This is a genomic window from Paenibacillus pasadenensis (assembly GCF_002864175.1).
In the GTDB taxonomy this organism is placed as follows: Bacteria; Bacillota; Bacilli; order Paenibacillales; family Paenibacillaceae; genus Paenibacillus_O; species Paenibacillus_O pasadenensis.
The window spans coordinates 2,378,431-2,433,978 of the sequence record NZ_NFEZ01000004.1 but is presented as its reverse complement, the minus strand read 5'-3'; the positions used below and the strand labels follow the sequence as shown (position 1 = coordinate 2,433,978).

Sequence of the window (55,548 nt, the reverse complement as noted above, 5' to 3'; positions counted from 1 at the left end):
GAGCGTACGTAGGCGACGTCCTCGGGAGCGGAGATCGAGCTCTCGCTGATGACCGGAAGCCCGGCCGGCACCATCCGCATCAGCCGCTCCGTCGTCTCCAGGCTCGTCTCGAACGTATGCAGGTTGCGGTTGTTGATGCCGACCAGCTTCGCGATGCCCGCGTCCAGCACGCCGTCCAGCTCGCGCTCGTCATGCACCTCGACGAGCACGTCCATGCCGAGCGACTCGGCGATCTCATGCAGCTCCTTGAGCCGCGGGCGGTCCAGGATGGCCGCGATGAGCAGCACGGCGTCCGCGCCGATGACGCGGGCCTCGTACACCTGGCGGTAGTCGATGAGGAAGTCCTTGCGCAGCAGCGGCAACGAGACGGCCGCGCGGATCGAGGCGAGGTATTCCGGCGCGCCCTGGAAGTAGTCGCGGTCGGTCAGCACGGAGATGCAGTCCGCTCCGGCCTGCTCGTACGTTTTGGCGAGCTCGACCGGATTGAAGTCGGCGCGGATCAGCCCTTTGGAAGGCGAGGCCTTCTTCACCTCCGCGATCAGGCCGACGTCGCGCCGGCGGCGCGCGGTGACGGCTCCGATGAAGCCGCGGCACGGCTCCATTCCGGAAATTTCTTTCTCATAGGCGGTAAGGCTGAAGCGGCTCGCCAGCGCTTCGACCTCGCTTTTTTTCGTATGGACGATGCGATCAAGAAACATGGGCCAGCTCTCCTGTCTTTTGGATCAATTGCTCCAGCTTGGCGCCGGCGGCGCCGCTGTCGATGGCATGGCGGGCGGCTTCCACGCCGCCGAGCAGCGTCACGGCCGCGCCGGCCGCATAGATGCAGGCTCCGGCGTTGAGCAGCACGATGTCGCGGTAGGCGCCGCGCTCGGAGCCGTCGAAGATGCGGCGGATGATGGCGGCGTTGTCTTCCGCAGATCCGCCCTGGATCGCCGACAGCGGCTGCCGGGCGATGCCCAGCTCCTCCGGCGTCAGGTCGTACGTGCGCACCTGGCCGTCCTCCCCGAGCTCCGATACGGTCGTAGCGGCGCTGATGCTGATCTCGTCGAGGCCGTCATGGCTGGATACGACGAGCGCCCGCTTCAGGCCGAGCGTGCCGAGCACGCTCGCGACCGTCTCGGTGCGGGAGCGGTCGTACAGTCCGAGCAGCTGCCGGTCGGCGCCGGCCGGGTTGGCGAGCGGACCAAGCATGTTGAAGATCGTGCGCACGCCGAGCTCCCGGCGCGGAGCCGCCGCATGGCGGAGGGACGGATGGTAGAGCTGCGCGAACAGGAAGCAGATGCCGATCTCCTGCAGGCACGCCGCCGCTTGACGCTCATCGAGCGAGATCGCCACGCCGAGCGCCTCGAGCACGTCCGCGCTGCCGGCCTTGCCGCTCATCGCGCGGTTGCCGTGCTTGGCGACCCGCACGCCGGACGCGGCTGCGATGATGGACGACGCCGTCGAAATGTTGAACTTGTGGATGCCGGAGCCTCCGGTGCCGCAAGTGTCGAGCAGCCCTTCCTGCGCCGTCTCCACGCGTCGCGAGAAGCCGCGCATCGTCTCGGCGAAGCCGGTGATCTCGTCGATCGTCTCGCCTTTCATCCGCAGCGCCGTCGCGACGCCGGCGATCTGCGCGGGCGTCGCCGCTCCGTCCATGATCAGGCGCATCACGTCTCCCGCTTCCGCTCGGGTCAGATGTCCCCCTCCGATCAGCTTGTCGAGCGCCGTCTGCATCGTCGTCGTACGAACCGCCTCCATCATGCCCGCTCCTCCTTTCCTGCCGGTACGAAATAATCGCTGTTGATCGCCGCGGCTCTGGCCGGCTCGCCGCCGCGCCGCGGGAATGCGGCCTCGGCCGTGCGGATCGCCTTGAGCATGCCCTTGGCCTTGTTGACCGTCTCCTCGTATTCCTTTTCCGGAACGGAGTCCCACACGACGCCTGCGCCGGCCTGCACGTACGCCTTGCCGTTCTTGAAGATGATCGTGCGGATCGTGATGCAGGTATCCATGCTCCGTCCGCTGAAGCCGAAGTAGCCGATCGCTCCCGCGTAAGCCCCCCGCGCCTCCGTCTCGAGCTCGGCGATAATCTCCATCGCCCGCAGCTTCGGCGCGCCCGACACGGTTCCGGCCGGCAGGCAGCTGATGAAGGCGTCGAAGAAATCCTTGTCCTCGCGCATCGTGCCCGTCACGTTGGAGACGATGTGCATGACATGGGAATAGCGCTCGATCTCCATGAACGAATCGCAGCGCACGCTTCCGAATTCGGCCACCCGGCCGATGTCGTTGCGTCCGAGATCGACGAGCATCAGATGCTCGGCGCGCTCCTTTTCGTCCGCGAGCAGGTCGGCCTCGAGCTCGCGGTCCTCCTCCTCGGTGCGGCCGCGCGGCCTCGTGCCGGCGATCGGCCTCGTCTCGACCTTGCCGTCGGACACTTTGACGAGAGCCTCGGGCGAAGTGCCGACGATGACCTCGTCGTCCATTTTCAAATAATACATGTACGGCGAAGGGTTGAGCGTCCTCAGGATCCGGTACACATGGAGCGGATCGACGTCGGTCTCGATATGGAACCGCTGGGACAGCACGACCTGGAAGATGTCGCCCGCGCGGATATAGTCCTTGGCTGCGTCGACGTTGGCGATGAACTGCTCCTTGGACAGGTTGGAGCGGATGTCGCCGAGATCCGGATCGTCGGGCAGCGGGCCCGCCGTCGCCAGCGGCGGCACCGGCTGGCGCAGCTTCTCGAGCGTGCGCTCGATCCGCTCGACCGTCGCCTCGTACGCCTGCTCGATCTCCCGGTCGGTCGCGGCGTCCGGCACATGCACGTTGCCGATGACGCCGATCTGCTGCTTGAAGTGGTCGAATACGATCATCGAGTCGCAGAACATGAACTGCAGGTCGTTCATCTGCAGGTCGTCATGGCGATGCTTCGGCAGGTTCTCGTAGTAGTGCAGCAGATCGTAGCCGAAAAAGCCGACGGCGCCGCCGCTGAAGGACGGGATGCCGGGAAGCTCCGGGCTGCGGTACGCCCGCAGATGGGCTTTCAGCAGCTCCAGCGGACGGCCCTCGTCCAGCTCGATCCGCTCCCCGCGCTTCTCCAGCACCATCCGGCCGTTCTTGCCGTAGAGCATCATGAACGGGTCCATGCCGATGAAGGAGTGGCGGGCCCATTTCGCTCCGCCCTCGACGCTCTCCAGCAGGAAAGCTCTTTTCTCGCGGGCGAAATGCTGGAACAGCCGGATCGGCGTCTCGGTGTCCGCCAGCAGGTAGCGCGCGATCGGGATCAGATTGTACCGTCCCGCGAGGCGGAGCACGGACTGCAGCTCTCGATTCATCTTCATCGTCTCCTTGGCATCAGATGGAAAGGACTTCATGCAAAAAGCTCCCGCCATAGGCGGGAGCTGGATAAGAGCGATGAAAAGAATAGGCTCGAAGAGCAGCCGCTGCATGCCATGCAAGCAATCCCTCCGTCAACGCCGCAAAGGCGATGCGAAGCAGGATCGTCTGCGCGACGCAGGCTCCTCCATCTCAGCTAAGCTCATCTCGACTCGTCTCTCTCAGGCTCCCCGCCACTCCAAGCCCTCTAACCGCCGGACATGATCGGGGACTGCCTGCTCCGCCCTCTACAGGCGATCGCGAAAATCATTATCCCCACTATACAGGGGACCTACCGAGCCGTCAACCCTTGGCGCCGCTCAGATCCGGACGGAGCACGCCGGCGCCGCGCAGGTAGACATGCTTGATCTCTTTTTGCGTCAGCTCCGTGTTGACGGTGACCATCAGCCGGATGCAGCGCTCCAGGCTGCCCTTGACCGGCACCTCGACGGCGCACATGAGCGGCACGAGGTCCCAGCCCTCGAGGCCGCGGATCGCCCGAGCCGGAAACGCCGCGTCCAGATCCGTCGTCACCGTGATGAGCACGCTGCAGATTTCTTCCGGGTCGACCCGGTTCTCCGCGACGATCGCCTGCAGCATCTCCGATGTCGCCTCCAGGATGTCCTGCTCCTCGTTGCGGTCTACCGTGATGGCGCCGCGAATTCCCCTCACGCTCATGGCCAGCTTGCCTCCCGTTTCAGCCGCTCGACGATGTCCCGGACCCACTGCTCGCGGATGTCGCTGCGAATCTCGACTTCTCCGATCGCGGTCGGCACGACGAACACCATTTTGCCTTCGCCGAATTTCTTGTCATGCATCATCGCTTCCATGATCCGGTCCGTATCGAAATGCTCCGGCAGCGAGACGGGCAGACCGGCCTTGCCGAGCGCCTCGCGGGTACGGAGATACACCTCTTGCGGCGCGCCGAGCTGCACGCCGAGCAGCGCCGAGCCGATCATGCCGATCGATATCGCTTCTCCGTGAAGAAGCTCTCCGTAGCCGGCCACCGCCTCGAGCGCATGGCCGATCGTATGGCCGAGATTGAGGATCGCGCGCAGGTCCTGCTCCGTCTCGTCCGCCGACACGACGGCCGCCTTGACCTCGCAGCCTTTGAACAGCGCGTAGCCGAGCGCTTCCGGATCGAGCGAGAGCAGCCGATCGGCGTGCCGGACGCACCAGTCGACAAAAGCGGCGTCGCGAATGAGGCCGTGCTTGACGACCTCCGCCAGCCCCGCGCTCACCTCGCGCCGCGGCAGCGTCTTCAGCGTGTCGAGATCGTACAGCACGAGCGCCGGCTGGTGAAATGCGCCGATGATGTTTTTGGCCATCGGATGGTTCACCGCCACCTTGCCGCCGACGCTGCTGTCATGGGCAAGGATCGTCGTCGGCATCTGCACGAACCGGATGCCGCGCATGTAGGATGCGGCCGCATAACCGGCCAGGTCGCCGACGACGCCGCCGCCGAGCGCGACGATCGCGGACTTGCGGTCAAGCCCTTCCTCGAGCGCCCTCGTCATGATCTCCTCGAAGCGGGCGAGCGACTTGGACGACTCGCCGGCCGGCACGACGCAGGAAGCGGCGCGGAAGCCGGCCGACCGCAGCTGCTCCAGCAGCGGCTCCAAATACAGGGGAGCGACCGAATCGTCGCTGACGACGAGCAGCGGAGACTTGACGCTCAGGCCGGCTTCAAGCAGCTCCTGCCCCGCCTGGCCGAGCAGGCCCTCCCCGATCCGGATCGGATAGGACCGCTCGCCGAGATCCACTCTGAGCTCGCGCATGTCAGTAGCCTCTGACTTGCTCGAGGTAGCCGTCGTAGTTGCGGCGGATCTCCTCCATCGAGTCCCCGCCGAACTTCTCCAGGAACGCCTTCGCCACTTCCCAGGCGACGACATGCTCCATCACGACGCTGGCCGCCGGAACGGCGCAGCTGTCGGAGCGCTCGACCTGCGCCGTGAACGGCTCGCGCGTGTCGATGTCGACGCTCGCAAGCGGCTTGTACAGCGTCGGAATCGGCTTCATGACGCCGCGCACGACGATCGGCTCGCCGGTCGTCATCCCGCCTTCGAAGCCGCCGGCGTTGTTGGAGGCGCGGTGGTAGCCCCGCTCCTCGCTGTATAAGATCGGATCATGCACCTGGGAGCCGCGCAGGATGCCCGCCTCGAAGCCGATGCCGATCTCGCAGCCCTTGAAGGCGTTGATGCTGACGACGGCTCCGGCGATGCGGGAATCGAGCTTGCGGTCCCACTGCACATGGGAGCCGAGGCCGACCGGAACGCCTTCGACGACGCATTCGACGATGCCGCCGATGGAGTCTCCGTCCGCCTTGATCTGGTCGATGTACGCCTCCATCCTGGCTTCGGTCTCTTTGTCCACGACGCGGACCGAGGACTCCTCGGTCAGACGCGCGAGCTCGTCGGCCGGCAGCTGGTTGGGCGGAGCCTCGATGTCTCCGATGCGGATGACCTGGCCGGCGACCTTGATGCCGAAGGCGGCCAGCAGCTGCCGGGCCATCGCGCCTACGGCGACGCGCGCCGCCGTCTCGCGGGCGCTGGAGCGCTCCAGCACGTTGCGCAGATCCTTGAGGTCGTACTTGAGCCCGCCGTTGAGGTCGGCGTGGCCGGGCCGAGGACGATGCACGCGCCGCTTGGCCTCGTCTCCGCCCTCGATCGGCTCGATGTTCATGACCGAGGTCCAATGCTTCCAGTCGTTGTTGGCGACCACGATCGCGACCGGAGCCCCTGTCGTCCGCCCGTGGCGCACGCCGCCGACGATCTGCGCCGTATCCTTCTCGATCTGCATGCGGCGTCCGCGGCCATAGCCCTTCTGGCGGCGATGCAGCTGGAAGTTCAGCTCCTCGAAGTCAAGCTGCAGGTTGCTCGGAAGCCCCTCGATAAGGGCCGTCAGCTGGGGGCCGTGCGTCTCTCCCGCTGTCAAATAACGTAAACTCATGCCAGATCTTCCCCCTCGTATTCAGGCCCGGTTTATCCGATCGCTTTACCACAGCGACGCTTTTAAGAACTCAAGCGCCATGCTGCGGAAAGGAGGACCGGCACCGCTCCGGCGGGGGATGCATCCCTCGCCGGTCGGCGCCCGGCCCTGCTCGGCTCAAGGCCGTCCGTCCCGGTTTCTTTGCCCATTATAGTATATGGCGCGTCCGTTTGACAAGAAAGCAAGCCCGGCCGTTGGAGGGGCCGGGCTTGCGGGCGCTCAGGCTTTGCGCCGATAGAAGAACGTTTCCGCCGACTCCAGCCCGTAGTCGCCCGGAGAGAAGATCTGCTCCGTGCTGCCGACGAACAGGATGCCGCCCGGACGAAGCGCTTCGGCGAACTTGCGGTAGAGGAGCGTCTTAGCCTCCTCGGTGAAATAAATCATGACGTTGCGGCAGATGATGAGATCATAAGGCCCGTCGAAGCGGTCGTCCAGCAGATTGTGCTGGCGGAAGCGGATGATGCGGCGCAGCTCCGGACGCACCGCGAAGCCGCCGGGAATCGCCTTGAAATGCTTGTCCAACAGCGGCTTCGGCACGTCCTTGACGGAACGGGAATGGTACTCGCCCGCCTCCGCCTTGGCGAGCACGCCTCGATCGAGATCGGTCGCCGTAATCTCGGAGCGGGCGGAGGCGCCGAGCTCCTCCAGCAGGATCGAGAGCGTATAGGGCTCCTCCCCGGTCGAGCAGGCGGCGCTCCAGCAGCGCAGGCGCGGGTTGTCCCGCAGCAGCTCCGGCAGGAAGCGGCTGCCCAGCACTTCCCAGCGGCCCGGGTTGCGCCAGAATTCGGAGACGTTGATCGTCATCCGGTCGAGGAATTCGTCCATCAGCTCGGGCGAGCGGCTGAGCGCCTGCCAGTAGGCGTCGAAGGTGGAGAAGCCGTGGCGGAGGCGCAGCGTCGTCAGCCTGCGCTTCATCTGGTTCTCCTTGTATTGCGACAGGTCGATGCGGGTATGGGCGCGAATCTGCTCGACGAAGCGGAGGAAATCGGGATCCGCCCCCGCCGCAGCGGGATCAGATCCAGCGGGCGATAGTCCGGTCATAGCTTACGATCTCCTCCGGTGCGAACCAAAGTGCGATCTCCCTCTCGGCATTTTCGGCGGAATCGGAACCGTGCACGAGGTTGAGGTTCGTATGTATGGCAAAGTCCGAGCGGATCGTGCCGGGCGCCGCCTCGACGGCGTCGGTCTTGCCGATCATCGCGCGCGTCAGGGCGATCGCGTTGTCCGCTTCCCACACCATCGCGAATACGGGACCCGCGGTGATGAACACGATCAGCTTGTCGTAAAAAGGCTTGCCCTTATGCTCGCCGTAGTGGGTTTCCGCGAGCTCCTGGCTCACCATCATGAATTTCGCGGCCGCGAGCTGCAGCCCTTTTTTTTCGAAGCGGGACATGATCTCGCCGATCAGCCCTCTCTGCACGCCATCCGGCTTGACCATGATCAGCGTTCTTTCCATGCGCTTCCCTCCTGGATCGATGCGGCTGCCGACCTTCCTTGCCGCGGGCGGCGAGGCGTCAATAGCTGCGTTTGTTGATGAAATGGGCGATGTCGATCAAATTCTTCTTCGCCGGAAGATCCGGAAGTCCTGCCAGCGCGGACAAAGCTTTTGCCGTAAATGTCTCCGCCATCCGCTCCGCCGTCGCGACGCCGCGGCTGCCGCGGATGAGCTGGATCGCCGCATGCGTGTCGGCGCGCCCGTCGCTTTCGCGGATCGACCGGATCTCCTGCAGCAGCGGCGTCCTGCGCTCCTCCTCCTGGAGGGCCAGCAGCACCGGCAGCGTGATGTTCCCTTGGCGGATGTCCGAGCCCGGCGGCTTGCCGATCTGCTTCTCGGTGCCGAGCAGGTCGAGCAGGTCGTCGCGAATCTGGAACGCCATGCCGGTATTGTAGCCGAACCGGTAGAGCAGGCTGCTCGTCCTGCGGTCCGCTCCCGCCGCGACCGCGCCCATCTCGCAGCTGATGGCGATGAGCAGGGCGGTCTTGCGGCGGATCCGCCTCAGATAGTTGCGCACTGACTGCTCGGTATGGAAGAAGTCGCGCACCTGCTCCATCTCGCCGATGCACATCTGCACCATCGCCCGCGCCAGGATGCGATGCAGCTCCGGCTCGCGGGCCTGCGTCATCAACCCGAGAGCCTTGGCGTAGATGAAGTCTCCGGTGTACATGGCGATGCGGTTGTCCCACTTCGCGCCGACCGTCGGCTGGCCTCTCCGGGTGCGGGCGTTGTCGATGACGTCGTCATGGACGAGGCTCGCGCTGTGGATCAGCTCCAGCGAGACGGCCACGCGCTGCAGCTCCTCCAGCCGGTATTCGCCGAAGCGTCCGGCGAGCAGGACGAACACCGGGCGGATGCGCTTGCCGCCCGCCTGCAGCAGATGCAGGGACGACTCGCCGAGCAGGCTGTCGTCGTCGGCCACGGCCGCTTCGAGCTGGCGCTCGATGCCGCTCAGCTCGCCTTTCATTTTGGCATACAGGTCTAGCAGTTTCATTCGTTCACCTGCCTGTCGATAATTGCGGATCGATGAATGCGAGCGACGCCGGCTCGCCGATAAGTCCGAGCTGATGCGCGTAGCGGTAATACAGCTCCAGGCCCTCGCGCAGCTCCGGACCGAAGTCGTAGCGGATCGCGCTGAAGTATTCCCGCCAATAGGCGGGGGAGCCGCCGATCAGCGCGGCCGCCCGCTGGACGAGCGGCTCGGGATCGGCGACGCTCCGGCGACGGCTGTCGAGCAGGTCGCGATGCAGATGGAGCACTTCTTCCGGACGGGAGGCGAGCGCGTCCCGCCGGGCAGCTACGACGGCATAGGTCATGCCGAGGCCCGTCCACTCATGCCACTCCTGGCCGAGGTCCATGACCTCCAGCCCATGATCGGTCCAGCTGGCGCGGATGGCGCTGTCTCCGATGAGCAGCGCCGCGTCGTTTTCCTCGAGCATCGCTTCGAGATCCGGCTGCATGACCGTGTACTCGGGATTCCCGTCGTACCGGAGCGCGAGGATGATCTTGAGCAGGTTGATCGTCGTCGCCGACGTGTCGGTCAGCGCGATCTTCCCTCTCAGCGCTTCGCGCAGCGGCTTTTTGAGGAACAGCAGGAGCGAGCGCACGCGCCCTACCGTCCCGACGGACAGCCCCGGCAGCAGCGCGTAGCTTTGCGGATCCATGCCGTAAATAAACGAGGAGACGGCCGATACGGCGAGCTTCCCCTCCTGCAGCATGCGGTTCAGTCCCGACGGAACGCGGCGCACGATGCGGTAGTCCTCGGTCTCGTCGGGCACGTAATGGAACAGCGGCCAAGTATTCGTGTAGTCGATTCTGCCGACATCGATCGGTCTGCTGTCAGGCACGCCCATCATCTCCCCAGCGGCGGAACAAGTCATGCTCGAACCCCATCAGATCCAGCAGCTTGCCTACCAGAAAATCGATCAGGTCCTCCATCGAGCGAGGCCCGTAGTAAAAAGCCGGCATCGCCGGCACGATCGAGACGCCGAGGCGCGACAGCTTGAGCATGTTCTCCAGATGGATCGCATGCAGCGGCGTCTCGCGGGGAACGAGCAGCAGCCGTCTCCCCTCCTTGAGCATCACGTCCGCCGCGCGGGTCATCAGATTGTCCGACGAGCCGTGCGCGACGGCCGACAGCGTTCCCATCGAGCACGGCACGATGACCATGCCCTGCATGCGGTACGAGCCGCTGGCGATGTTCGCGCCGATGTCGCCGCTCGGATACAGCCGCAGCCGGCCGTCGTCGGCCGCCTCGCCGAACGCGCGGCGGATCGAGTCCTGCCGCCGCGCGGCGTCCCAGCCGAGCTCCTCCTTGAGCACCCGCCAGCCGGCGTCGCTGATGACGAGGCCGACCTCGCAGCCGGCCTTCAGCAGCTCCTCGATCAGGCGGACGCCGTAGATCGCTCCGCTCGCTCCGGTGATGCCGACTGCCCAGCGCGTAGGGCGGGCCCCCGCCACAGCGCTCATGCCCAAGCCCTCAGCACGATCAGGTCAAGCAGCGTGAAGGCGAGCATCGTGATGCTGAGCCAGCCGTTCATCGTGAAGAAGGCGGTCTGCAGCCGGCTCATGTCGCTGGGCCCGAGGATGAGATGCTCGTAGAACAGGATGCCGATCGACAGGGCGACGCCGGCCAGATAGATCCAGCTCAGGTCCGTCATGAAGAACAGCGCGACGAAGCAGGCGGCCGTGACGAGATGGAACGCCTTGGCCAGTTGCAGCGAGCGGACGACGCCGAAGCGCGCCGGGATGGAATAGACCTTTTCCTTGCGGTCGAAGTCGATGTCCTGCAGCGCGTAGATCGTATCGAAGCCGGCGAGCCAAAAGACGATGCCGATGTAGAATACCCATGCCGCCGGCTCGAACGAGCCGGTGACGGCGACCCAGCCGCCGAGCGGCGCGAGGCCGATCGTCAGGCCAAGGATGATGTGGCACAGCCACGTGAAGCGCTTGGCGTACGAATAGATGACGAGGAAGAATACGGCGATCGGCATCAGCTTCACGCAGATCGGATCGAGCCGGGACGCCGCCCAGAAGAACAGGACGAACGAAAGCACGACGAAAAGCACAACCTCGCCGGTCTTCAGCAGCCCGGCTGGCAGTGCCCTTTTTTCGGTCCGCGGATTTTTGAGGTCGATCGCCTTGTCGATCAGGCGGTTGAGTCCCATGGCCGCGCTGCGCGCTCCGAACATCGCCAGCGTGATCCAGCCCGCCTCGGCCCAGCCCGGCAGGCGTCCTTCCATCGTGACGGAGCCGAGCAGCATGCCGATATAGGCGAAAGGCAAGGCGAAGATCGTATGCTCGAACTTGATCATTTCCAAAAAAATGCGTACTTTGCGAATCATCTTCCGTCCGTCCCCTTCGTCCCGATATGAAGCGCCGCGATGCCGCCCGTAAGCGGATCGGCGCTGACCGATTCCAAGCCGGTCCGGCGGAAGATGTCCGCCAGCTCCTGTCGGCCCGGGAACGACTGAAGCGATTCCGGCAGCCATTTGTACTGCTCGTACGACTTGGCCACCAGCTTGCCGACACAGGGCAGAAGATGCTCGAAGTAGAAATAGTAGAGGCCTTTGAACGGCTGCCAGGTCGGCTTGGACAGCTCGAGGCAGACGACCTTGCCGCCCGGCTTGACGACGCGCTTCATCTCCCGCAGCACCTGCTCCAGATCCGGCACGTTGCGCAGGCCGAAGCCGATCGTGGCGAAGTCGAAGCTGTCGTCCGGGTATGGGAGCTGCATCGCGTTGCCCTGCACGAGCGTGATCTGGCCGCCGAGGCGCTCCTGGTCGACCTTGCGCTGGCCGACCTCGAGCATCGCCGGGCTGAAGTCCAGCCCGACGACCCGGCCGGTGCCGCTCGCCTTGGCGATGGACAGCGTCCAGTCGCAGGTGCCGCAGCACAGGTCGATCGCCGTATCGCCGGGTCGGACCGCCATCTTGCGCATCGTGAATTTCCGCCAAGCCTTATGCTGGCGGAAGCTGAGCAGATCGTTCATCATGTCGTACTTCGGCGCGATCTTCTGGAACACCGAATGGACATGGGATTCCTTGGAGCTTGAGTTCATCTGCGTTGTCACCTCGACTCGCCTGCCGTTCCGGCCGCGGCTGCGGCAGCCGGAGCGAGCAGCGCATGGACGATGGCTGCCGCCTCCTCGGCTAGCGCCGCCGGAACGATGTCGGACGCGAGCCGCCCGAACCGGGCCGCGCTCTCGCCGAGCTTGTCCGCCAATAAGGCGGTCAGGCCGTATTTTTCAATCCATATGCCCGGGTCGCCCTCGCCCGCCTGCTCCAGCAGCCGGCGGTCGCGCTGCTCGCCGTGCTCCAGCACATGCCACCAGCCCCAGCTGCACGCGAACGCGGCAGCGCCTGCGAGCGCCCGCTTCTCCTCCAGGAGCGTCTCCAGCTGCGCGAGCGCGTCCACGAGCCTCGCCCATGCCGGGCGGAGCCGCTCGTCCAGCAAGGACGAATAGCTGTGGAGCAGCACGCCGCGGATGCGGGATTGGCGCTCCACGTATTCCTCCGCCCGGATCCTTCCCCGCTTCATGAGCAGGTAAAGCTCGGTCTTGAGGCGGTTGGACTCGCAGATCGCCTCGCTCAGCCTGCGGATCGTCTCGATCCGCCCGGCGCCGGCAAGCAGCTGGTAGAACCGGCTGCTGAAATAATCTCCGGCAAGGACGCGCAGCTGCCGCTGGCGCATCTGGCGCATGCCGCGGTCGCCGGATTCCGTGTCGACCCGGTCATGGGTGTCGAGACCGAGCTGCACGAGCGAGGATGCGAGCGCATGCAGCTCCTGCGGCTCTCCGTCCGCTCCATGCTTCAGGAAGCAGCTGAGCAGCCGGGCCCGCGCATCGGGAAACGGAGGCAGATCGGCGAAGCGCTCGATCATGTCATGCTTCGTGTACTTGCCGGCTAAATCGGGTATTCGGTAATCTGTCATGAGGGAAGCCTCCGAACCTGACGGCGAATCTTGGGCCGTTCCATAATCTAAATTAGTATACCACAAATGACAGGGAGCCGTACAAACGGCCGCCTCCGCTCAGCGAGCGGGGCGGTCGGCGTCGAAATAGACGAGCCGGAGGCGCGATTGCCACAAACGGTCGCCGCGCAGCGAGATTCCGCTCCAGTCGGCCAGCTCCCGCTCGCCGATCCAGGCGTCCGTGCGGCGCAGGTCGGCCGCCGCGGAAAGGCCGCCGCGCTCCGACTGCAGCCGCGCCAGCAGCCTCGTCACATTGGAGCTGCGGACGAAGCAGAGCTCGGCAAGCCCGCGCAGATCGTCCCGCCAGCGGATGTCGCCGAGCTCCCCCTGCTCCGCCCGCAGGTCGACGCGAAGCACGCTGCCGCTCCATTCGACTCGCTCGAGCCGGCTTCCGAGCCCCAGCGACTGCAGGCTGTCGACCAGATTGGACTGGCCGAGCGCCGCCGGCAGCTCCGTCCGGAACGCCGGCCGGTCGGGCTCCCCCGATCGCCCGGGGCCGATCGGCAGCAGCGCGAGCAGCAGCATCGCTCCTCCCGCCGCGGCCGCGGCCGCGGCCATCCGCATCCATCCTCCCGCTCTCATCGTCCGCGCCTCCCTCCCGGCGGCCTGCCGGACGGCAGGCTGTCCGCCTCTCTTCTAGCCAGTATACGGGAGGGACAGCCGTTTCATGATCGATCCGCGGGGCGGACAAAAGAAAAAGCAGGCTCGCGCCTGCAGCTTGCTGCCGAACTTACGCCTGCAGCCTGATGCCAGGCTAACCTGCAGCCTGATGCCAGGCTTACGCCTGCAGCTAATCCCCCGAGTCCACCGTGCCGTAGCGGGTCATGATCGTCGCCCGTCCCCGGATCTTGATGGCGGAGGTGTGGTCGGTGAACTGCGCCAGCAGCACCTCGCCCTTGTCGAGCTTCTCCGTATGATGAAAGCGCGTATCCGTGCCGCGCGTAAGTCCGATGACCTGCACGCCTTGATCCTTCGCTTTGATGACGATGTATTCTCCATGCAGCTGATCCATCATGCATGCTCCTTTCCGCAGGGGGATGCCCTCTAGAAAAAACTGCTCTCCCGATCGGCGTCAGGAAAGCAGCTGCTCGTTATGTATGGTCGGAGTAACAGGATTTGAACCTGCGACCTCACCCACCCCAAGGGTGCGCGCTACCGGGCTGCGCCATACCCCGATGTCACAAGCCGTGACAAGGAAGAGTCTACCTGAAGGGCGGAGAGGTTGTCAATAACAAAAAACGTCCGAATGCGGTCATTCGGACGGCGGAGCGGTTCAGTTGGAAACCAGATCCTTGAGCGATTTGCCAGGCTTGAACGCCGGCGTCTTGCTGGCGGGAATGTCGATCTCCTCGCCCGTTTGCGGATTCCGTCCCTTGCGGGCTTGGCGTTCGCGCACCTCGAAGTTGCCGAAGCCGACGAGCTGCACCTTGTCGCCCGATTGAAGGGCATCGGAGATGGCTTCGAACACGGCGTCGACCGCTTTCGTCGCATCCTTCTTGGAAAGCTCCGCGACCTCGGATACTTTGTTGATCAGATCGGTCTTGTTCAATGATCTCACCTCCTGTAGTTTCTCACCTTATCACATGGTTTTGCCTTTTCCTGCAAAAATATACCTGCTCAGGCGGAACAAACTTATACTAATACAGCCGCAAGCGGAATACAAGGGTATTTTTGGGCGGTACGAAAGCCCTCTCCGCCCTGCTGCGGCGCGGCATTCACGCCTTGCGGCGGTTCAGGTGGATGAACGTGATGGCAAGCGCGAGCACGAGCACTCCGCCTTTGATGAAGTCGTTGGAATAGTAAGGCACGTTCATCATCGTCAGCCCGTTGAGCAGCACGCCGATGAGCACCGCTCCGAAAAAGGTGCCGATGATGTTGGGCCGTCCCGCGCCGAGCACCGAGTAGCCGACGAACACGGCCGCGACCGCCTCCATCAGGATCGGAGCGCCGGCGCCGGACTGCCCGCTGCCCGTGCGCGCGGCGAACAGCAGGCCGCCGACTGCCGCGAACAGGCCGGACAGAACGTACGCCGTCGTGCGGATGCGGCGGACGCGCACGCCCGAGAGGCGAGCCGCCTCCTCATTGCCTCCGGTCATCTCCATCTGGCGCCCCATGCGCGTATAGGTGAAGAACACGAACACCAGCACGAACGCGACGATCATGAGCGCGACCGGCACCGGCACGCCGAGCAGCTCGCCCTGTCCGAGCCAGAGGAAGGCCGGGGAAATCGTGCCCGGAGCGGAGGAGCCGTCCGGCATGATCATGTTGCTGTAGATCGAGTTTCCTTTGGTGAAGATCTGCTGCAGGCCCGATACGACATACATGATCGCGAGCGTCGCCAGCAGATCGGGGATGCGGATGAGCACGATCAGCAGCGAGTTGACGAGACCGACGGCCGCGCCGATCGCCAGCGAGCCGATGATGACGACCGCGAGCGGCATTTCGTACCAGACCATGAGCGCGGTCGAGAACGCGATGACCATCGAGACGGTCGAGCCGACCGACAGGTCGAAGCCGTCGACCGACAGCGAGAAGGTGACGCCGATGGCGACGAACGCCGTGATCGAGATGGACCTCAGGATCGAGGCCAGATTGTCGTAGGTGAAGAAATGCTCGTCCCAGAGCGAGAAGAACAGGATGACCAGCCCGATGACGATCAACGAGCCGTATTTGAAGATGAAATCGGTCAGCTTGGCATTGGCTCTCATGAGGTCCCTCCCCTTCCTCCGCTGGCGTGGATGAGAAGCTCCTCCTGCGAGGCTTCTCCGCGCCCGAATTCGCGCACGATGGCGCCGTCGTACATGACCAGGATGCGGTCGGCGATGCCGATCGCCTCCTGGAATTCGCAGGTCAGGTACAGCACCGCCTTGCCTTGCTGGGCGAGCGTCCCGATGACCTGGAAAATATCCCGTTTGGCGCCGATATCGACGCCTTTTGTCGGCTCGTCGAACAGATAGACCGAGGCGTCGGTCGGAATCCATTTGCCGATGCTGACCTTCTGCTGGTTGCCTCCGCTGAGCGTGGAGACGGACTGGCCGTAGCCGGACGTCTTGATGCCGAGCCGGGCGATCAGGCCGTCCGCGCTTCGCTGCTCCCGCCGGCGCGACAGCAATCCGCCGCGCAGCAGCTTGCCGAGCGTCGGCAGCGTCAGGTTGCGCAGCACGGTGTCGCTGGCTATGATGCCCTGGCGCCGGCGCTCCTCCGGCACGAGCGCGATGCCGCCGCGCACCGCATCGGCCGGCTGCGCCGTCCGCACCGGCTTGCCCGCGACGCGCACCTCGCCGCCGCTGGAGGCGTCCGCTCCGAAAATCGCGCGCGACAGCTCCGTCTTGCCGGCGCCGACAAGGCCGACGACGGCCGTAATCTCGCCGCTGCGCACGTTCAGGTCGACGCCTTTGACGCGGCTGCCGCTGCGCAGTCCGCTCACCTCCAGCAGCATCTCCCCGATGTCGGCATCCAGCTTCGGATATTCGTCCTCGAAGCGGCGGCCGAGCATGGCGAGCGCGACATCGTCCGCGTTCGTCTCCGCTGCCGGCTTGGTCCAGATGCGGCGCCCGTCGCGCATGACCGTCACGCGGCTGCACAAGCGGAACACCTCCGGCAGCCGATGCGTGATGAAGACGATGCCGATGCCTTCCGCCCGCAGCGCCTCCATGACGCGGAACAGCCGCTCGGCCTCCTCCAGGCTGAGCGGCGCCGTCGGCTCGTCGAGCACGACGAAGCGCGCCTGCTCCGTCAGCAGCCGGGCGATCAGCACGAGCTGCTTCTCAGCGAGCGTCAGCTCGCCCGCGCGCTTGTGCAGCGGAATGTCCGCCCCAAGGCGGCGAAGCGTCTCGGCCGCCTCCAGATGGAGCGATTTCCAGTCGACCCAAAAGCCGGCTCCGGCGGCCGAATGCCGGTCCAGCATGATGTTCTCCGCGACGCTCAGTCCCGGCACAAGCGCGGTGTCCACCTCCTGGTAGACGCAGTGGATGCCGAGCTCCTTGGCCGCTTTGGGACTGTCGATGCGGACGGCGGCGCCGTCCAGCTCGATGACGCCACGGTCCGACGCATAGGCTCCGGAAAGGATCTTGATGAGCGTGCTCTTGCCGGCGCCGTTCGCTCCGAGCAGCGCGTGGATTTCGCCGCCGGCCAGCTCAAGATCGACGCCGTGCAGCGCCGGCACGCCGGAGAACGACTTGGCGATGCCCGACAGCCTCAGCCGTGAAGGCCGATTGTCCATTTCTTTCCCCTTCCTTTCCTGCCGCAGGCGGAAAAGCAGCGAAAGGCGGCCGGCGGCCGCCTTCCCCTTTTGCCTGCGAACGGACGTTTACTTGTCCGAGCGGCCCATCCACTCGGCAATGCCCTGCTCGCTCTTGCCCCAGCCCTCGACGTATTCGCCGAGCTCGGTCGTGTTGATCTTCTTGTCCTTCGGCAGCGCGTCGCGCGTCACCATGACGGCCTGCAGGACGACCTTGTCGTCGGTCGGGTCGCCGTGCAGCTTCTGGTACAGGTAGCGGGCCTGCACGCGTCCGATATCCTTCGGATCGACGGCGATCGAGGCGACCCACGGGGAGTTCTCGTCCTGGATCAGCTGCAGGTCCTCGTCGCTCATGTCGATGCCGTACACCTTGATCTCGTTGCGGCCGGCTTGCTGGATGGCGCGCGTCGCCCCTTTGGCGAACTCGTCCCACGACGCCCACACCGCCGAGATGTCGCCTTTGTTCGGATATTGCTTGAGGATCGCTTCCATTTGGTTCTGCGTGTCGAGCGCCGGCTTGTCCGCCGTGCCGAAATGCGCGATCTCCTTGATGTCCGGATTGGCGTCCATGAACGCCTTATAGGAAATCTGACGGCGCTCCATCGGAGCGAAGCCGGCCACCCATACCTTGACGATATTGCCTTTGCCGCCGATATCCTCTTTCATCTTTTCGAGCAGCTGCTTGGCCATCTCCTCGTCGCTCTGCTGCAGCACCGTCACGCCGGGAACGGTCAGGTTGGCGTCGAACGCCACGACCGGAATGCCCTTGTCGACCGCCTTCTTCACGCCGGCCTCGAGCGCCTCGGCCGTGCCGTGGTCGGTCAGGATGCCGTCGAAGCCGCCGTTGACCGCCGCATCGAGCTGAGAAGACATGTTCGCCAGGTTGTTGCCGGCGGCCTGCACCTGCAGCGTGCCGCCGAGGCTTTCGACCTGCTCCTTCACGCCCGCGACGTACTGAGCCGAGAACGCGCCTTCGTTGAACTGCATGATCAGCGCGATCTTTTTGCCCTTGAGATCGTCATTGCCCTCGCCGAGCGTCGCCAGAATCGCATTGGACGGCTTGACCGCGCCCTCGCCTTCGTTCGCCGGCGCGCCGCCGTTCCCTCCGTTGCCGCCTTTGCTTCCGCATGCCGCCGTCGCCAGCATCGCTGCCGCCGCTGCGACCAGCATCGTTTTTCTGCCCCACTTCATCTCTCTTCTTCTCCTCCTGCACGACCGCGCCGCCACTGGCGGCAAGCCAAGTATTGACCTCATCATAGCATGTTTACCAAGCAAGTCAATCGGAATTTACATCTTTTATGTCGAAAAACATCGAATAAAAGAGCTATGAATAATTATAGAACGGGACGGTCGAGATGCAAGCCCTTTTTTATGAAGCGGTTTCGATTTTCTAGTCGATCATAATAGGAATTATCTATAGATTTATAGATATATCACGAATCTCATCTCCCCGTAAATAGAAGAAGCCGAATGTCGGCTGACATTCGGCTGTTGAAGATGCTGCATATTTATGCGAATCAGAGAATAATCGCGATCAACCCGCCCGAGCCTTCGTTGATGATGCGGCCGAGCGTCTCCTGCAGCTTGTAGCGGGCGTTGTCCGGCATCATGGCGATCTTGCCCTGGATGCCTTCGCGTACGATCGAGTGGAGCGAGCGGCCGAACATGTCGGAATCCCACACCTTGATCGGATCGTTCTCGAAGTCCTGCATCAGATAGCGCACGAGCTCCTCGCTCTGCTTTTCCGTGCCGATGATCGGCGCGAACTCCGACTCGACGTCGACCCGGATCATGTGGATCGACGGCGCGGTCGCCTTCAGCCTCACGCCGAAGCGGGAGCCTTGGCGGATGAGCTCAGGCTCGTCGAGCTGCATCTCGGCCAGCGTCGGAGCGGCGATGCCGTAGCCCGTCGTCTTAACCATTTCCAGCGCCTCGGCGAACCGGTCGTACTCGCGCTTGGCATGGGTGAAGTCCTGCATGAGCTGGAGCAGATGATCCTTGCCGCGGATCTCGACGCCTACGACCTCCATCAGGATCTGGTCGTACAGCTCGTCAGGCGCGTACAGGTCGATCTCGGCCACGCCTTGGCCCATGTTCATATCGCTCAGTCCGGCGCGCGAGATGAAGTCGTATTCCATGAACTGGGCGACCACGCGGTCCACGTCGCGCAGCCTCCGGATGTCCTGGACCGTATCGCGCACCGAGTTCTCGTAGTTGCTGCGGAGCCAGTGGTTCTCGCTGAGCACCATGACCCAGCTCGGCAGGTTGACGTTCACTTCATGCACCGGGAATTCGTAGAGCACCTCACGCAGGACGGAGGTCACTTCCTCCTCGCCCATGCTGGCCGCGCTCAGCGTCATGACCGGGATGTCGTATTTCGCCTGCAGCTCGCCGCGCAGCTGGAGCGCCTCGTCGCTTTTCGGCCGCGTCGAGTTGATGATCAGCACGAACGGCTTGCCGACTTCCTTGAGCTCCGCGATGACGCGCTCTTCCGACTCCACGTACGAGCTGCGGGGGATCTCGGCGATCGTGCCGTCGGTCGTCACGACGACGCCGAGCGTGGAATGCTCCTGGATGACCTTGCGCGTGCCGATCTCGGCCGCTTCCTGGAACGGGATCGGCTCCTCGAACCAAGGCGTCGTGATCATGCGCGGGCCGTTCTCGTCCTCGTAGCCTTTGGCGCCGTCCACCGCGTAGCCGACGCAGTCGACCAGCCGCACGTTCACCTCGAGCCCTTCGGCCACATGGATGCGGACCGCCTGGTTCGGCACGAACTTCGGCTCCGTCGTCATGATCGTCTTGCCTGCCGCGCTTTGGGGCAGCTCATCCACGGCGCGCACGCGGTCGACCTCGCTCGTGATGTTCGGGAGTACGGTCGTTTCCATGAATCGCTTGATGAAGGTCGATTTGCCGGTCCGGACCGCGCCGACGACGCCGAGGTAGATGTCCCCGCCGGTCCGTTCGGCGATGTCCTTGAAAATATCCACTTTTTCCACTTTCAGATCCCCTCCCAATCGATTATCCGGTTCGTCGCCTTCCACCGGTCAAGAGGGCAGGCAAGCGACGCAACTCGTACATGCTGTGGACTAGTAATAGCATATTGTCCATCCTTCCGGATTATGACGGTTGCGCCAACCAATCTTGCATCCCGATCCGGACCGACCCGACCTTTCAAGAATGTATGATATGCCCCGGCCGAATCGAAAAGAACCTCCCTCCTGCAGGATGCCCGGGCATCCTGCAAGAGAGAGGTTCAAAGAGGTCAGGACGGGTCCGGCTGCGGAACCGGCTCCTGATCGATCAGATGATAGACCGGCGATTTGACCGGAACGAAGTCGGTGTCCTCCGCCAGCAGCGAGCGCAGGTCGACATCGGGCCCGATCGTTTCCAGCCCGCGCTTTTGAGCCGCACGCATCAGATCGGGTCCGTAATCGGCGTAGACCTTGCCCCGCTCGTCCGCCATGAGCGACAGCGCGCCGCCGGAATAGACGCTCCGCAGCTTCGGCTCCTTGAGGCCGAGCTTGCCGTAGTCGATCCGGTAGAAGCCTGGATAAAGGCTTTCTCCGAGCGGAACGGCCCCTCCTCCGCGGACGAGACGGGCGATCTCCGCCTGCATGTCGTTCACCGCCTGGAACACGGGCAGCGGCATCAGCTTGACGGTCGGATCGGTCTCCTCGTTCTGGATGAGGAAGTAGTAGCTTCCGCCTTTTTCGAACGAGGCGGCCGGCAGCTCCGACAGATAGCGGCTGCGCTGCAGCTTGCCGAAATCGACGGCGAACTTCTCGTAAGCCGGCGTCTCCGCCGTTGCGTTTTTGAGCGGAAGCAGTCCCGTTTCCTGTTGATACAGATCGACGACCGCCTGCACGCCGGCGACGGCGTCCTTGGCCGGCAGCTGGTTCTGGCCGAGCTGCTCCCGAGGATAGAGGCAGCCCGACAGCAGCGTCGCCATGCTTGCGATCGCCGCCGCCGCCAGCAGCCGCCTGCCTGCAGCTCCGATCCGCGCGGCGCTTGCCGCAGTTGCTTTGTTCATTGGGGTTCCTCCTGATCCTTCATGCGAAAAGAACGCAGCCAGCTGTCGTCGTCCTCTTCGGCTTGACGCTCGAGCTGACGGCGCACCGCCGCCTTGAGCGGGTCTTCCGGCAGCACGGCGTGGCAATCGCCGAGAGCTCGGCATTGGCAGCCGAGCCGCGTTGCGACGCCCTCGCCGAGCTTATGCCGCTCCTGCGGCGTCGGCCGGGACAATCCGGCCTCGCCGTGCTCCGGATGCACGCCGAGCTTGCACATGAGGCAAGCGGCCTTGCCGCCGCAGCGGACCGCGATCGGCCGTCCCGCGAGCCGGGCCGCTTCCAGCAGCGTCGTGCCCGGGCGCACCCGCACCGACCTGCCCTCAGGCCAAAACGTGACTTGGACCACGCTTCCCGACTCTCCTTTAGAAATAAGGCTTGTGGCGCACTTCAATGACCGCTTCGTCGGAGCGGACGACCGCTTGACAGGAAAGGCGGTAGCCCTGATCAAATTCCTCCGGCTCCAGCCTGTCCCACTCGGCGTCGGTGACCGGCTCGAGCTGATCCATGCCGTCCACGATCAGGCAGCGGCAGCGCGCGCAGGTGCCTCTCCGGCAGGAGGAGCCCCACTCCGCCTTCGCCTTCAATGCGAGCTCGAGCAGCGTCGCGCCCTTGACCGCCGGCGTCTCCGTCAGCCGGGTGCGCCCTTGCAGCTTGATCACCTCGAATCGCCTCCCTGTCTACGCAATAATGGAAAATACGCCCAGCAAAAAGCCGATGACGAGCAGCACGAATGCGATCAGCGAGAGCGCTCCCCGCAGGATGCCTCGCGTCTTCGCGCGGGCGAACGTAATCATCAGAGCCGAAATGACCATCATCCCGATTCCGATCAGAGAGATCCACATGACTGTCATCGGATCCATCTTCCGACACTCCCATCCCTGTTCCGACGGAGCTCGGCGGCCTCGCAAAGCTTGTCCGGCAACGGCCGCGCGAAAGGCCGGCACTGCCGCGGCCGCGGCGGTACCGGCCCCAATTCTCTCCGTACGGAATTCCTTTATTTTTTGATCATCATCTTCATCAGCGTCTCCAGGTTCCCCATGCTCATGCCGCTGCTCTTGACCGCCTTGACGATATCGTTCATCGTCTGCTCGGATACCGGAACTTTGGCCATGCTGGCGACCTGCTTCACCAGCTTGCGGAGCTCTTCCTCGCTCTGCATCGTATCCGGCGTGACGCCGCTGGCAAGCTTCTTGACCTGATTTTCGGTAATGTTCTTGCCCGTCTTTTTGTTGACCGCGCTCAGGATGTCCTTCGGCGAGTTCTTGCCCATCGTGTCGCCCTCCCCAGGAATGATGGGGCTATAGACGCCGGGTGGATCCGGCGGCATAACCGCTCTGCCATCATCCTATGAGCGCAGGCGCCGGGAGGTGCGGGCGAGCTGCCCGGAAGGACAGACGCCCGGCCGGGCTAGAGCTCGCCGGTGCGGTCGCGCAGCATCAGGCTCTCTACCGCCTCGCGCGGAGCCTTGTTTTGGAACAGCACCTCATACAGCTGGTCGGTGATCGGCATCTCGACGCCGTAGCGGGCGGCGAGCGAGCGAGCCGATCTCGTCGTGCGCACGCCTTCGACGACCATGCCGACCTTAGCGAGCACCTCGTCCAGCGACAGCCCGCTTGCGAGCAGCGAGCCGGCGCGCCAGTTGCGGCTATGCGGACTCGTGCAGGTCGCGACGAGATCGCCGACGCCGGCGAGGCCGGCGAACGTCATCATGTTCGCCCCCATCGCTTGGCCGAGCCGGCCGATCTCCGCGAGTCCGCGCGTGAGCAGCGCGGCCTTGGCGTTGTCGCCGAAGCCGAGGCCGTCGGACAGTCCCGCTCCGAGCGCGATGATGTTCTTGATCGCGCCGGCGACCTCGACGCCGATCACGTCCCGGTTCGTATAAACGCGGAAGCAGGAGTTGATGAAGGCGTCCTGAGCCTGCTCGGCATAGCCTTCGGCCTCCGAGGCGACGACGACGGTCGTCGGCAGCTGCTTCACCACTTCTTCCGCATGGCTCGGTCCCGACAGCACGACGATCGTCTCCAGCGGGCGTCCAAGCTCCTCCGCCAGCACATGCGACATGCGCTCCAGCGAGTCGATCTCGAAGCCTTTGGCCGCGTGGACGATGACCGCATCCGGATCGAGCAGGGGAGCGGCCGCCGAGGCGACCTGGCGCATCGCCGAGCTCGGAGCCGCGAACAGCACGAGCCGAGCGTCCTTCAGCGCCTCCGCCATGTCGGTCGTCGCCGTCAGATTGTCCGGCAGCGCCGCTCCGGGCAAGTATTTCGTGTTGGCGTGCGAGTCCCGGATTTCTGCGGCCTGCGAGGCGCTCCGGGTCCACATGACGACTTCATGGCCGTTCGCCGCCAGGACGGCGGCCAGGGCCGTGCCCCAGCTGCCGGCGACGAGCACGGCCGCTTTTTTGAGCTCGCGGGGCGAGCCGTCCGTTTGCTTCATAGCGGCCCCCTCATGGCTTTTTTGCGCCAAGCTTGTTCTCCGTGCCCTTGTACAGCTTGACGAGGTTGCTCCGATGCCGGACAAACGCGAACACGCACAGCACGGCCGATGTCCAGAAGATCGGTCCGATGCCGATCAGAAGAAAGATGGATAATGGCGTCAGCAGGGCGAAAACGAGCGAGCCCAGCGAGACATAGCGCGTGATGGCGACGAGCAGGATCGCGATGATGCCGGCATACAGCGAAGGTATGAAAGCAAGCGAGACCATCGCGCCGATCATCGTCGCGATGCCCTTGCCTCCTCGGAAGCGGAAGAAGATCGGCCAGTTGTGCCCGGCGATGACGGCAAGCCCGCAGACGGCGGGCAGCCAGTCGACGTCCGGAGCGGCCAAGCGGCCGATCCATACCGCGGCGACGCCCTTGAGGATGTCGAGGACGAACACCGCGATGCCGGGACCTTTGCCGAGCACGCGCAGCGTGTTCGTCGCCCCGGCGTTGCCGCTGCCGTGATGGCGGATGTCGATGCCCTTGAAGTAGCGGGCGATCAGAATGCTGAACGAGACGGAGCCTAGCGCGTAGCTGGCTGCAATCGCAAGGATGGTTGTCAGCAAGGCCATTCTCTCCTAATCCTCGTCCGACTTCCGGCGGGTGAACAAGCGGACCGGAGTGCCTTCGAAATTGAACGCGGCGCGGATCTTGTTTTCCAGATATCGCTCATAGGAGAAATGCATGATCTCCGGCGCGTTGACGAAGATGACGATCGTCGGCGGCCGCACTGCGACCTGGGTGACGTAGTTGATCCGCAGGCGGCGCCCCTTGTCGGTCGGCGGCGGATTGATCGCGACGGCATCGGAGATGACGTCGTTGAGCAGATGCGTCTGGATGCGCAGCGCATGCTGCTCCGAGACGTGGTTGATGACCGGCAGCAGCTTGTGCAGCCGCGACTTGGTCAAGGCGGACAGGAAGACGATCGGCGCGTATGTCATGAACAGGAAGTGGTCGCGGATGTTCTGGGAGAACAACTGCATCGTCTTGTCGTCCTTGTCCACCGCGTCCCACTTGTTCACGACGAAGACCGACGCCTTGCCGGCTTCGTGGGCATAACCCGCGATATGCTTGTCCTGCTCGATGATGCCTTCCTCGGCATTGATCAGGATAAGCACGACGTCCGCGCGCTCGATCGCCTTCAGCGACCGCATGACGCTGTACTTCTCGGTCGATTCGTACACCTTGCCGCGCTTGCGCATGCCGGCCGTGTCAATGAGCACGTAGCGCTGTCCGTCCTTTTCGAACGGAGTGTCGATCGCGTCGCGCGTCGTGCCCGCGACATCGCTTACAATGACGCGTTCCTCGCCGAGCAGCGCGTTGACGAGCGACGATTTGCCGACGTTCGGGCGTCCGATGAGGGCCACCTTGATGACATCCTCGTCATACCCGTCTTCCTCGAGCTCCGGCAGCTTGGACACCGCTTCGTCGAGCAGGTCGCCGATGCCGGTGCCGTGCGAGCCGGAGATCGCGATCGGACTGCCGAATCCGAGGCCGAAAAACTCATAGATATCTTCCATTCGGCCATGGTTGTCGACCTTGTTGACCGCGACGACGACCGGCTTGCGGGAGCGGAACAGCATCTGCGCCACTTCCTCGTCGGCCAGCGTCAGTCCGGTCTTGGCGTCCACCATGAAGATGATGACGTCCGCTTCCTCGACCGCGAGCTCCGCCTGCATGCGGACGGATTTCATGATCTCGTCTTCGCCGTCCAATTCAATTCCGCCAGTATCGACGATACTGAAGGATTTTCCATTCCATTCACCGGTTCCATAGATCCGGTCACGCGTGACGCCGGGCTTGTCCTCCACGATCGCCAGGCGGTCGCCTATGACCCGGTTGAAGATCGTGGATTTTCCCACATTCGGCCTGCCCACGATAGCTATTACGGGTCTTGCCATAACATACACCCTCTCAAAAATTCTCACGCCTTCCATCATAGCAAAAAACAGCTGAGTTGGCTAACTTTTCAGGCTCCTCGCCGCAAGACGAAAGACCGGATCAGCCTTTATGGTCGACGAGGATGTAGCTTCCATTCTTGAGGTCATGAGCGTTCGCATCGAGAATCTTCTCCAGCAGAAACGCCGTCTGCTCCGCTTTTTCCGGCTCGTTTTCAATGAATACGGGCGCGCCTCCGCCGAGCGTCGCGTCCGCTTTCGAGCTGACGACCGCCACGATTCTAGCCATTGTCCTTCGCCTCCTGGTTGACGCCGGCCTTGGAAGGCATGCGCACCGCCGTCTCCAGCAGCGGCACCCTTCCCGCGATTTCAAGCGCCTTCGATTCGTCCTTCTCATGCGGCAGGATGAACACGCCGAGCCGGCCGGAGTCCATGTCCAGCTTGGCCATCGGCAGCAGCGCCGGCTCGCCCGTATCGCGATGCACGCCGAGAATCGTCGACAGATCGTAGAGGATCGCCTGCCGCTGGCCGATGTTGGACAGCGTGACCCGTCCATTGGCATTGCGCGGAGCCAGCACGAGGCCGAGCCCGCGCTCGCGGATGATCTGCTGGTCGCTCTCCAGGCCGACGTTCATGATGTAGATGTCGTCCACATACAGATCCGGTCCGTCCATCCGCAGCTCGCCGGCCTGCACGTCCGCGATATGGGACACCGACTTGCCGGAGCGCAGCTTCCATACCGCCGCGAGCGCAAGCAGCCCGCCCAGAAGGCCTGCCCAGACGTTGATCGCTACCGAGCCTAAGCTTGCCGTCATCGCCGCCAGGATGACGAGATAGTTTCTTCCCTCGAATACCATCGCTATGCCTTCGATATAGGATGTGCCGCGTGAAACGAGCTCCATCGAATCCATCTTCGACAGCGTCTCCCGCTCCATGTTGCGGACGTCGCGGAACTGCTGGGCGGCTACGGTCAGGAACGTGATCGCCGTCAGGTTTTTCTGGTACAGCGCCGGCACCGCGACCGCTCCGAGCGCGGACGCGATGAAGCCGAGCGACAGATGGATGATCTGGCCATGCGGGAACGTCGGGTACTGGCGATAGTCGGAGCGCAGCAGCAGCAGCCGGGCAATGACGCCGAAGCCGATGCCGATCAGCACGGAGGCGACCATCTGGTTCGCTTCAAAATAGTCCTGGATCTGGCGAAGCATCGGCTACACCTCTCTTTCGGGTTGTCGTTCGCGCCCCGCCAGCAGGCGAGCGAGCTGGCGGGCGGCCGCTGCGATCGCCAGCGAGGACAGCCTGCAGGCGGCAGCCGCCAGCGCAAGCCGATCCCACCCTGCCGCATCGCCGACGGCGACCGGTCCCTGCCAGCTGTCGGCGAGCAGCGGATAAAGGGAGACGAGCGTCGCCGCTCCCGTCAGAATGACGAGCTGCGCCGGCGCCCGAAGCGACAGCAGCGCGGCCAGGGCGCCGCCGATCAATGCCGCGTCCCAGCCGCTGCGCGCGAGGACGAGCTGCGGCGCAGCCAGAAACAGGCTGTCCAGCCAGATCAGCAGGAAGCCGAGCAAAAACGCGCATCCGAGCAAATAAAGCCGGTCGGATGCGCGGATATGCCGCTGCAGCGTCCAGAGAGCAAAGAAAACGAGAGCGATCGCCGCTCCGTTCACGACGAGCTTGCTCCCCAGCGGAATCCATACGGGCGAGAGCGCGCAAAGCACCGCCAGCGCCGCCGCTCCATGCCTCGCCTTCAGTCCGCCGGCCGCTTCTTTGTTCCAGCCGCTTGCCAGCAATATGAGCCCGATGAGCGCGACCTGCGCCGCTGCGAATCCATCGCTGATGGCCGCCATTGGCTTCACCTCCACCCGGCTATTATGCGCGTAGCGGCGGGGGATTATCAGCCAAAAAAGCCCTGTTTCGCCAGAAGGCGAAACAGGGCTTTTGGAAATGACGATTAGTTTTTGAACTTGCTCAGCTTGTCGCCGAAGCGCTCGCCGAGGTTGAAGCTCATGCTTTGGTTGCTCAGGGAGACGTTCGGATTGTCGATCTTCTCCTTGAAGCCGCCGCGGTCGGAACGCTCGCGAGCAGGACGCTCGGAACGAGGAGCTTGCTCCGGAGCTTCTTCCGTTTCTTTGATGCTCAGGCTGACGCGCTTCTCGGACGGATTGAAGTCGAGGATTTTTGCCTTGACTTCTTGGCCTTCCTTGAGCACTTCCTGCGGCGTAGCCACATGGCGGTGAGCGATCTGCGAAACGTGCACGAGACCTTCGACGCCAGGCGCGATCTCGACGAACGCGCCGAAGTTCACGAGACGGCGAACCGTACCCGTTACGATGTCGCCCGTCTTGAACTGGCCGTTCACGGATTCCCAAGGACCCGGCTGAGCGGCTTTGATGCTGAGGCTGATCTTGCCGACGGAAGGATCCAGCTTAAGCACCTTCACGCGTACCGCTTGGCCTTCGGAGACGACATCCTTCGGATGCGCCACATGCTGCCAGGACATTTCGGATACGTGCACCAGTCCGTCTACTCCGCCGATGTCGACGAATGCGCCGAACGGAGTCAGGCGTTGCACCGTGCCTTCGAGCTCTTGGCCCACTTGCAGGCTGTCCATGACCTTTTGCTTGTTTTGCTCGAATTCCGCTTCCAGAACTTCTTTGGCGGAGAGGATGATTTTGTTGTTCTCGCGGTCGATTTCCTTGATCTTCACTTTCAGGGTACGGCCTTTGTAGTCTTTGAAGTCTTCGACGAAATGACGCTCGACCATCGATGCCGGAATGAATCCGCGTACGCCGACGTCAACGACAAGACCGCCTTTGACTACGTCTGCAACCGTCACTTCGAGAACCTCGCCGGCTTCGAACTGCGCTTGCAGGGAGTCCCAGGACTTTTCTGCGTCCACTGCTTTTTTGGAGAGCAGCAGCTTTTCCTTCTCGTCATCGATCGTGATGACCTTGAGGGTCAGCTCATCGCCGAGCTTGACGGCGTCGTTCGCGCTGTCCAGCTGAACGGAGCTCAGCTCGCGCAGCGGAATGATGCCGTCATATTTATAACCGAGGCTTACCGTAGCCTGGTTGTCTTCGACTTTCACGATGGTGCCGGTTACGATGTCGCCCTTTTTCAGGGTGACGATGTTCTCCAGCTCATCCTGGCTGAGACCTTGCTGAGATTCTTGGACAGAGTCCTGGATTTTTGTTTCTTCTGACATCGAAATTACCTCCTCAGTTCATACCCCAACTTTATTTAAACCCAAATTGCACTGTTGAATCAGGAATAAGGGATTAAAACAATGCTCGTTCGCGAAGCTTTGCGATGTCGCTCATGATCTTGGCTGTGACCTGCTCCAGCGTGTCTCCGGAAGAAGAATGGATGAATTCGGTCAAATCCACCGGAGGACCGTAGATGACGCGGGTTTTGCCGAACAATCGGTAAGAGCCGACGATCGCGACCGGAATGACGGTCGCTCCGCTCCGCATGGCGATCATGGCCGCGCCTTTTTTGGCCGCGTCCCCGCCGCTGTTGCGGGTCCCTTCCGGGAAGATCCCCATCACGCCGCCTTCTTTCAGAAGGGTGATCGCCGTGCGGATCGATTCTTTGCTGACGCCGCCCCGCTTGACGGGAAAAGCGCCGAGACCGTGGATCAGCTTGCCCAGCACCGGCACTTCGAACAGCTCCGCCTTGGCCATGTAGTGGACCTTGCGGTCGAGCTTGATCCCCACCGTAGGCGGATCGAAGTTGCTGATGTGGTTCGAGCACAGGATGACCGGCCCGTCCGCGGGAACATGCTGCAGCCCTTCGGCCTTCAGCCGGAACAGCACGGCATAAGCGCCTCTCAGGACGCCTCGGCAAAATTCATAGAGCATCCTGCTTCGCCTCCGCCAGTTTCTCGAGCGCCATCTCCCGGATTCTCGAGACGACCTCGTCCGCCGGAATGCCCGTGCTGTCGAGCAGCACCGCGTCGTCCGCCTGCAGCAGCGGCGATACGGCCCGTCCCATGTCCTTGCGGTCCCGCTCCTCGATCTCCCGCTCCATCTGCTCGAGCGAGATGCCGAGCGCGTCTCCGGCTTCCAGATGGCGCCGGCGGGCGCGCTCCTGCACGCTCGCCGTCAGATACACCTTGAGCTCCGCGTCCGGCAGGACGTGAGAGCCGATGTCGCGGCCGTCCATGACGACGCCCTTGGCGGAGGCGAGCGCCCGCTGCATCTCGACGAGCCGGATGCGGACGCCGTCGATCGCGGCGACCCGGGAAACGTGGAGATTGATGTCTCTGGAGCGGATCCGGCTCGTCACATCCTCGCCGCCCAGCAGGACGACCTGCCCGTCGGGGCCGGGCGCGAGCCGGATGTCGAGCTTGCGGGCATGGGCGGTCACGGCTTCGTCGTTCTCGATATCCAGCCCGGCTTCCCTGGCGCTCCAGGTCACGGCACGATACATGGCTCCCGTGTCGATATAAATATAGCCTAATGCCTCGGCAACGCTCCGTGCAACGGTGCTCTTGCCGGCACCGGCGGGTCCGTCGATCGCGATGTTGATGCGTTCGTCCATCCCGTCGTGATGGATAGTCAAGATCGGTTCCTCCAAGCAGCATCTAGGTTACGTTAGTCATCCAAAATCAGTAAAAAAGCAGGCTTTGCCTGCCCGTCGATTATATCACAGTCAACGGATGGATGCAAAACGGTTAGCGCCCTATCGCAAATCAACTGTCCGAGACGCTCGCCCTCGTCCGCCCTCCAGACGGAGAAGCCAGGGTGCCTGCCCAGCGCATGCAGTCCAGCCTGAGCGAGCACCGCCGCCGCGAGCAGCGCCGCTGCCGCCGCCGCCAGCCAAGCCGTAGGCGCATCGAGCCGCTTCATCCTCTCCCCCTCCCGCCGTCCCGCCGCGTGCCGGGCCGCCGCTGTTAGCTTGTGCCTGAAAAGGAAAACTATGCGGGGAAAGGCGCCGGAGCTTTCCGGCCTATTTGCGCAGCTCGAGCTGCCGCTCGAAGCAGCAGCGGATGATTTTCTGACGGTCCGGCTCGGAGATCGTCGTGAACTTGACCATCGCCTGCTTGCGTCCGTTCTCGAGCATCTTGGCCCGGATCACCTCGCCTTTGAAGAAGGCATGCTCCACGACGCCGTTCTTGAACGGGACGAGCAGCCAGCACTCGAGCTCCATGCCGGTCTCCAGCAGCCGGCTGGCCTCGCAATAGAACGAGATGCCTCCGCCGCCGACGTCGTCGGTGATGCCGATGAAGCGATTCTGTCCGCGCGCGCTCACGGCCAGCTCCAGCTCGGCCGGCACGCGCAGGTAGCTGCGGCGCTGGATGCGGGTCATGCTGCTCTCCTCCGCCTTGCGGATGCGGACGAGGCGCAGCACGTCGTCGCGATAGCCGGTCACGTAGGAATTGAAATAATGCTTGACTCCGTCCGGGCTGATGATGAAGATGGACAGCTCGTCTCCCAGATACAGCTTGCGGAGCTTGCCGCTCGGCTCATGAATCGGAATCTCCATGTACAAGGAATCCGCGTCCTCATCCGCCACCCTGGACTTGTAGACGGACTGGGCTTCCTCTTCGTCGGAGGAAGCGACCTGGATGAACAGGAAATCGTTGATTCTAGGCAGCAAAAAAAGGCCCCCCTCCCCTTGATGCCATGATTATAGCATGTCGGGTGAAAGGGAGCCAGATGGAATGGAGCGGCCGGGTCGGCTGCGGACCCGGCCGCTCGCAAGCGGCGGAACGCGCGCCGCTCAGGCTTCGGGAATCTCCTCGACCGCTTCTTCGGCGCCGGTCTCGGCATTGATGTAGACCCGATAGGTGAAGCCGTTGCTCTTGCCTTTGTACTCGTAGCACAGCACTTCCTCGTTGTCCTCGTTCTTGATCAGCGCCAGACGGCCGGCCTTGCCGCCCATCGCCTCGGTCAAGCCCTTGCGCGCCTCGGTCTCGGCGAGCGCCGGCTTCGCCAGGTCGCGCTTCTTGTGGGCGTAGACGTAATCGCCTGCCTGCAGGCCGACGACTTCGCCGTCGTCCAGCGCGACCTTGACGGTCAGCTTGTCCGGATAAAGCAGCACGCCGTCCTGCTTGGCGACATAGGTGAATACGCCTTCGTTGCCGAACTCGTCGTAGGTGACGGCTTCCATATCCTTGTATCCGTGCTTGTCCAGAAACTTCGCGGCGCCGCTTTTGGCCTCGGCCAGCTTCAGCTTCTTGTCCGCGATGTCGCGAGGCTTGACGAACCAGAGCAGGTCGCCTCCGCGGTAGGTGAAATCCATCGCGATGTCCTTGCCGCTGCCCTTTTCGACAATCGCGGAGTAAGAGGCGTAAGGCGTGCCCTTGCCGTTCTCGGTCACCTTGATCGGAGCGTCCGGGCCGAGGCCGAGGAATTCGGCCGCTTTGCGCTTGATCTCCTCCGGCGTCGCCGGCTTGCCGGAGAGCATGCTGACGGTCCGCTTCTCGTACAGGCTCGTTACCGTCGGCCCCCAGTCAATCGAATCGAACTGGCCGACCTTCGAGTCGACCGTCTTGAAGCCTTCGACGATCGCGTTGCCGGACTGCTGGCGGTCGGCGGCCAGAGCCGTCTCGACGTCCATCCAGCGGAGCTTGTCCTGCAGCACCTTGTTCTGCACCTGCTCGAGGTCGCGGTTGATTTCCGACGACTTGTCGAACAGCGTCTGCATCGTCTTCATCTCCCCGTCCGTCAGCGGCTGCTTGGTCAGGTCGCGCATCGACGCCTTGTAGGCGAAGTTGGAAATATGGGACAGGAAGTCGCCGGTTTTCTGGAACGGCAGCATCCGGACCGGCAGCTGGTTGATCTCGCTTTGCGCCTGGCTCGTCAGCCGCCAGACGTTCACGAGGCTCTTGCGCTGGAAGTTCTGCGAGCCGGCATTGACGGCCAGCGTCGTGCCGAGCTGGTGATGGAGCCGATCCATGTGATAGCTCAGATCGTGGAAAGCTTTCTGGTATTGGTTCTCCGCCTTGATGAGGATCGAATTCTTTTCCTGATGCTCTTGATATCCCCAGTAGGCCGCGCCGATGAGCAGGAGCGTCATGACGGGAAAGAGCACGCTGCTGAGTCGTTGGTACATAAAGCACAAGCTCCTTTCTTCTGCCAAACCTGGGGTTAGTTTGGGTAGAGGGAAGGAGCTTTATGCACCGCTTATATCGGCATTTCTTCGATTTCGAAATCGTCGGTGTTGTTGCACAGGCATTGCTTGAAGCCGGTGTCCACCCTCGCTCCGTCCCTCCTGCCGCGCAGGACGAACTTCTCGCCGCAGATGCGGCAGCGGATGCTCACCTTGACTCTCGCCTCCTCCATGACATGCCTCCTCTCTTTCGCGATCGGTCCTCTCTATTCGCAGTATGGACCGATCCGTCAGAGCTTAACCTCCTCCTCGCGTCCGACGATGCGGAACGGGGAGCGCGCGTTGGCGCGCCCGATCTTGACGAGCCCCCAGATCCAGAGGAACGCCATGAACGGGATGATGCCCCACGCGATCTCGCTGACATCCGAGGTGAGGATCCAGTCGTACAGGCCGTGCCAGACGACCGGGAGCGCGAGCGACAGCGCCAGCAGGCCGCGAACGCTGCGTCGAGGAGCGAACTTGGCCTTGCCGAAATAATAGCCCATCATGATGCCGAAAAGCGCATGGCCGGACACCGGCAGCAGCGCGCGCAGCATGAGGGTCGTGAAGGTGGACGGATAGTACACGGCATAGAGGATGTTCTCGAGCGTCGCGAAGCCGAGCGAGATGCTGGCCGCATAGACGATGCCGTCGTAAGGCTCGTCGAATTCCGTATGGTTGAAGATGATATGGTACAGGACGAACCATTTCGCCAGTTCTTCTACGCCGCCGGACAGGCCGAAGGAGAAGAACACCGGATGGCTGCCGAGCCACAGCTCGAAGCCTCGCTGGATCACCATGACAGGCACGACGATCAGCATGCCGGTTAGGAACAGCTTGAGCACGAGATGGATCGGCTCGCTGTCGTATCGGTCTTTGAGGTAAAGATAGGTCAGCAGCGCGACTCCCGGCGCGATCGCGGCAGTCAGGATGGAGAACAGCAGCAAGCGTTGTCACGCCTCCTTCGGGGGAATCGCTATAGGATCAGCACAAAAAAGGAGCACTCGCTCCGGCAGGCCGGCGAACGCGAATGCTCATTGTCGCTGGGATGGTTAAGAAAAATGATGGCATAGCTCGCGGACCGCGTCGGCGGGCATGATCACTTTGCCGTATTCGTCCAAAACCGCGGAGGTGACGGAGGTCGCCTCGCCGAATTCGGCCAGCACCGCGATCATCGCGTTCTGCACGCCGGCATCCGCCTGGGCGGTGTCGAAGGCGAGAATCCAGCGTCCGTGGTAGGAATGAAGCTTGCCCTCCTCGGTCAATCCGGAAGCCTTCAGCTGCTTGGCGGCAGAGATGACGTCCTCGAAGTCGCGGAACGAATACATGATCGTGTCGCTGGATTCCAGCGTCACTTCCATCTCGTACATTTCCTCGTCCGCTTCGTCCTCGTCCATTCGGCCGTTGCTGCTGACATTGACCTTGCCGCGGGTCACGATGACGACCATGCCTTGAGCGGGCATGGCGATCACCTCGACGGCCAGCGGTCCGTTGGCGTCGAAGCCGAGTTCCGAATAGGCCTGGTCCATCATTTCGCTGAACAGCTCGTGCACTTTCGGTATCTCGCGCCACATGTCGTCCTTCTGGATCCCGCGCTCCAGCAGGTCGTCGAACGTCAGAAAAATGCGAATTTTGTCTTGCCCCAGCCGTTCGATCTTCATGACAGGATCCTCCTCTGCAGCATCGGATATAACAGCGTATGATGCACAAGCCATAAGGTGCGGCATACGTGCCATATGACTATATTACCATTTCCCGCGGAGGAATGCATCCGAACGGCAAAAAAACAGCCGTCCCGCCCATAGGGCGTGGCGGCTGTCGGGAGAGTCAATGCGGCATGGAGGCGCCGGCCTCCGCCAGCAGCTTGTCGGTCTCTTTCTTGACCGCGGGATCGCTGCTTACGAGCGCCGCGATCTGCGCCCACGCCTGGGCGTCGCCGGCATGGGCGGCGGCCGGCTCCGCCCGGCGCTCGGACACGGCCGGCTCCGGCGCGACGGGCTTGGCCGAGCGGCCGATCGTCCCCATCCCTTGACGGAGCGCCCCCGCCATCGACTTCCTCACGACGCCCGACCACAGCTGGCCGGCCGCGACACCGGCCGCCGCCGCCAATCCGGGACGCTTGCGCGCGACATACAGCGCCGCTGCGGCGCCTGCGATTCCACCAGCAATGAAACTTCCCAGCCTCAAGGCCATCTCCTCCTTCGGGTAAGACGCAAGAGCGTCTTCGCTTCGACTTGATGCCGGTAGCTTGTCCATTCCGCAGCCGGTTCATGCCGCTGCCTCTCCGACCGGGTTTCATGCGGCGGCGCGTCGGTTATTATGGTAGAATGAGCATCTTGGGCGTGACCGGCCGAGCTGCCGGCCGCCGCTCCACAATCAGGCATCTGGAGGGAATCTTCTTGACCAACTATCGTCACTACGCGGCGCCGCGGCGCCTTGCCGCCTGCGGCGCGGCAGCCTTGCTGCTGCTGGCCGGATGCTCCGAGGGAAGCGGAGCTCCGGCCTCCAGCCCGGCCGCGTCCCCTGCGGCTTCTGTCGCCAGTCCCGCCGCCTCCGCGGCGACCATAGCGCCGTCGCCTTCCGCATCGCCGAGCGTTTCTCCGTCGCCGTCCGCCTTGCCTTCCCCCGCGCCCGAAACGGCCGAGACGCTGTACCGGATGAGCGACAAGACGTTCCGCTTCGCTCCGATCGGCGACGCTCCGGACAAGGTCGTGCTGCTGAGCTTCGACGACGGCCCGAAGGAAGAGGCCATGCTGACGCAAATGCTGGACGCGCTGGACAAGCACGGCGCCAAGGCGATCTTTTTCGTCAACGGCTATCGGGTCGAGGAGCATCCCGAGCTGCTGAAGCTGATCCACGACCGCGGCCAGACGGTAGGCAACCATTCCTGGGATCATGTCGTGCTGAGCAAAAAAAGCAAAGCCGAGGTGCAGAAGCAGCTCGGCGACGTGCAGGATATCGTGGAGAAGACGATCGGACAGCGTCCGGAGTTTTTCCGGCCGCCGCATGGAGCGGGCGGAGAGGTCGGCAAGCAGGTCTCGAAGGAAGAAGGAATGCTGTACATGACCTGGTCGAACGGATCGCTCGACTGGGATCTGAAGGCGACGAAGAAGGATCCTCAGCTCGTCATCGAGCAGGTGCTGTCGCAGCTCCACCCTGGCGCCAACATCCTCATGCACGAGCTCCAGTGGACGGCCGACGGCCTGGACTCCTTGCTGACCAAGCTCGAGGAAAAAGGCTACGGCTTCATCGATCCCGCGACGATCGAGCGCCCCGGCGCACCGGCCGGCCGCTAGCTCCGGGCCGCGGAGCGCGCGAGCCGGAGCAGATGGATCTCCGGCGGGCAGTTCAGCCGGAGCGGCGCCTTGGAGGTGCCGTATCCGGAGCTTACGAGCAGCCGGACCTTTCGAGGTCCGGCTTTTCGCGCGGCGGGCGCCGGCAAGTCGAACCAGCCCGCCCGGAACTTGCGCACGCTGGAGCTGCGCATCGCCGGGCCGAGCAGCGGCAGGATGATCTGGCCTCCGTGCGTATGTCCGGACAGCATCAGGTCGGCCTCGATGCCCTCGTGCCGGCTGCGATGCGCGAGAATCGGATCATGCGCGAGCAGCACGGTGAACGGCATCGATCCGCCGGGCTCGGGGCGAGGCGAGAAGGCCGTCGCCGCCTCATCGGACAGGTCAAGCGCTTCGCGCAGACGGTCGCGCTTCGTCCGGGGATCGTCCGTCCCCGCGAGGCGGAAGGCCGATCGGCCGGGCACGGCGACGTACTCATGCCGGTTGCGGAGCACGCGCACTCCCTCCTGCTCGAGCGCGGCCCGCAGCTCCTCGATCTCGCCGTCGTAATCGTGGTTGCCGTAGACGGCATAGGCCGGGGCGATGCTCCGCAGCAGCGCCATGTTCGACCGCACCTGCTCGAGGCAGACGCCCGTCTCCCGGACGTCGCCGCCGATCAGCACGAGCTCCGCCCCTCCGAGCGCCTCGATCCGCTCCGGCAGATCCGGCTCGAGCCGGCGGCGGTGGATGTCGCTGATGAACAGCAGCCGCAGCCCTTCCAGTTCGGCCGGCAGCCGTTCGAGCGGCACGTCCTCCGGCACGATGTCCGTCCCTTCAGCCTCCTTCAGCATGGTCCGGACGAGAGCTCGACCTCCCAGCGCCGCCGCGGCAGCGAGCGCGGCCGCAAGCACGGCCCCTATCACAATTTTCATGGCGCAGCACCGATACCTTTCCCGATCGCGGCTCCTGCCGGCTCCGAGTGATCGACGAACAGGCTCCTGCCCCAGATGAACAGGCAGCCGGAGAGGACGATGAACAAAAAAAGCAAGGCGCGCAGAAGCAGCCGGGACAGCTTCGGCCGCAGCGATGGATGCCTGCTTTGGCGGGGCGGCAATCCTGCTCCTGGCGCCCCGCTCTCCGCGCGGCTTTCCTCTCGGGCTGACGCCGCCCTGTCGAGCGGCCTCCTGCGCCCGAATTTTTCGATCCGGCTCATGCTTCCCTCCTGAATCGGATGATGAGGCCCATGATGAAGTCGATCGCGAAATGGGCGGCGATCGGCGCCCAGAGCGTATCGGTCTGCAGGTAGATCCATCCGAGGCCGTAGCTGATGCCGAAGACGAGGCCCGTCGGAATCCAATGCTTGAGGTAGCGGACATGGATCGCCGCGAACAGGATGCTGGTCCAGTACGGACCGAAGCTATGCTGGATCGCGCCGCGGAACAGCATCTCCTCGCACACCGCCACGACGAGCGAGAGCAGCGCGATATGCCAGACCGGCCGGCAGCGGAAAATGCGCTCGTTGACGCCGCCGTCGTCCGCCGCCTCCTCCGGCACCCAGCGCGAAAGGATCAGGTCGACCGCCAGCACGGCAAGCGCGAATCCGAAGCCCCAGTAGAGGAAGCGCGCGTCGGATGGAAGCCCGAGCAGCGCCAGCGGATTGCGGCCCTGAAAAAAACACCAGGCCAAGCCGATAACAAGGGTAACCGCTTGTGTGACATACAGGTTGAGCAGCAGCATGCGGTCCGACAGCTCGTCGACCGACACGCTGCGGACACGGATGTTGCGGATATCGAATTTTTTCATGAAGTCCCGCCTGTCTTGAAGTAATCACAGCCGACAATCAACCGATCGCAAGGAGAATTCCTATGGACAAACATCTGAACCGCTATCAAATGCTTTTCTCGCTCGGCCTCATCTTCATGCTCGCCCTGGCGGTCGGCGCGTTTTTCGCCGGTGTCGAGGTCGGCTCCGCCCGTACGGAAACCCGCTATGAGGCCAAATCGCTCCAGGCTGCGGCGGCGAAGACGGCAGTCGCCTATACGCAGCAGGATCTCGTGTCCTTTTATCATACCGTATTTTCGCCCTACCGTGAATTTCAGAGCGAATGGCTCAAGATGGAAAGTCGTCTTGAAGCCCGCTCGAGCGCCCCGTCGGTCGGCCAGCTGGAGCAGCTCGGCGAGCTTGCCTCCAAAAAGCGCAAGGAGATCGAGGCGGTCGCCCTGGAGGCGAAAGGAAGCCTGTTGACCGAGGCGCGCGCCGACTACCTGCGCAGCCTCGACCGCTTCGTCGACGCGGCCTCGCATCAGAAATCCGCCGCCGCCGGAAGCACGCCCGAGCGCTTCCTGACCGCCCTGCGCGCGGACAAGGACTACAAGCAGGCGACGGCGGATTCGCTCTCCGGCCAGAACCGCTATTATTCCGCCATGCTCGCCTGGGCGTCCTCCACGCGCTCGGCCATCCCGAGGCAGGCCGAGCTGGCCGGCGTCGTCAGCCTGGACAAGTGGAGCTCGAGCCCGCTCGCGGTCAAGAACAAGCTCGTCGCCGACCTGCTCAGCAAGCGAGGCCGGATGAGGGATTTCCTCCCGCAGGATCTGGCCGGAGCGGTCGACCAGCTGATCGAGTCCGGCGAGGCCGACAAGCTCGGCCTGACGAGCTTCCAGGACGCGGTCGAGCTGCTGAGCGGCACCGGCGCGGTCCGCAGCGGCGACTTCTGGCAGATCAAGTCGCGGCTGTACGGCTCCGAGGTGCTGCCGCAGCTTCCGTTTTTCCTCCCGCCCGAAAGCTGATCCGGGTCTGCAAGAATGATAGCTAAAATTTATAGGGCCAGCAAGTTTTCTCATTGCATTTGGGACAACACCGCTTTAGAATAGTAAAGGTCAGCCTTCGGTTGCAGAATGCGCGGTTTCTCGACAGATCTCGCTGCATTCTGCGTTTGCAGCCGATCGCGCTCTAGCACGGACAAGCATTGAAGCCATACAGAAGCCCCGTCATCAAGGCGGCTTCCGTATGCGATGGACGCGGATGGGACAGCTCGTCCCTGCGCTGCGGAAGAGGAACCCGTCCCGGCTGGTCACGATGACGCCGGGCGTTTTTTCTTCTTGGCTCGCCAGCATACACTTTCCATAGCATGACCCGGCGCGGACGCCCCTACCGGGACGTCCCGCCTGCCGTATGCAACCACCATTCGCTAGGAGGCATTCCCCATGTTCAAAGTGTTAGTATCCGATCCGATCAGCGATCTCGGCATCCAGCAGCTCATGGACGCCGAGGACGTGACGGTCGACAAGAAGCCCGGGCTGAGCGAGGACGAGCTCGTCGCCATCATCGGCGAGTACGACGCGCTGCTCGTGCGCAGCCAGACCCGCGTCACCGCGAGAGTGCTCGAAGCCGGCACGTCCCTCAAAGTCGTCGGACGCGCGGGCGTCGGCGTCGACAACATCGACCTGCCGGCCGCGACGAGCAAGGGCGTCATCGTCATCAACGCTCCGGACGGCAACACCATCACGACATGCGAGCATACCTTCGCCATGATGATGGCCGTAGCCCGCCATATCCCGCAAGCGTACGCCAAGACGGTCGGCGGCCAGTGGGACCGCAAGTCGTTCGTCGGCGTCGAGCTGCGCGGCAAGACGCTCGGCGTCGTGGGCATGGGGCGGATCGGCAGCGAGGTCGCGCGGCGCGCCAAGGCGTTCGGCATGGACATCCTCGGCTACGATCCCTTCCTCACGGAAGAAAAGGCGGAGAAGCTCGGCGTCAAGCTCGCGAGCGTGGACGACATCGTGCGCGGCGCCGACTTCATGACCGTGCACACGCCGCTGACGCCGGAGACGCGCCACATGATCGGCGCGGAGCAGTTCAAGGTGATGAAGCGCGGCATGCGCATCGTCAACTGCGCGCGCGGCGGCATCGTCGACGAGTACGCGCTTGTCGACGCGGTCAACGAAGGCATCGTCGCCGGCGCGGCGTTCGACGTCTTCGAGGTGGAGCCTCCGGCAGCGGACCATCCTTTCCTCACGCATCCGAAAATCATCGTGACGCCGCATCTGGGCGCTTCGACGATCGAAGCCCAGGAGAACGTCGCGATCGACGTCTCCGAGCAAGTGCTCCATATCCTGCGCGACGAGCCGTTCCTGAACGCGGTCAACATGCCTCCGGTAGCGGCCGCAGTCATGACCCAGCTCCAGCCGTACTTCGAGCTCGGCGAGAAGCTCGGATCGCTCGCCGCTCAAATCACGGACGGTCCGTTCGGCGAGATTACCGTGGGCTTCTCCGGCGATCTGGCCGAGCTCGATACCCAGCCGCTGACCCGCTACATCGTCAAGGGCATTCTCGCCCATCATCTGGGCAGCGACCAGGTCAACATCATCAACTCGCTTTATTTGGCCAAGGAGCGCGGAGTCAACGTCGTCGTCAACAAGTCCCATACGGCCAAAGACTTCACGAACCTCGTCAGCGTCACGCTGAAAAGCCGCGGCGAGACGACGCATGTCGCCGGCACGCTGCTGACCGGCTACGGCCCGCGCATCGTCCAGGTCAACGGGTATACGGTCGACGTCGCTCCGTCCGGCCATCTCGTCCTCATCTCGCATCATGACCGTCCCGGCATCATCGGCCGCATCGGCACGCTGCTCGGCTCCAACGATGTCAACATCGCGACGATGCAGGTCGGACGCCAGGTCGAGGGCGGCGCCGCGATCATGGTGCTGACCGTCGACAAAGGCGTGCCGAAGGCGGTTCTGGCGGAGATGATCCAGCTCGACGAGCTCAAGACCGCCAAGGAAGTCATCCTTTACTAAGCCGCTCGATCAATGGCTGCGAAGTCCGTCCCTGCGGGGACGGACTTTTTTCGCTTTCATCCGCGGCCATGCGCGCGTTTGTTCCACATGCAACAAGATTTGCCCCTCTGCTTCAACAAAAAAACACCCTTCGAAAAGGGTGTCAAGACAGGATCGGATTCGGTTCGACAGGCAGCAGCAGCGTGAATGTCGTGCCTCGTCCGATTTTGGACTGGACCTGAATGCTGCCCTGATGGGCTTCGACGATGTTGCGGACGATCGCCAGGCCGAGTCCGGTGCCGCCGGAGGAGCCGCGCTTACGGGCCTTGTCCGCCTTGTAGAAGCGCTCGAAGATGAACGGAACGTCCTCCTCCGGGATGCCTTGCCCTTCATCCTCGACCTCCAGTCTCGCTTGCCGCCCCCCCTGCCCTCCGCTCATCCCGAGCGCGAGGCGGATGCGCGAGCCGTCGGGGCTGTGGCGCACGGCGTTGTCGAGCAGATTGGTCAGCACCTGCTCGAGCCGATCCTCGTCCGCCTGCAAAAGCACGATCGGCGCTTCCGGCGCCTCTACCTCCAGGCGGATGCCTCGATCTCCCGTATACACGCTGAATTTGCGCGCGACGCGGCGCAGCAGCGCATCGAGATCGACGACACCGAGGCTGAGCTCCACATGGCCCGCCTCCATGCGGGCCAGATCGAGCAGGTCCTTGACGAGGCGGCCCATCCGCAGCGACTCGTCGTGGATGACCTGGACGAGCTCGCGGCGCTCCTCGGGGGATGCCGCGATGTCGTCCAGCAGCGCCTCGCTGTAGCCTTGGAGCATGGACAGCGGCGTGCGGATCTCATGGGACACGTTGGCGACGAAGTCCCGCCGCAGCTTCTCCAGGCGATGCTCCTCGGTCACGTCGCGAAGCACCGCGACGACTCCGCGCACCGTATCGTCGGACTTGAGCGGCGCCATGACGACGGACCAGACCCCGCCCTGCACCTGCAGCTTTTCGCTGAGGTCGCTGCCTTCCGCGATGACGGTGCGGAACAGCTCCCGCAGCGGCCCCGGCGCGGCATCGGAGCCAGCCGCCCGATCCTCTTCCTCGTCCCAAGCAGCCATGCGCAGCCGTTCGAGCAGCCGTTCTCCGGGCGGATTCGTCAGGACGATGCGCCCGGAGGCATCCATCGTCAGCACCGCGTCGGCCATGCTGCGCAGCACGCTCGACAGATGCTCCTTTTCGTGGTTCAGATCGGTGAAGAACTCCTGCAGATCGGCCCCCATCCGGTTGAACGCGCCCGCCAGCTCGCCGATCTCGTCCGAGGAGCGGATCGGCACGCGGGTGCGGTAGTCGCCCTCCGAGATCAGGTTCGCCGCGTCCTTCAGCTGCAGGAGCGGCTGCGTGATCTTGCTGGAGAGGAAAAACGCGAAGAAGGTGGACAGCAGGAATCCGATGATCCCGATGTAGACGAACAGCAGCTTGACCCGGAACGGCTCGTCAAAAGCGATATCGATATACTGCAGGAGGAACATGCCCAAAATGATCAGCACGACCGCCACGAGCAGCATGATCGTGATCCACAGCTTGCCGACGACGCTTCTCCACAGCCAGCGCATCGGTTACTTCGGCACCTCGAGCTTGTAGCCGACGCCCCATACGGTCGTAATCATGGAAGCCGCTTCCGTCGAGACCTTGTTCAGCTTTTCGCGCAGCCGCTTCACATGGGTGTCGACCGTCCGCAGATCGCCGAAGAACTCGTAGTTCCAGACGTCCTTGAGCAGCTCCTCGCGCGAGAATACCTTGTCCGGGCTGACCGCCAAGTAATGGAGCAGCTCGTATTCCTTGGGCGTCAGGCTGACCTCGTGTCCGCCCGCGGTGACGCGGTGGGCGTCATGCTCGATGACCAGATGAGGGAAGACGATGTTGCTGCTCGCCGCAGTCTCCCGGGTCAGGAACGCGGTCGCGGAGGAGCGGCGCAGGATCGCCTTGACGCGGTAGATGATCTCGCGCGGGCTGAACGGCTTGACGACGTAGTCGTCGGCGCCGACCTCGAAGCCCTGCACGCGGTTCATCTCCTCGCCCTTGGCGGTCAGCATGATGACCGGAGTCGCCTTGATCTGCCGGAGGCGGCTGCATACCTCGATGCCGTCCATGCCGGGAAGCATGACGTCGAGCAGGATCAGATCGAAGTCCTGGCCGGAAGCGAGCCGCAGCGCCTGCTCGCCGTCATCGGCCTCCTCGATCTGATAGCCTTCCTTCTCCAGGTACATTTTCAGCAAGCGGCGGATCCGCTCCTCGTCGTCCACGACGAGGATGCGGTGCACGTATTCACTCATGCGGCACGGCTCCTTTGGTAGTCCTTTATACTCCGGCGTACGAATGCAGGCCGGCGATGACCAGATTGACGCCTATCAGCGTAAACATAATAATAACGAATCCGATGACCGTAAGCCAGGACGAGCGCTTGCCGTGCCAGCCGCGAGAGAGACGCAGATGGAGGTAGGCGCTGTAGAACAGCCAGGTGATGAGCGCCCAGACTTCCTTCGGATCCCAGCCCCAGAAGCGCGACCAGGCGATCTGCGCCCAGATCATCGCGAAGATGAGCGCGCCCAGCGTAAAGATCGGGAAGCCGATCGCGATCGCCCGGTAGCTGATCTCGTCCAGATCGTCGGGATCGATGTCGGTCGTCATCGGATGGATGACGGCGCCGAGCTGCTTGCGGAAAGCGAGCCGCAGCAGGCCGTACAGGATGGCGCCCGCCAGCAGCGACCAGACGACCGTATTGAGCTTGCGGCCAGCGTTGATGCCGTTCATCCAGGACGGCGCCTCGAACAGCGGCTTGTCCACGCCGAGGAACGAATCCGCGTGCAGCAGCTCGCTGTTGAACGGCTGGACGATCGGCGGCATCGTGTAGCGGACCGTCTCGACGTTCGAGACCGCCTCGCCCGCCTGCGTCACGTCCGCCGTCTCCTGGCGGAACTCCGCTTCGTAGCCGGCCATGCGGAAGCTGAACACGCTGATGATGAAGCCGACGGCGACGATCAGCATGAACAGCGTGACCTCGACCCAGAAGCGCTCGCGGCGCGCGCGCTTCTCGCCGCTGCCGTAGTCGACGGTGCGCAGCAGATGCAGCAGGCCGGCGGCGAAGCCGACCGCCAGGAACGCCTCGCCGAGCGCGGCCGTCGTCACATGGATCTTGAGCCAGTAGGAATTGAGCGCCGGGATGAGCGGCTGCGATTCCTGCGGGAAGACGGATGCGTAGGCGATGATGATGATGACGAGCGGCAAGGCGAACATGCCGAGGATCGGCTTGCGGTAGATCAGGAAGATGATGACGAAGGCAAGCATGACCGCCATGCCGAGGAACGTCATGAACTCGTACATGTTGCTGACCGGAATATGCCCTTGTCCGATCCAGCGGGTGAAGAAGAACGTCAGCTGCGCGGCAAGGCCGAGGGCGGAGACGATGAACGCGATCCGTCCCCATTTGCGCTCATGCCCCGCCGGATCGCCGTGGCTCCATTTGCGGCCGGCGATAGCCATCACATAAAAGAGAAAGCCGAAGCAATACAGGAAAAATGCCGCTATGAAAGCGGAGCTGCTGAGATCAAGCCAATTCACGTCCGATTCCCTCCGTTATCCAAGCTCTTCGGATCGGTCTCGCTGCCCGCGGCCTTCAGCGCCGCCGCGAGATCCGCCCGCATGCCGTACCAGTTTTTGTTCGTGTGCGCGCCGATCGTCGCGCGGCTGCCGTCGACGCGCAGCCAGATACGGCGGTGATGCCAGTACGCTCCCATGACGAGGCCCAGCATCGAGATGCCGAGGCCGACCCAGATATACGGCATCGCAAGGTCCTTGCGGACGTTGAGGAACGTCGTATATTCGACGAAGCTCACGTTCTCCATGCCGTTCACCTTGATCTCCAGCCGGTCCGCGATCGCGGCGTTCAGCTTGTCCTGGCTGAAGGCGGCCTTGTCCTTTTGCATCGGGAAGTAGATGTACGGCTCTCCTTGCTCGTCGAGGCCGGGGCCGTAGACGAGGAAGATGAAGGCCGGAGCCTTAGGATCCCGCGACTTGGTGATCGGATTGCCGTCGTCGCCGATCGCGAACTCCATGAAGTTCTGCTTCAGCTCCAGCCGGTACGGCCCGACCTCGAACGTCGTCTCGGGATCGCGCATCTTCAGCGTGAACGGACCGTAGGTCTCGCCCGTCGTCTTGTCGATGACGACCGGCTTGACCTCGCGCAGCACCGCCTTGTTGTCGAAGTCGAACTGGTACAGCTTGAGCCCGTCGTATTCGAGCGGGCTGTTCACTTCGATCGGATGGCGGGCGACTTCCACGAGCTCGGGCTGTCCGGAAGCCGCCGTGCAGCCGCTCCGGCATTCGTACAGGACGGCGTCCGTCCGGTACAGCTTCGCTCTCAGCGTGCCTTTGAGCTCCGCGGGAAGCTCCTCGTCCCCGTAGAACTCGACCGTGAACTTCTCGTTCTTGACGAAGTAGTTCGTATCTTCGATGCGGACGGTGTCGCCCTCGGGTATCGTCACGTACTGGTCCATCTGCCAGGCCGGCACCGCTCTCGCGAGCACGGCGAGGAGAAAGACGATCAGGCCGATATGGTTGATATAAGGCCCCCAGCGGCTGAACCGATGCTTCTCGGCGAGCAGCGCGCCGTCCTTGCGGATGACCTTGTACCGGCGCTTGCGCGCGGCCTGCTCGAAGCGGTCGATCCACGCCTCGGGGTCGCCCTCGATGTCGCCGCGGTATGCGGCCCGCTGCCGCAGCAGGAACGACTCGTGCTTGCGGATCTGCTGCTTGTTCAGCGCGCGGTACAGCGGCAGCACGCGGTCGAGGCTGCAGACGACGAGCGAGGTGCCGATCAGGACGAGCAGCGAGACGAACCACCACGATTCGAACGTGTGGGACAAGCCGAGCGCGTAGTAGATCTCGCCGGACAAGCCGTACGTATCCCGGTAGTAGTCTCCGAGATCCTGCGTCGTCAGGAAGGTGTTCTCCTGCGGATAGATCGTGCCGAGCGAGGCGCCGATCAGCGTGATGACGATCATGTAGACGGCGATCTTGACCGAGGAGAAGAAGTTCCAGACCCGGTCCAGCACGGAAGGATGGCTCTTCTGGGAGCGCCTCGCCGCGCCGTCGTAGCGCATCTCGAGCAGCTCCTCGGCCGCGCCGCCCTCGTCGAGCGAGCGTCCGCACGCCTCGCAGAGCACGGTGCCGGCCGGGTTCTGATGGCCGCATTCGCATTTGGTGTTTTGGAACACCGGTGTAGCCTCCTGTCATGTAGCTTGGATGCGGCGGAGCGATCTGGAGCTGCGTCAGCTCTCTTCGATCAGCTTGAGCACGCGCTCCTCGATGTCCTGCTCCGTCATGCCTCCCTGGTAGACCTCCTCCAGCTTGCCGTCCGGCCGAATGAAGAAGGTTGTCGGATACGAGCGGAGACGATACCTGCGCTCGGTCTCCTTATCGACGTCGCGCAGAATCGGATAGGTCAGGTTCTTGCCCGCCACGAAATTGCGGACGGTCAGGTTGTCCTCGCTCAGATTGACGGCGAGCACCTCCAGCCCCTCGCTTTTCCATTTGTCGTATTGACGCTGGAACTCCGGCATCTCCTTGACGCAGGGCGGGCAGAAGCTGCCCCAGAAATTGAGGACGACGGGCTTGCCCTCGTAATCGGAGAGCGACACCGTGCGCCCGTCCAGCGTCGAAAGGGTGAACTCCGGGGGCTTGTCGCCCGGCATCGGAAGGCCGTCCTTCGACGCAAACAGCGTCTTGCCGATGGCATAACCGCCCAGCAGCAAGACGCCGAGGAAAATGAGGATTTGCACCGGCTTGCGGGCAGCGCCCTTCATCTTCATGCCACCACCTTATGTAAGCGTTTCTTCCTCTTCATTATAACGGCAAGAAGAGACGGAGCAGCGCACGGCCCCGTTACTTTTTGTGACCATTATGTGAAAGCGCCGCGTCGCGCAGCTCCTTGATCTCGGACAGCGTCAGATGGCGGAACTTGCCGCGCTGCATGTTCTCCAGAACGAGATGGCCGAACTTGATCCGCTTGAGCCGCGCCACCGGATGGCCGATCGCGTCGAACATGCGCCGCACCTGGCGGTTGCGTCCCTCGTAGATCGTAATCGCGATCGTCGCGACTCCGGCATCGACGTCGACGTCGTGATAGTCGGCTTCGGCCGGGGCGGTCATGCCGTCCTCGAGCTTGATGCCCTTTTGCAGCCTCTCGAGCGCGCTGCCGTGCGGGACGCCCTTGACCGTCGCCAGATACGTCTTCGGAACGTGATGGCTCGGATGCGTGAGCAGATTGGCGAATTCGCCGTCGTTCGTCAGCAGCAGCAGCCCTTCCGTATCGTAGTCGAGCCGTCCGACCGGGTAGACCCGCTCCTTGATGCCGGGCAGGAAGTCGCTCACGATCTTGCGCCCCTTCGGATCGGATGCGCTCGTGATGACGCCCTTCGGCTTGTTCATCATCAAATAGATCTTTTTCTCGGAGGCGATCGGCTTGCCTTTCACCGTGATCTCGTCCGTCGCCGGATCCGCCTTCGTTCCCAGCTCGCGGACCACTTTGCCGTTCACCTCGACCGCGCCGCTCGCGATCAGCTCCTCGCACTTGCGGCGGGAGGCGACTCCGGCGGCGGCGAGGATTTTTTGTAATCGTTCCAATTAAGTTCACCTCACCCACCATCATACCGATTGTCCCGAAAAAGCACAAGGGAGCCCCCTGCCGTCCCTCCACGGCAAAAAGCCGGCGCCCTCTCCGCAGAGAAGGCGCCGGCCGCGGCAGTACGCACGGTTCAGCCGAATACGTAGAGGCAGATGAAGACGGCGGCAAGGAAGCCGACCAGGTCGGAGAACAGCCCGACCTTGAGCGCGTAGCGCGTGCGCCGGATGCCGATCGCGCCGAAGTAGACCGTGAGCACGTACAGCGTCGTGTCCGTGCTCCCTTGGATCGTCGAGGCGATCCTTCCGATCATGCTGTCGGGTCCGTAGGTCGCGATCAGGTCGGAAGTATAGGCGAGCGAGCCCGCCCCGGTCAGCGGCCGCAGCAGCGAGAGCGGCAGCACCTCGCCGGGAACGCCGAGCTGGCGCAGCATCGGCTCCATCGCGCCGGTGACGTAGTCCAGCGCGCCGGAGGCGCGGAACATGCTGATCGCGACCATCATGCCGACCAGATGCGGGATGATGCCGATGGCGGTGCCGAAGCCCTCCTTGGCCCCTTCCGTGAACGTCTCGTACACCGGCACCTTGCGGAACGCGCCGTATAAAGGAATGAAGGCGATGATCGCGGGAATCATCCAAGCCGACAGCAGATTGATGAACGAATGCATGCTCCTCCCCCCTTACGCTTCCGGAGGCAGCTCGCGCCGCCCGCCGAGCCGGCCCGGAGAGCGCGCCGCGCGGCGGGGGCGGCTCGCAGCCCCTCCGGCCGGCGGCGCCAGCGGCGGCTGCTTGCTCCGGCTGCGGTACCAGCGGTCGAGCAGAATCGCCGCGGCCGTGGCGACGGCCGTCGCCGCCAGCGTCGTGCCGACGATCTCCGCCGGATTGGCCGAGCCGTAATTCATGCGGATCGCGATCAGCGTCGTCGGCACGAGCGTGATGCTGGACGTGTTGAGCGCGAGCAGCGTGCACATCGCCGGCGTCGCCGTCGCGGGCTCGGGATTCAGCTTCTGCAGCTCCTGCATCGCCTTGATGCCCATCGGGGTGGCGGCGTTGCCGAGGCCGAGGATGTTGGCGCTCATGTTGCTCATGATGTAGCCGAGCGCAGGATGGCCCTTGGGCACGTCGGGAAAGAGAAGGCGGACGAACGGGCTGAGCAGCCGGGCGAGCCGCGCCAGCAGGCCGGCATCCTCGGCGATCCGCATCAGCCCCATCCAGAACACGAGAATGCTGACCAGGCCGAAGCAGATCGTCACGCCGTTTTTCGCTCCGTCGAAAGCCGCCTGAGTGACCGCATCCATGCGTCCGGTGGCGGCCGCCACGACGACGCTGACGACGATGAAGCCGAGCCAGATCCAGTTGACCATCGGCTCACTCCCCTCCCGTCGCGAACAGCGCCTTCAGGCTCCTCGACAGCGCCGCGCCGAGGCTGGCGGGACGGCTGGAGAACATGCCTCCAGGCCGGAACGATGCCGTCGCGCGGTCCGGCTGGCCGATCCGCGGGCTGCCTGCGTCGTAGACGGGCACCGCTCCGATCGCGCGTCCGTCCAGCGTCCACTCGAGCCTTCCCCGCTCGCCGAGCGCATAGGCGAGCGCGTCCTTCTCGCGGCTGAGCAGCACGAGGCGGTTGGACAGGCCGGCCTCCTCGCCCTCCGCCAGCGGATAGCGCAGCTGGCGGCCCGACGCCAGCGAGTATCCCTTGAGCGGCTCGCCTTTCGACGCCAGCGTCTTCAGCTCGTAATGCTCGAAGCCCCAGTCCAGCATCGACGCATGGTCATGCCAGTCGTCCCGGTCGTTCAGCGTCACGGCGGCCAGCTGCTGGCCGTCCCTCGTCGCCGAGCTGACGAGGCAGCGCAGCGCCGTCTTCGTGTAGCCCGTCTTGACGCCGTCGGCGCCGTCGTACAAGGCGAGCATCTTGTTCTTGTTCGCCCAGCTGTAGTCCCAGCTGTCGAACGGATTCGGCGCCTTGTGCACCTTCGTGCCGACGATTTCCGCGAACACGGGATTTTTCAGCGCATAGGCGGTCAGCTTCGCCAGATCGTTCGCCGTCGACAGATGGCCCTCCTGATCCAGCCCGTGCGGGTTCATGAACGTGGACCGCTCGAGCCCGATCCAGGCCGCCTTCTCGTTCATCATCTTCACGAAGCCTTCCTCCGAGCCGCCGACATGCTCCGCGATCGCCGTCGCGGCATCGTTGCCGGAGCGCAGCATGAGGCCGTACAGCATGTCCTTCAGCTTCATCTTCTCGCCCAGCTTCAAATAGATCGACGAGCCTTCCTTGCCGACGGCTCGCAGACCGACCGTGACCGTGCTGTCCAGGTCGCCTTCCTCGATCGCCGTAATGGCCGTCATGATCTTGGTCAGGCTGGCGATCCGCATCGGCTCGTCGGCCGCTTCGCTGCTGTACAGCAGCCGGCCCGACTCGACGTCGATCAGCGCGGCCGCGCGCGCGCTCGTCGTCGGCGGACGGGGAGCGTCCGCCGCCTTTGCCGTCGGCGCCGAGAGCAGGCTCGCGCCGAGCAGCGCGAGACCTGCGGCGGCGGCGGCCGTTCGTTTCCACGCACCTGCAATAGCCACGGTATCCTTCCTCCTCCTGGCATGCGAAAGCCGCTGGCGGCCCCCGTCTCCTGCTGCCATTGTATGTATCTTGTCCGGCCGATATGAACAAGCCGGTCCTGTCCGGCCGGAAACCGCAAAAAAGCTGTCCTCCGGAGAGGACAGCCGCTTGCAGCAGCCGGGACGAGTCCGCGGCGCTAAAGAATCGGATCGCTCGTGATAAGAGTGCTCTCGACGCGCTCGACTCCGTCGTGATGACGGAACATGCCCTGGATCTTCTCGAAGGCTCCCGGCACCGCGTCGATGACGCGCTCGACCAAATGCGTCTGGTTGTCGAGCGGAACGACGCGCACGCCTTGCGTGCCGACGACGAGGAACGCGATCGGCGTAATCGATACGCCGCCGCCGCTGCCGCCGCCGAACGGCAGCGCGACCTGCGCGTTATGCCCGTCGGCATGGGTCGAGCTGCTGCGCGCCCCGCCGTCCATGCGGATGTCGCTGCCGCCGGCCACGAATCCAAAACCGACTTTGCTGATCGGCATAATGACACTTCCGTCCGGCGTCTGCACGGGATCGCCGACGATCGTGTTGACATCCACCATTTCCTTGATATTCTCCATGGCGGTTTGCATCAGGCCTTGAATAGGATGTTCTGCCACAGTCTGACGCCTCCTTCCGTTCTCATCATCCGGACCAGCAGCTGCAGTCCGGCAAGGATAGCATTGCCCAAGCGGATTTCCGCTATGCAGTCGAAGCTCGTCTCCAACCGTGCCGAGCGGTAGTCGGGCTGAACGTCCATCTGCGGCTTGGCGGTGAGCCGGCACAGCTGCGACAGCAGGCCGAGCGCGGCCGTCTGCAGCGACCAGACCGCGCCGGTCGACATCGCCGTCCAGACTGCGTCTCCGGTGCCGATCGTCGTCCGCCACGTCCAGCGGCTGATCTCCACCTTGTTCAGCGTGCGCCGCACCAGGCCGGTCAGGTTTTCCGTCCGCCGCAGCAGCTTCCAGGCATCCTGCAGCAGCTCGGCGATGCGCGAGGCGCCGATATCCTTCTTGTCCGCCGATTCGGCATGTAGCAGCGATGGACTGTCGGCCTGCGCGAGCTCCTCCACCTGCAGCCCATTTTTGCCGAGCTTCATCATCGGAATTTCCCACTTGAACTTCAGCAATCCGAACAGCGTCTTCACCTGAAGGGACAGATTGTCGTCGCCTTCATGCCGCGACAGCTCCGCGCGGGCGCGGACCGGAACGGCCGCGATCGCGGCGGCGAGCAGCAGCGGCACGAGGACGACCGCCAGCCAGCCGAACCATGCTCCCATTCGGATTCGACCCCCTTTCCGTCATTCGGCAGCAGGAGCGCGCGCCGATGGCCGGACCGCTGCCTTTTCCCGGATAGCATGCCCAGAAATGACAAAAAAGACCGGCCCGCAGCCGATCTTTTTCGTAGATGTCGCTTAGGGCTCGGAAGATGAGCCTTGGCGGCCGTCCAGGCGGCCGAACAGCAGCTGCGTCTGCTCCTCGAGCTCCGCCTCGGGCGTCATCGCCGCCGGCTCCGGCAGCGCTTCGAGCGAGCCCAGCTCGAAATGGTCGAGGAAGGAGCGGGTCGTGCCGTACAGGATCGGACGTCCGATCTGCTCGGCGCGCCCTTTTTCCTCGATCAGATCCTTCGCGACGAGCGTCTGGATCGCTTTCTCGCTTTTGACCCCGCGGATCTCCTCGATCTCGACCCTCGTGATCGGCTGGCGGTAGGCGATGATCGCCAGCGTCTCCAGCGCCGCCTGCGACAGCGTCGAACGGGACGGCGAGTAGGCCATCCGCTCGAAATAAGGCGCATGCTCCGGATGGGTCGTGAAACGGAACGCTCCGGCGACCTCGGCGATGCGGATGCCGCGCCCGGCCTGCTCCAGATCGGCCTTGAGCTCGCGCACGAGATCCTCCGACAGGCGCTGGTCGATCTCCACGATCTCGGCGATCTGCCGGATCGTCAAGCCCTCGTCGCCAGCCATGAACAATAATCCCTCAATAATCGATTTCAGCTGCTGAACCATCACGATCCGACGCTTCCCCTCTCCAATGGATGACGATATCATCGAACAGACTGTTCTGGAAGACGCGGACCTGCTTCATCTTCATCAGCTCGAGGATCGCGAGGAACGTCACGACGATCTCGTGGCGCTCCACCGCTTCGCCTACGAGCCGGGAGAACAGCGCGGTCTCATGCTCGCGCAGCAGCTCCGAGATGTCGCGGATGCGGTCCTTGACGGATATCTCGTCCCGATGGATGCGGGCGACATGCGTCCGCCTGGCCGCCTTGCGGAGCGCCCGCCGGAACGCCGCCATGATGTCGCCGAGGTCGAGCCCTTCCAGCGGATGGGTGTCGTCCTCCTTCATGTACGTCGTCAGGTCCTCGGGCTCCTTGCTGTAGACGAGGCTGCGCGCCATCTCGCGGTCGCGCAGATGCTCGGCGATCTGCTTGTAGCGGCGGTATTCCACCAGCTTCTGCACGAGCTCGTCGCGGGGATCGAGCATGCCTTCGTCGTCCCAGGCGTCCTCGTACTCGTCCATGACGGGAGGGCGGGGCAGCAGCTGCCCGCTCTTGATCGCCAGCAGCGTCGCGGCCATCACGAGGAACTCGCTCGTCACGTCCAGCTCGAACTCCTGCATCGCATGCAGGTAGTCCATGTACTGATCCGCGATCCGGCTGATCGGAATGTCGTAGATGTCGATCTCTTCCCTGTCCAGCAAGTGAAGCAGCAGATCCAGCGGCCCTTCGAATGCTTCCAGTTTGTACAATAGGCTCATGCCGCTCCACCTCTTCCTGTCCGCCGGTATCGCGAAGCTAAAGGCCGCTGTCTCGCCTCAGGCCAGGCTCAGCCTTGAATCGCCCGCGTCAGATTCGCCATCTCGATCGCGGCGGCAGCGGCTTCCCAGCCTTTGTTGCCGGCCTTCGTCCCCGCGCGCTCCACCGCCTGCTCGATCGAATCCGTCGTCAGCACGCCGAAGATCGTCGGCACGCCGGTTTTCAGATTGATCGCGGCGACGCCCTTGGCGACCTCGCTGCATACATAGTCGAAATGCGGGGTGGAGCCCCGGATGACGGCGCCGAGGGTGATGACGGCATCGTACTTGCCGCTCTCCGCCATCTTTTGCGCGATCAGCGGAATCTCGAACGCTCCCGGCACCCACGCGACCTCCACCTCGTCCTCGCCCGCGCCATGGCGCTTGAACGCGTCGAGCGCGCCGCTCAGCAGCTTGCCGGTGATGAATTCGTTGAAGCGGCCGACGACGACGCCGTATTTCAGCCCTTGCGATACCAGATGTCCTTCGTAATATTTCGTCATGTTTTCAAACCCATCCTTCTATTCTAATTTATTCGGCTTAAATTTCAAACTCCAACAGATGGCCAAGCTTCGTTTTTTTCGTGTTCAAGTAATTCGTGTTGCTCTCGTTGCGCTCCATCTGGATCGGCACCCGCTCGGCCACGCTCAGTCCGTACCCCTCGAGGCCGCGGATCTTGCGCGGATTGTTCGTCATGAGCCGCATCCGGCGGACGCCGAGATCGCGCAGGATCTGCGCGCCGATGCCGTACTCCCGCAGGTCGGGCCCGAAGCCGAGCTTCAGGTTCGCCTCGACCGTGTCGAGCCCCTGCTCCTGAAGCTGATAGGCTTTGAGCTTGTTGATGAGGCCGATGCCGCGCCCTTCCTGACGCATGTAGAGCAGCACGCCGCTGCCCGCCTCCTCGATCTGGCGCAGCGCCGCCGCCAGCTGCGGACCGCAGTCGCAGCGGCGGGAGTGGAACACGTCGCCGGTAAGGCATTCGGAATGCACCCGCACGAGCGTCGGCTGCTCCGGATCGATCTGTCCTTTGACGAACGCGACATGCTCCTTGTCGTCCACCTCGTTCGTGTAGGCGACCGCGCGGAAGACGCCGAAGTCGGTCGGCATGTTTACCTCGACGACCCGCTGCACCAGCTGCTCGCGGCGGCGCCGATGCTCGATCAGCGACTGGATCGTAATCAGCTTGAGATCATGCTTGCGCTTGAAGTCCGCCAGGTCCGGCAGCCGCGCCATCGTGCCGTCCTCGCGGATGATCTCGCAGATGACCGCGCCGGGCTTGGCGCCGCACAGCTTGGCCAGATCGATCGCCGCTTCCGTATGGCCGGCGCGCCGCAGCACGCCGCCGTCCTTGGCGATCAGCGGGAATATATGGCCCGGGCGGCGGAAATCGTCCGCGCGGGCCGCGCCGTCGACGAGCGCCCGCACCGTCTCGGCGCGCTCATGTGCGGAGATGCCGGTCGTCGTGCTCACATGGTCGACGGAGACGGTGAACGCGGTGCCGTGGTAGTCCGTATTGCGGACGACCATCGGCGGCAGGTCGAGCTCTCGCGCCCGCTCCGCCTCGATCGGCACGCAGACGAGCCCGCGCGCCTCGGTAATCATGAAGTTGATGACGGCCGGCGAGATCGTATCGGCGAGCGCGATCAGATCGCCCTCGTTCTCGCGATCCTCGTCGTCGACGACGATGACCGGCTTGCCGGCCAGCAGATCCTGCACCGCATCCTCGATCGCATCGAATGGCGCCGCCCCGTCTTGATGGTGTAATCGTTCCATGCTTGCTCCTCCTTCGTTGCCTTGGCTCATGCGAATCCGTTCTCCGCCAGGAAAGCGGCCGTCAGCGGGCCGCCGGCCGCGCCTCCCGGCCTGCCGGCGGCTGCGGCGTCCCCTCTGCCGCCGAACCGCAGCAGATGGTCGACATATTTGCCGAGCACGTCGCATTCCAGATTGACGGTCGCTCCCGCCTGCTTGCTCTGCAGCACGGTTTCGGCGAGCGTATGCGGGATGATCGACACCGAAAAGGCGTCCTCGCCCGCCTCCGTCACAGTCAGGCTGATGCCGTCCACGGCAATTGAACCGCGCGGAATGATGTAGCGGCGCAGCCCTTCGTCCGCGGGCCGGATCGTGAACAGCACCGCGTTGGCGTACGCCCTGCGCTCGACGATCCGCCCGATGCCGTCCACATGGCCCTGGACGATATGCCCGCCGAAGCGGCCGTCCGCGCGCATCGCCCGCTCCAGGTTGAGCGGGCTGCCCGCCGGCAGCCCGCCCAGATTCGTATGCCGGTACGTCTCCGGCATGACGTCGGCCTCGAAGCTGTCGGGCCCGCATCCAGTCACGGTCAGACAGACGCCGTTGACGGCGATGCTGTCCCCGAGCCGGACGCCCTCCAGCACTTTGGCGGCGCCGATGCGGAGCACCATCGCCTCTCCTTTTCGCGCCGCGCCGCGCAGCTCTCCGATCTCTTCGATCAATCCGGTGAACATGTCAGCCGATCCCTCCCTTGGCGGCTGGCTTGCCGCTGATGCATATATCGCGTCCATAGCGCTCCACCTCGACGTCGTCCAGCTCGATCGCGTCGGCCATCCGCTCGAAGCCGGCGAACCGGAACGACGACGGCGCGTCCTCGCCGCCGATGATCTTGGGCGCGAGGAACAGGCAGATCCGATCGACCAGCCCCGCCTCCAGCATCGAGCCGTTCAGCCTTCCGCCGCCCTCGAGCAGGATCGAGCCGAGCTCCAGCTCGCCGAGCCGTCTCATCGCCTCGCGCAGATCGACCGAGCTGCCGCTGCCGCAGCGGATGACCTCGACGCCGGCCGCCCTCAGCGCGGCCGCTCGGCCTTCGTCTGCGGCTTCCG

Annotated in this window: 64 protein-coding genes and 1 tRNA gene (2 of these 65 cut by a window edge); 3 read left to right on the top strand and 62 right to left on the bottom strand. The window is 63.8% G+C overall.

All coding sequences use genetic code 11. The annotated features are described in order from the left end of the window. The 43 genes from trpC to B8V81_RS19815 all read right to left on the bottom strand — a co-directional run. Positions 1-698, bottom strand: partial view of an indole-3-glycerol phosphate synthase TrpC gene (trpC, locus tag B8V81_RS20020; RefSeq protein ID WP_101809046.1) — the 5' portion only. Its footprint begins 100 nt before the window's first position; only the first 698 of its 798 coding nucleotides appear in the window; its start codon is at positions 696-698; its stop codon lies off the left edge, out of view. Continuing rightward, positions 688-1,743 (bottom strand): anthranilate phosphoribosyltransferase, encoded by a 1,056-nt coding sequence (gene trpD / locus B8V81_RS20015; RefSeq protein ID WP_373864111.1) that lies wholly within the window; start codon positions 1,741-1,743, stop codon positions 688-690. The genes trpC and trpD overlap by 11 nt, the downstream gene beginning before the upstream one ends. Then, a complete protein-coding gene (gene trpE, locus B8V81_RS20010; protein ID WP_101809045.1) occupies positions 1,740-3,314 on the bottom strand; it encodes an anthranilate synthase component I in 1,575 nt (524 codons plus the stop codon). Before trpE ends, trpD begins: the two co-directional genes overlap by 4 nt. Before the next feature lie 343 nt (positions 3,315-3,657). Next, complete coding sequence (gene aroH, locus B8V81_RS20005; protein WP_028599768.1) at positions 3,658-4,032, bottom strand: chorismate mutase; 375 nt, start codon at positions 4,030-4,032, stop codon at positions 3,658-3,660. Continuing rightward, complete coding sequence (gene aroB / locus B8V81_RS20000; protein ID WP_101809044.1) at positions 4,029-5,132, bottom strand: 3-dehydroquinate synthase; 1,104 nt, start codon at positions 5,130-5,132, stop codon at positions 4,029-4,031. The genes aroH and aroB overlap by 4 nt, the downstream gene beginning before the upstream one ends. A 1-nt stretch (position 5,133) precedes the next feature. Further along, a complete protein-coding gene (aroC, locus tag B8V81_RS19995) occupies positions 5,134-6,303 on the bottom strand; it encodes a chorismate synthase (protein ID WP_028599770.1) in 1,170 nt (389 codons plus the stop codon). Between the two features lie 258 nt (positions 6,304-6,561). Beyond that, positions 6,562-7,383 (bottom strand): CheR family methyltransferase, encoded by an 822-nt coding sequence (locus B8V81_RS19990; protein ID WP_101809043.1) that lies wholly within the window; start codon positions 7,381-7,383, stop codon positions 6,562-6,564. Continuing rightward, positions 7,355-7,798, bottom strand: coding sequence for a nucleoside-diphosphate kinase (gene ndk / locus B8V81_RS19985; RefSeq protein ID WP_028599771.1), 444 nt, complete (start codon positions 7,796-7,798; stop codon positions 7,355-7,357). The genes B8V81_RS19990 and ndk overlap by 29 nt, the downstream gene beginning before the upstream one ends. 58 nt (positions 7,799-7,856) lie before the next feature. Further along, entirely contained in the window at positions 7,857-8,831 is a 975-nt protein-coding gene (locus tag B8V81_RS19980) for a polyprenyl synthetase family protein (protein WP_028599772.1), read from the bottom strand. Positions 8,832-8,835: 4 nt separating this feature from the next. Beyond that, a complete protein-coding gene (locus B8V81_RS19975) occupies positions 8,836-9,684 on the bottom strand; it encodes a menaquinone biosynthesis protein (protein ID WP_228551438.1) in 849 nt (282 codons plus the stop codon). Further along, positions 9,677-10,306, bottom strand: coding sequence for a UbiX family flavin prenyltransferase (locus B8V81_RS19970; RefSeq protein WP_101809041.1), 630 nt, complete (start codon positions 10,304-10,306; stop codon positions 9,677-9,679). Before B8V81_RS19970 ends, B8V81_RS19975 begins: the two co-directional genes overlap by 8 nt. Next, on the bottom strand, positions 10,303-11,181 hold the full coding sequence (locus B8V81_RS19965) for a UbiA-like polyprenyltransferase (protein ID WP_101809040.1): 879 nt from the start codon (positions 11,179-11,181) through the stop codon (positions 10,303-10,305). Before B8V81_RS19965 ends, B8V81_RS19970 begins: the two co-directional genes overlap by 4 nt. Beyond that, entirely contained in the window at positions 11,178-11,897 is a 720-nt protein-coding gene (locus tag B8V81_RS19960; protein WP_101809039.1) for a demethylmenaquinone methyltransferase, read from the bottom strand. The genes B8V81_RS19965 and B8V81_RS19960 overlap by 4 nt, the downstream gene beginning before the upstream one ends. Positions 11,898-11,905: 8 nt before the next feature. Beyond that, positions 11,906-12,769 (bottom strand): heptaprenyl diphosphate synthase component 1, encoded by an 864-nt coding sequence (locus B8V81_RS19955; RefSeq protein ID WP_101809038.1) that lies wholly within the window; start codon positions 12,767-12,769, stop codon positions 11,906-11,908. Positions 12,770-12,868: 99 nt separating this feature from the next. Further along, positions 12,869-13,390, bottom strand: a complete 522-nt coding sequence (locus tag B8V81_RS19950; protein ID WP_028599777.1) for a hypothetical protein — start codon at positions 13,388-13,390, stop codon at positions 12,869-12,871. 208 nt (positions 13,391-13,598) lie between these two features. Further along, complete coding sequence (gene mtrB / locus B8V81_RS19945; RefSeq protein ID WP_028599778.1) at positions 13,599-13,820, bottom strand: trp RNA-binding attenuation protein MtrB; 222 nt, start codon at positions 13,818-13,820, stop codon at positions 13,599-13,601. Between the two features lie 86 nt (positions 13,821-13,906). Next, positions 13,907-13,983, bottom strand: a tRNA-Pro gene (locus B8V81_RS19940). A 98-nt stretch (positions 13,984-14,081) separates the two neighbouring features. Beyond that, positions 14,082-14,366 (bottom strand): HU family DNA-binding protein, encoded by a 285-nt coding sequence (locus tag B8V81_RS19935; RefSeq protein WP_373864112.1) that lies wholly within the window; start codon positions 14,364-14,366, stop codon positions 14,082-14,084. A 157-nt stretch (positions 14,367-14,523) separates the two neighbouring features. Further along, positions 14,524-15,516, bottom strand: a complete 993-nt coding sequence (locus B8V81_RS19930) for an ABC transporter permease (RefSeq protein WP_101809036.1) — start codon at positions 15,514-15,516, stop codon at positions 14,524-14,526. Next, a complete protein-coding gene (locus B8V81_RS19925) occupies positions 15,513-17,030 on the bottom strand; it encodes a sugar ABC transporter ATP-binding protein (protein WP_101809035.1) in 1,518 nt (505 codons plus the stop codon). The genes B8V81_RS19930 and B8V81_RS19925 overlap by 4 nt, the downstream gene beginning before the upstream one ends. An 87-nt stretch (positions 17,031-17,117) precedes the next feature. Next, entirely contained in the window at positions 17,118-18,239 is a 1,122-nt protein-coding gene (locus B8V81_RS19920) for a sugar ABC transporter substrate-binding protein (RefSeq protein ID WP_028599782.1), read from the bottom strand. 326 nt (positions 18,240-18,565) lie between these two features. Further along, a complete protein-coding gene (gene spoIVA, locus B8V81_RS19915) occupies positions 18,566-20,044 on the bottom strand; it encodes a stage IV sporulation protein A (RefSeq protein ID WP_028599783.1) in 1,479 nt (492 codons plus the stop codon). Positions 20,045-20,310: 266 nt separating this feature from the next. Further along, a complete protein-coding gene (locus B8V81_RS19910) occupies positions 20,311-21,078 on the bottom strand; it encodes a hypothetical protein (protein WP_101809034.1) in 768 nt (255 codons plus the stop codon). Then, the gene (locus B8V81_RS19905) at positions 21,075-21,461 is read right to left on the bottom strand and encodes a 2Fe-2S iron-sulfur cluster-binding protein (RefSeq protein WP_101809033.1); all 387 of its coding nucleotides are present in this window, start codon (positions 21,459-21,461) and stop codon (positions 21,075-21,077) included. Before B8V81_RS19905 ends, B8V81_RS19910 begins: the two co-directional genes overlap by 4 nt. A 16-nt stretch (positions 21,462-21,477) precedes the next feature. Continuing rightward, a complete protein-coding gene (locus B8V81_RS19900) occupies positions 21,478-21,774 on the bottom strand; it encodes a 2Fe-2S iron-sulfur cluster-binding protein (protein ID WP_028599785.1) in 297 nt (98 codons plus the stop codon). A gap of 18 nt (positions 21,775-21,792) precedes the next feature. Then, positions 21,793-21,975 carry a DUF2768 family protein gene (locus B8V81_RS19895; RefSeq protein WP_028599786.1) on the bottom strand — a complete coding sequence of 61 codons (183 nt, stop codon included), beginning with the start codon at positions 21,973-21,975 and terminating at the stop codon, positions 21,793-21,795. Positions 21,976-22,109: 134 nt separating this feature from the next. Further along, positions 22,110-22,385, bottom strand: a complete 276-nt coding sequence (locus B8V81_RS19890; protein WP_028599787.1) for a stage VI sporulation protein F — start codon at positions 22,383-22,385, stop codon at positions 22,110-22,112. 137 nt (positions 22,386-22,522) lie between these two features. After that, the gene (locus B8V81_RS19885; RefSeq protein ID WP_052333428.1) at positions 22,523-23,551 is read right to left on the bottom strand and encodes an NAD(P)H-dependent glycerol-3-phosphate dehydrogenase; all 1,029 of its coding nucleotides are present in this window, start codon (positions 23,549-23,551) and stop codon (positions 22,523-22,525) included. Positions 23,552-23,561: 10 nt separating this feature from the next. After that, positions 23,562-24,161 carry a glycerol-3-phosphate 1-O-acyltransferase PlsY gene (gene plsY / locus B8V81_RS19880; protein WP_028599789.1) on the bottom strand — a complete coding sequence of 200 codons (600 nt, stop codon included), beginning with the start codon at positions 24,159-24,161 and terminating at the stop codon, positions 23,562-23,564. A 12-nt stretch (positions 24,162-24,173) separates the two neighbouring features. Further along, a complete protein-coding gene (gene der / locus B8V81_RS19875; protein WP_028599790.1) occupies positions 24,174-25,496 on the bottom strand; it encodes a ribosome biogenesis GTPase Der in 1,323 nt (440 codons plus the stop codon). Positions 25,497-25,596: 100 nt separating this feature from the next. Next, entirely contained in the window at positions 25,597-25,782 is a 186-nt protein-coding gene (locus B8V81_RS19870) for a capping complex subunit for YIEGIA (RefSeq protein ID WP_028599791.1), read from the bottom strand. Then, complete coding sequence (locus tag B8V81_RS19865) at positions 25,775-26,701, bottom strand: YIEGIA family protein (protein WP_028599792.1); 927 nt, start codon at positions 26,699-26,701, stop codon at positions 25,775-25,777. The genes B8V81_RS19870 and B8V81_RS19865 overlap by 8 nt, the downstream gene beginning before the upstream one ends. A gap of 3 nt (positions 26,702-26,704) precedes the next feature. Next, the gene (locus tag B8V81_RS19860; RefSeq protein WP_028599793.1) at positions 26,705-27,340 is read right to left on the bottom strand and encodes a YphA family membrane protein; all 636 of its coding nucleotides are present in this window, start codon (positions 27,338-27,340) and stop codon (positions 26,705-26,707) included. A 104-nt stretch (positions 27,341-27,444) separates the two neighbouring features. After that, positions 27,445-28,698 (bottom strand): 30S ribosomal protein S1, encoded by a 1,254-nt coding sequence (gene rpsA, locus B8V81_RS19855; protein WP_028599794.1) that lies wholly within the window; start codon positions 28,696-28,698, stop codon positions 27,445-27,447. A 73-nt stretch (positions 28,699-28,771) separates the two neighbouring features. Further along, complete coding sequence (locus B8V81_RS19850; protein WP_028599795.1) at positions 28,772-29,353, bottom strand: lysophospholipid acyltransferase family protein; 582 nt, start codon at positions 29,351-29,353, stop codon at positions 28,772-28,774. Further along, positions 29,343-30,056: a (d)CMP kinase gene (gene cmk, locus B8V81_RS19845; RefSeq protein WP_028599796.1), complete on the bottom strand. Its 714-nt coding sequence runs from the start codon at positions 30,054-30,056 to the stop codon at positions 29,343-29,345. The genes B8V81_RS19850 and cmk overlap by 11 nt, the downstream gene beginning before the upstream one ends. A 32-nt stretch (positions 30,057-30,088) precedes the next feature. Further along, positions 30,089-30,343 carry a hypothetical protein gene (locus tag B8V81_RS19840; protein WP_028599797.1) on the bottom strand — a complete coding sequence of 85 codons (255 nt, stop codon included), beginning with the start codon at positions 30,341-30,343 and terminating at the stop codon, positions 30,089-30,091. Between the two features lie 100 nt (positions 30,344-30,443). After that, complete coding sequence (locus B8V81_RS19835) at positions 30,444-31,094, bottom strand: flagellar brake protein (RefSeq protein WP_028599798.1); 651 nt, start codon at positions 31,092-31,094, stop codon at positions 30,444-30,446. Positions 31,095-31,217: 123 nt separating this feature from the next. Beyond that, positions 31,218-32,552 carry a germination protein YpeB gene (gene ypeB, locus B8V81_RS19830; protein WP_028599799.1) on the bottom strand — a complete coding sequence of 445 codons (1,335 nt, stop codon included), beginning with the start codon at positions 32,550-32,552 and terminating at the stop codon, positions 31,218-31,220. A 71-nt stretch (positions 32,553-32,623) separates the two neighbouring features. After that, the gene (locus B8V81_RS25385) at positions 32,624-32,782 is read right to left on the bottom strand and encodes a hypothetical protein (protein ID WP_164820118.1); all 159 of its coding nucleotides are present in this window, start codon (positions 32,780-32,782) and stop codon (positions 32,624-32,626) included. 57 nt (positions 32,783-32,839) lie between these two features. Then, a complete protein-coding gene (gene prsW, locus B8V81_RS19825) occupies positions 32,840-33,535 on the bottom strand; it encodes a glutamic-type intramembrane protease PrsW (protein WP_028599800.1) in 696 nt (231 codons plus the stop codon). Positions 33,536-33,640: 105 nt separating this feature from the next. Continuing rightward, positions 33,641-34,249, bottom strand: coding sequence for a genetic competence negative regulator (locus B8V81_RS19820; protein WP_028599801.1), 609 nt, complete (start codon positions 34,247-34,249; stop codon positions 33,641-33,643). A 166-nt stretch (positions 34,250-34,415) separates the two neighbouring features. Then, entirely contained in the window at positions 34,416-34,775 is a 360-nt protein-coding gene (locus B8V81_RS19815; protein WP_028599802.1) for a hypothetical protein, read from the bottom strand. 212 nt (positions 34,776-34,987) lie between these two features. On the opposite strand from B8V81_RS19815, the gene B8V81_RS19810 reads away from it, so the two are divergent. Then, complete coding sequence (locus B8V81_RS19810; RefSeq protein ID WP_244912796.1) at positions 34,988-35,884, top strand: polysaccharide deacetylase family protein; 897 nt, start codon at positions 34,988-34,990, stop codon at positions 35,882-35,884. Here the strand turns inward: B8V81_RS19810 and B8V81_RS19805 are convergent. Continuing rightward, a complete protein-coding gene (locus B8V81_RS19805) occupies positions 35,881-36,792 on the bottom strand; it encodes a metallophosphoesterase (protein WP_101809031.1) in 912 nt (303 codons plus the stop codon). The two genes, B8V81_RS19810 and B8V81_RS19805, sit on opposite strands and share 4 nt — an antisense overlap. A gap of 277 nt (positions 36,793-37,069) precedes the next feature. Then, complete coding sequence (locus B8V81_RS19795) at positions 37,070-37,663, bottom strand: CPBP family intramembrane glutamic endopeptidase (protein WP_101809029.1); 594 nt, start codon at positions 37,661-37,663, stop codon at positions 37,070-37,072. Between the two features lie 62 nt (positions 37,664-37,725). Between B8V81_RS19795 and B8V81_RS19790 the strand changes: the two genes are divergently transcribed. Both B8V81_RS19790 and serA read left to right on the top strand, forming a co-directional pair. Next, the gene (locus B8V81_RS19790; RefSeq protein WP_101809028.1) at positions 37,726-38,646 is read left to right on the top strand and encodes a hypothetical protein; all 921 of its coding nucleotides are present in this window, start codon (positions 37,726-37,728) and stop codon (positions 38,644-38,646) included. Positions 38,647-39,063: 417 nt separating this feature from the next. Continuing rightward, positions 39,064-40,656 (top strand): phosphoglycerate dehydrogenase, encoded by a 1,593-nt coding sequence (gene serA / locus B8V81_RS19785; protein WP_028599807.1) that lies wholly within the window; start codon positions 39,064-39,066, stop codon positions 40,654-40,656. Positions 40,657-40,798: 142 nt separating this feature from the next. On the opposite strand, the gene B8V81_RS19780 is transcribed toward serA, so the two are convergent. The 17 genes from B8V81_RS19780 to ribD all read right to left on the bottom strand — a co-directional run. Next, positions 40,799-42,238 carry a sensor histidine kinase gene (locus B8V81_RS19780; protein WP_101809027.1) on the bottom strand — a complete coding sequence of 480 codons (1,440 nt, stop codon included), beginning with the start codon at positions 42,236-42,238 and terminating at the stop codon, positions 40,799-40,801. A gap of 3 nt (positions 42,239-42,241) precedes the next feature. Then, positions 42,242-42,958, bottom strand: coding sequence for a response regulator transcription factor (locus tag B8V81_RS19775; protein ID WP_028599809.1), 717 nt, complete (start codon positions 42,956-42,958; stop codon positions 42,242-42,244). Between the two features lie 25 nt (positions 42,959-42,983). Next, positions 42,984-44,243, bottom strand: coding sequence for a cytochrome c biogenesis protein CcsA (gene ccsA / locus B8V81_RS19770; RefSeq protein WP_101809026.1), 1,260 nt, complete (start codon positions 44,241-44,243; stop codon positions 42,984-42,986). Further along, complete coding sequence (gene resB, locus B8V81_RS19765) at positions 44,240-45,898, bottom strand: cytochrome c biogenesis protein ResB (protein WP_101809025.1); 1,659 nt, start codon at positions 45,896-45,898, stop codon at positions 44,240-44,242. The genes ccsA and resB overlap by 4 nt, the downstream gene beginning before the upstream one ends. A gap of 54 nt (positions 45,899-45,952) precedes the next feature. Then, positions 45,953-46,492, bottom strand: a complete 540-nt coding sequence (locus B8V81_RS19760; RefSeq protein WP_228551434.1) for a redoxin domain-containing protein — start codon at positions 46,490-46,492, stop codon at positions 45,953-45,955. Positions 46,493-46,565: 73 nt separating this feature from the next. Next, positions 46,566-47,306, bottom strand: coding sequence for a pseudouridine synthase (locus B8V81_RS19755; RefSeq protein WP_028599813.1), 741 nt, complete (start codon positions 47,304-47,306; stop codon positions 46,566-46,568). 131 nt (positions 47,307-47,437) lie between these two features. Further along, complete coding sequence (locus B8V81_RS19750; RefSeq protein WP_028599814.1) at positions 47,438-47,971, bottom strand: spore maturation protein; 534 nt, start codon at positions 47,969-47,971, stop codon at positions 47,438-47,440. A gap of 12 nt (positions 47,972-47,983) precedes the next feature. Next, the gene (locus B8V81_RS19745; RefSeq protein WP_101809024.1) at positions 47,984-48,667 is read right to left on the bottom strand and encodes a nucleoside recognition domain-containing protein; all 684 of its coding nucleotides are present in this window, start codon (positions 48,665-48,667) and stop codon (positions 47,984-47,986) included. Between the two features lie 4 nt (positions 48,668-48,671). Then, positions 48,672-49,877 carry a D-alanyl-D-alanine carboxypeptidase family protein gene (locus tag B8V81_RS19740; RefSeq protein ID WP_425320491.1) on the bottom strand — a complete coding sequence of 402 codons (1,206 nt, stop codon included), beginning with the start codon at positions 49,875-49,877 and terminating at the stop codon, positions 48,672-48,674. A gap of 176 nt (positions 49,878-50,053) precedes the next feature. Then, positions 50,054-50,515, bottom strand: coding sequence for a GerW family sporulation protein (gene ytfJ / locus B8V81_RS19735; protein ID WP_028599815.1), 462 nt, complete (start codon positions 50,513-50,515; stop codon positions 50,054-50,056). Next, positions 50,488-51,174, bottom strand: coding sequence for a DUF2953 domain-containing protein (locus B8V81_RS19730; RefSeq protein WP_101809022.1), 687 nt, complete (start codon positions 51,172-51,174; stop codon positions 50,488-50,490). Before B8V81_RS19730 ends, ytfJ begins: the two co-directional genes overlap by 28 nt. 135 nt (positions 51,175-51,309) lie before the next feature. Beyond that, the gene (gene scpB / locus B8V81_RS19725; RefSeq protein ID WP_373864114.1) at positions 51,310-51,861 is read right to left on the bottom strand and encodes an SMC-Scp complex subunit ScpB; all 552 of its coding nucleotides are present in this window, start codon (positions 51,859-51,861) and stop codon (positions 51,310-51,312) included. A 13-nt stretch (positions 51,862-51,874) separates the two neighbouring features. Then, a complete protein-coding gene (locus B8V81_RS19720) occupies positions 51,875-52,657 on the bottom strand; it encodes a segregation and condensation protein A (protein WP_028599818.1) in 783 nt (260 codons plus the stop codon). Between the two features lie 68 nt (positions 52,658-52,725). Continuing rightward, the gene (ribH, locus tag B8V81_RS19715; protein ID WP_028599819.1) at positions 52,726-53,196 is read right to left on the bottom strand and encodes a 6,7-dimethyl-8-ribityllumazine synthase; all 471 of its coding nucleotides are present in this window, start codon (positions 53,194-53,196) and stop codon (positions 52,726-52,728) included. A 37-nt stretch (positions 53,197-53,233) separates the two neighbouring features. After that, a complete protein-coding gene (locus B8V81_RS19710; RefSeq protein ID WP_228551432.1) occupies positions 53,234-54,466 on the bottom strand; it encodes a bifunctional 3,4-dihydroxy-2-butanone-4-phosphate synthase/GTP cyclohydrolase II in 1,233 nt (410 codons plus the stop codon). A gap of 26 nt (positions 54,467-54,492) precedes the next feature. Next, positions 54,493-55,176: a riboflavin synthase gene (gene ribE, locus B8V81_RS19705; RefSeq protein ID WP_101809019.1), complete on the bottom strand. Its 684-nt coding sequence runs from the start codon at positions 55,174-55,176 to the stop codon at positions 54,493-54,495. Position 55,177: 1 nt separating this feature from the next. Then, positions 55,178-55,548: the final stretch of a bifunctional diaminohydroxyphosphoribosylaminopyrimidine deaminase/5-amino-6-(5-phosphoribosylamino)uracil reductase RibD gene (gene ribD / locus B8V81_RS19700; protein WP_228551430.1), read on the bottom strand. 745 nt of this gene lie beyond the right edge of the window; the window shows 371 of its 1,116 coding nt (coding positions 746-1,116); the start codon falls outside the window, past its right edge; it ends in the stop codon at positions 55,178-55,180.

Coding starts and splice junctions, on each gene's coding strand:
- trpD (WP_373864111.1), bottom strand. CDS start 1,743: ATGATGGAGGCGGTTCGTACGACGACGATGCAGACGGCGCTCGACAAG.
- trpE (WP_101809045.1), bottom strand. CDS start 3,314: ATGAATCGAGAGCTGCAGTCCGTGCTCCGCCTCGCGGGACGGTACAAT.
- aroH (WP_028599768.1), bottom strand. CDS start 4,032: ATGAGCGTGAGGGGAATTCGCGGCGCCATCACGGTAGACCGCAACGAG.
- aroB (WP_101809044.1), bottom strand. CDS start 5,132: ATGCGCGAGCTCAGAGTGGATCTCGGCGAGCGGTCCTATCCGATCCGG.
- aroC (WP_028599770.1), bottom strand. CDS start 6,303: ATGAGTTTACGTTATTTGACAGCGGGAGAGACGCACGGCCCCCAGCTG.
- B8V81_RS19990 (WP_101809043.1), bottom strand. CDS start 7,383: ATGACCGGACTATCGCCCGCTGGATCTGATCCCGCTGCGGCGGGGGCG.
- ndk (WP_028599771.1), bottom strand. CDS start 7,798: ATGGAAAGAACGCTGATCATGGTCAAGCCGGATGGCGTGCAGAGAGGG.
- B8V81_RS19980 (WP_028599772.1), bottom strand. CDS start 8,831: ATGAAACTGCTAGACCTGTATGCCAAAATGAAAGGCGAGCTGAGCGGC.
- B8V81_RS19970 (WP_101809041.1), bottom strand. CDS start 10,306: ATGAGCGCTGTGGCGGGGGCCCGCCCTACGCGCTGGGCAGTCGGCATC.
- B8V81_RS19965 (WP_101809040.1), bottom strand. CDS start 11,181: ATGATTCGCAAAGTACGCATTTTTTTGGAAATGATCAAGTTCGAGCAT.
- B8V81_RS19960 (WP_101809039.1), bottom strand. CDS start 11,897: ATGAACTCAAGCTCCAAGGAATCCCATGTCCATTCGGTGTTCCAGAAG.
- B8V81_RS19955 (WP_101809038.1), bottom strand. CDS start 12,769: ATGACAGATTACCGAATACCCGATTTAGCCGGCAAGTACACGAAGCAT.
- B8V81_RS19950 (WP_028599777.1), bottom strand. CDS start 13,390: ATGAGAGCGGGAGGATGGATGCGGATGGCCGCGGCCGCGGCCGCGGCG.
- mtrB (WP_028599778.1), bottom strand. CDS start 13,820: ATGGATCAGCTGCATGGAGAATACATCGTCATCAAAGCGAAGGATCAA.
- B8V81_RS19930 (WP_101809036.1), bottom strand. CDS start 15,516: ATGAGAGCCAATGCCAAGCTGACCGATTTCATCTTCAAATACGGCTCG.
- B8V81_RS19925 (WP_101809035.1), bottom strand. CDS start 17,030: ATGGACAATCGGCCTTCACGGCTGAGGCTGTCGGGCATCGCCAAGTCG.
- B8V81_RS19920 (WP_028599782.1), bottom strand. CDS start 18,239: ATGAAGTGGGGCAGAAAAACGATGCTGGTCGCAGCGGCGGCAGCGATG.
- B8V81_RS19910 (WP_101809034.1), bottom strand. CDS start 21,078: ATGAACAAAGCAACTGCGGCAAGCGCCGCGCGGATCGGAGCTGCAGGC.
- B8V81_RS19895 (WP_028599786.1), bottom strand. CDS start 21,975: ATGGATCCGATGACAGTCATGTGGATCTCTCTGATCGGAATCGGGATG.
- B8V81_RS19890 (WP_028599787.1), bottom strand. CDS start 22,385: ATGGGCAAGAACTCGCCGAAGGACATCCTGAGCGCGGTCAACAAAAAG.
- B8V81_RS19885 (WP_052333428.1), bottom strand. CDS start 23,551: ATGAAGCAAACGGACGGCTCGCCCCGCGAGCTCAAAAAAGCGGCCGTG.
- der (WP_028599790.1), bottom strand. CDS start 25,496: ATGGCAAGACCCGTAATAGCTATCGTGGGCAGGCCGAATGTGGGAAAA.
- B8V81_RS19870 (WP_028599791.1), bottom strand. CDS start 25,782: ATGGCTAGAATCGTGGCGGTCGTCAGCTCGAAAGCGGACGCGACGCTC.
- B8V81_RS19865 (WP_028599792.1), bottom strand. CDS start 26,701: ATGCTTCGCCAGATCCAGGACTATTTTGAAGCGAACCAGATGGTCGCC.
- B8V81_RS19860 (WP_028599793.1), bottom strand. CDS start 27,340: ATGGCGGCCATCAGCGATGGATTCGCAGCGGCGCAGGTCGCGCTCATC.
- rpsA (WP_028599794.1), bottom strand. CDS start 28,698: ATGTCAGAAGAAACAAAAATCCAGGACTCTGTCCAAGAATCTCAGCAA.
- B8V81_RS19850 (WP_028599795.1), bottom strand. CDS start 29,353: ATGCTCTATGAATTTTGCCGAGGCGTCCTGAGAGGCGCTTATGCCGTG.
- B8V81_RS19840 (WP_028599797.1), bottom strand. CDS start 30,343: ATGAAGCGGCTCGATGCGCCTACGGCTTGGCTGGCGGCGGCGGCAGCG.
- ypeB (WP_028599799.1), bottom strand. CDS start 32,552: ATGTACCAACGACTCAGCAGCGTGCTCTTTCCCGTCATGACGCTCCTG.
- B8V81_RS25385 (WP_164820118.1), bottom strand. CDS start 32,782: ATGGAGGAGGCGAGAGTCAAGGTGAGCATCCGCTGCCGCATCTGCGGC.
- B8V81_RS19820 (WP_028599801.1), bottom strand. CDS start 34,249: ATGAAGATCGAACGGCTGGGGCAAGACAAAATTCGCATTTTTCTGACG.
- B8V81_RS19805 (WP_101809031.1), bottom strand. CDS start 36,792: ATGAAAATTGTGATAGGGGCCGTGCTTGCGGCCGCGCTCGCTGCCGCG.
- B8V81_RS19795 (WP_101809029.1), bottom strand. CDS start 37,663: ATGAAAAAATTCGATATCCGCAACATCCGTGTCCGCAGCGTGTCGGTC.
- B8V81_RS19790 (WP_101809028.1), top strand. CDS start 37,726: ATGGACAAACATCTGAACCGCTATCAAATGCTTTTCTCGCTCGGCCTC.
- serA (WP_028599807.1), top strand. CDS start 39,064: ATGTTCAAAGTGTTAGTATCCGATCCGATCAGCGATCTCGGCATCCAG.
- B8V81_RS19780 (WP_101809027.1), bottom strand. CDS start 42,238: ATGCGCTGGCTGTGGAGAAGCGTCGTCGGCAAGCTGTGGATCACGATC.
- B8V81_RS19775 (WP_028599809.1), bottom strand. CDS start 42,958: ATGAGTGAATACGTGCACCGCATCCTCGTCGTGGACGACGAGGAGCGG.
- B8V81_RS19760 (WP_228551434.1), bottom strand. CDS start 46,492: ATGAAGATGAAGGGCGCTGCCCGCAAGCCGGTGCAAATCCTCATTTTC.
- B8V81_RS19750 (WP_028599814.1), bottom strand. CDS start 47,971: ATGCATTCGTTCATCAATCTGCTGTCGGCTTGGATGATTCCCGCGATC.
- B8V81_RS19745 (WP_101809024.1), bottom strand. CDS start 48,667: ATGGTCAACTGGATCTGGCTCGGCTTCATCGTCGTCAGCGTCGTCGTG.
- B8V81_RS19730 (WP_101809022.1), bottom strand. CDS start 51,174: ATGGGAGCATGGTTCGGCTGGCTGGCGGTCGTCCTCGTGCCGCTGCTG.
- scpB (WP_373864114.1), bottom strand. CDS start 51,861: ATGGCTGGCGACGAGGGCTTGACGATCCGGCAGATCGCCGAGATCGTG.
- B8V81_RS19720 (WP_028599818.1), bottom strand. CDS start 52,657: ATGAGCCTATTGTACAAACTGGAAGCATTCGAAGGGCCGCTGGATCTG.
- ribH (WP_028599819.1), bottom strand. CDS start 53,196: ATGACGAAATATTACGAAGGACATCTGGTATCGCAAGGGCTGAAATAC.
- B8V81_RS19710 (WP_228551432.1), bottom strand. CDS start 54,466: ATGGAACGATTACACCATCAAGACGGGGCGGCGCCATTCGATGCGATC.
- ribE (WP_101809019.1), bottom strand. CDS start 55,176: ATGTTCACCGGATTGATCGAAGAGATCGGAGAGCTGCGCGGCGCGGCG.